The sequence below is a fragment of the Aeribacillus composti genome (assembly GCF_007827555.1).
In the GTDB taxonomy this organism is placed as follows: Bacteria; Bacillota; Bacilli; order Bacillales; family Aeribacillaceae; genus Aeribacillus; species Aeribacillus composti.
The window spans coordinates 1-57,671 of record NZ_VISS01000024.1; the positions used below are offsets into that span (position 1 = coordinate 1).

The window sequence follows — 57,671 nt, forward strand, 5'->3', positions numbered from 1 at the left end:
CTTACGGATGAAATTCAAAAAAATGGTTCGCTAACCTATGACTTACATCTATTTTCAGCGAACCAAAAAAATTCCCACAAAGTCTTGACTGACTCGGAGTCGATTTTTAGGCTTTCCCTTTTTTTCATTTCATGCTTTAATAAATGTAGAGCGCTTATTACATTGAAAGAGTGGTAACGTTGATAAAAATTGGTACGATGATCACATTGGAACTTTCTGGCCAAGATCAAATACTAAAATGCAAACTTGTGGACCAAGAAGAAAACATTCTTTATATTGATTTTCCTATAAATAGCAAGACAGGAAAAACTGTTTTCTTACCAGACGGCACCGAGCTCGTTGCAACATTTGTGAACAGCGAAAAAAAACCGTATAAATTTCGTACTAAAGTTCTTGGCAAGAAAAAAGATAACCTCCCGATGATCATGCTTCAGGCACCTGAGTATATGGAGGAGATCCAAAGGCGGCAATTTGTCAGAATCGAGACAGCCGTTGATGTAGCCATACACGCCATTAATCAGGAATTCGCCCCATTTACAACAGTTACAAACGACATAAGTGCTGGCGGCATTTCAATCATTATTCCAAACGGTGTGGACGTACCGCTAAATGAAAATATACATATTTATATGGTGCTCACGTTTATGGACGGAACGATTGAATATTATAAGGTAACAGGGAAGGCGCTCAGAGTTGTGGAAGCGGAACATCATAAGCTCGCTTCCATAGCATTTATCAATATTGATGAAAAGACACAGCAAAAATTGATTCGCTTTTGCTTTGAACAGCAGCTGCAAATGAAAAAGAAAGGAATTTTGAATGAATAATACCGGCAAGGCTGTCCATACTATTTATAAAAAATGGCAAAAGGATGTTTTTTGTGAAGCGCTTTGAACAAATATTGATCAAATTGATCATTATACAATTCATTATGTTAATTGCCGCTCAGCTTTTTTTGCGCCATTCTGAATTGAAGCCATATTTATCAAAAGCCGTGCAATATGAAGGTGTTGGAAACATGTCCATCTCCGAATGGGTGGAAACTATCAGCCGCTAAAAGAGCAGGAAACCCCTGCTTTTCTTTCTGTATTCCAAAAAAATAGATACATATTTTTTGAAACTAGCTAGGAGGTATTATGAGTAAAAAAATTTCCATTGCAATCGACGGTCCGGCAGCTGCCGGGAAAAGCACAGTTGCCAAAAAAATCGCAAAAGATTTAGGCTATACATACATTGATACGGGTGCGATGTACAGAGCTCTCACTTTGAAAGCTTTACAGAATGGCATTTCTTTGGAGGATGAAAAAGCGCTCACCAAGCTTTTGAATGAAATGACGATTGAACTGAAGCCGGTAAATGAAGGTCAGCAAGTGCTAGTAAACGGTGAAGACGTAACGGCGATTATCCGTTCCAATGAAGTAACAAAGCATGTTTCCACTGTTTCCAAACATCCTAATGTACGGGAGGAAATGGTGAAAAGGCAAAAACAGCTTGCAGGAAACGGCGGCGTTGTCATGGATGGCAGGGATATCGGCACTCATGTGCTGCCGAATGCGGAGTTGAAAATATTTTTAAAGGCTTCTGTAGAGGAAAGAGCAAAAAGAAGGTATGAGGAGAATTTAAGAAAAGGTTTTACATCCGATTTAACACAATTAAAGAAAGAAATTGAAGAAAGAGATAAGCTTGATTCCACGAGGGCAACTGCCCCATTAAAAAAAGCGCCGGATGCCGTCGAAATCGATACAACTTCATTGACGATTGAAGAGGTGGCGGAATTAATTAAAGAATTGGTAAAAGAAAGGCTGTAAGAAATGGGTAAATTTTATCAATTTGCAAAGGCAATTGTTTACTGCTTTATTAAACCGCTCTTTCGGGTCGAAGTGATCGGAAAGGAACATTTTCCAATGGATGGTGCCGTGCTGCTTTGTTCCAATCATATTAATAATTTGGATCCTCCGACGATTGGTATCGTTTCACCAAGGCAGCTCCGTTTTATGGCTAAAGAGGAGCTGTTTAAAATTCCGGTTTTCAGCCTGATCGTCCGGGCATTGGGGGCGTTTCCGGTCAAAAGGGGCTTTTCCGATCGAGAGGCGTTAAGAACAGGCTTGAAAATATTAAAAGAAAGAGAAGTTTTAGCCATTTTTCCGGAAGGAACGAGAAGCAAAACAGGTGAACTCGGAAAAGGTTTGGCTGGTGCAGGTTTTTTTGCCTTAAGATCAGATTGTGTCGTCTTGCCATGCGCCGTCGTCAGTTCTTACAAACCGTTTCGGAAAACGAAAGTCATTTTCGGCCCAGCCATTGATTTTACATCTTATCGAAACAAAAAAATTTCAGCTGAAGAAGCGACCGATAAAATCATGACAGAAATTAGAAATTTGCTCGAAAAATATAGGTAATCAATGGATTTAACTTGACAAACGGAATTTTTTGTTAGAACTTATAGAAAAGAGGTATTTTTCATTCTATTTAGAGTAGCTTGTGACATACTAAATAGAATGGTACATATTTTGTTGAGTTGCTATGGCTTGACCAAGGAGGTAAATGGTATGGTAGAGGACATCAATCAAGGTGAAGTTTTTGTGCCTGAAGTGGGAGACGTTGTAGAAGGAATTGTAACAAAAGTGGAAGATAAGCAGGTGATTGTTGATATTAAAAATTGCAAACAAATGGGCATCATTCCGATTAGTGAACTGTCTAGTTTGCATATTGAAAAAGCTTCAGATGTTGTAAAGGAAAATGACAAGCTTGAACTAGCGGTCATTAAAGTTGAGGAAGAAGCAGTCATTTTATCGAAAAGCAAAGTGGCTGCGGATAAAGCTTGGGTGGAATTAGAGAGAAAATTTGAAAATAAAGAAGTATTTGAGGCAGAAGTGAAGGATGTCGTAAAAGGCGGTTTAGTGGTAGACCTGGGCGTCCGCGGATTTATTCCTGCTTCATTGGTTGAACCTCACTATGTTGAGGATTTTTCAGATTATAAAGGAAAAACATTGACATTGATGGTTGTGGAGCTAAACCGTGAAAAAAATCGAGTGATTTTGTCTCATCGTGCTGTAGTGGAAAAGGAGCAGGAAGAGAAAAAACAGCAAGTGCTTCAGTCGATTCAGCCTGGTGATGTATTGGAAGGAACAGTCCAACGTTTAGCCGATTTCGGAGCCTTTGTTGACATCGGCGGGATTGACGGTCTTGTACATATTTCTCAGATCTCTCATGCTCATGTAGATAAACCGTCAGATGTGCTTCAAGAAGGCGAAAAGGTAAAAGTGAAAGTTTTGTCTGTCGATCGGGATAATGGACGGGTTTCACTATCGATTAAAGAAACATTGCCTGGTCCATGGGAAAACATTTCTGAAAAAATCAAATCCGGTGATGTTGTCGAAGGAACTGTACAACGCCTCGTCTCATTCGGAGCTTTTGTTGAAGTTTTACCTGGAGTAGAAGGTCTTGTCCATATATCGCAAATTTCTAAAAAACATATAGGCACTCCTCAAGAAGTATTAGAAGAAGGACAAAAGGTAAAAGTAAAAGTGCTTGATGTAAACGAAGAAGAGAAACGGATTTCCTTAAGCATAAAGGAATTGGAAGATGATGGGACCGGTAGTGAAGAAGATTTTCGCAAATATCGTCCGAAAGAGGAATCGACAGGATTTCAACTAAGCGAAATGATCGGAGAGCAATTAAATAAATTAAAATAAAGACAAAGGCGATCATCACGAGCTGCCCCTTGTCAAGGTGACAGCGGAATAAAAAATGTTCTAAGCGGCTTTATCTCTATATTCCATAGGGCTGAGGCCGTTTAGTCGTTTTATGAGGGTAATTTGTATCGATTGCCAATCCTCAAACGAAATCTACGTTTCGCATTTGAGCGTTCTCCATAAAGACTCCATAAGCACCGCCCAGCATATAACGAGCTGTTTTATCATCTTCTCCACTGCTGTTCTTTTCATAAATCCTTGAGAATGATACGATGCATCCTCGCTGTAATAAGCTGTTATTGTTCGAAGCCTCGCCTAGTATATAGCTTCCATATCACTTCAATAAGCTGTATTTTGAGTTCTGCAGTATCGGTTCGATTTTTGCTAAGCTGCTCTATATCGTGATTATATGTGCGAACAAAATTCTTCGCTGCTTTTAATAAGCAAGCGATACGTCCGTTTTGCGTTCGTATCTCCATTAAAAATCAAAACTTGTGCAATTCCCATTTTGATAAACAAGTGATACATCCAGCCTGTATTCATTAGCCCACAATTTTTTTGCAGAAAAACTCCCTCCTAAAAAAACAAATAATGATTTAGAAGCCTTTTTTTATGAAAAGAAATTATACGGACATTCTGCCATTAAACAGATCGGCTTATGAGTTCTAAAAAAATAGCGAAAATTCATTTCTTGACGGGCAGTGAAATGTTTACATTTTCCTCTCACAGCAATCCATCAGCAATCAATTCTCCCACAGCCCTTTAACTGCTTTTTATACGCTTTTAGCTTTGGTTTCAAAATTTGTACGGTTAGCATCCATAAATTTTTCACATAATGGAAATAGTAGGAGGTTGGAGATGGAAGGAATATATTATTATTGGTTCATGTGGATGATTTGGGTAATTGTAACATTTTGGCTTCCAAAAACGGATGCTCGTTTTTGGCTCTCCTTTTTTATATTGTTAAATATTTTAGGAAGTGCAACGTTTATACACTTTACACAAATACATGTTGGTTTTTCGTATATCTTATTTGCTTTGCTTAGTTTTTTCATCTTGTATAGAACTAAGCGTTTATTTTATTCATTATTTTCCGTTTTGATCATTACGGTTGCCTATGCAGGAGTCAAGCTGTTTTATTTATTTGATCCTGTCTGGTTTTTACTTGACGTTCAGATGTATTTATCTATATTAGGAGTCATTTTATCCAATATGCTGAGCAAAGATTTTTTTGAAGGAATGGCATTTTTTATATTGGGGTCTTGTTACGGAGAAGCTCTTTTTTCGTCTGCAGTTTATTCTTATTATCGGCCGATTGTAATAGGCGACTTTCCTTTTCTTGATATGCTGTCAATCGGAATCTTTTCATTGCTCATATGGGCGTCATTCAAAACATTCGCTGCTTCTTTAGAACATATATTCAAAAAACATGCAAGGGAGAGGCAAGGGTCATGAATGAATACACGCTTCCTATTTTTTATGGTGTCTTCGTAGGTGTGTTAGCCCGTCTTTTTATGCTAAAAACCGATTATCGCCAATATCCAACATATTTGCACGGAAAAATTATTCATATCGCACTTGGATTTATAGCGGCGGGACTCGGCACGATTGCTGTTCCGGCCATAATGGAAAAGGAGTTTACTGCCATTACTTTTTTAACGTTGGCTGCATCGCAGTTTCGCGAAGTCCGCAACATGGAAAGAAATACACTGTCAGAGCTCGATCAATATGAGCTTGTTCCTCGGGGAAGTACATATATTGAAGGAATTGCAATCGCCTTTGAAAGCAGAAATTATTTAGTGATTTTCACATCTTTATTTGTTACGCTTGCTTATTTAATCTTTGGCTTTTGGATGGCTCTTGTGATGACGGTCGTTTGCTTTATCATTTCTAAAGTGTTAATGTCTGGAGGCACATTGAAAGATATTGTTGACATTCAATATGTAAAGCCGCATTTTGACGGTGCAGGCTTGTATGTCGATGACATTTATATTATGAATATCGGCATCCCGGAAAAACGTGAACTAGTTTTAAAATATGGCATGGGGTTTATTTTGACACCAAAATCATTTGATGCGAGAACAACGATTGCCAACATCGGACAACGTCAGGCGATTCTCCATGATGTCTCAACTGCGCTGGGCGTAAACCGCGATGCGGGTGAACCATCTTTAGTCCCATTGGCAAAACGAGATCTTGAGGATGGAAGAGTCGGCGTGTTTGTGCTTCCTCAAAAACATGATTTGGATATCGCCATTCGAGTGATCAGCAACGTGCCAACGCTTGAAAATGCCATTCGCATGCCGACGGAGTCGAAGGCAAATAGGAAAGGTGAGAAAAAACGATGGTTTTAGAGAAAGCGGTTTTAGCGGTCGTTACGACAAATGAGAAAAAAATAAAAGGCGGTGCACCTGTTTTTATTTGTGATAACCAAAAAGAAATGGATTCGATTGCAAAAAATTTAGAAGCGATTCTAGATGGAATTGCTCATGCCATAAGCGAGGAAATATATATCATTGTGAAACATTTTTAAGGCAGTTGTTCAATTTCATAAACTGCTATATAATAGGGTAGTTGGAAAAAAGCTTGGTAAAAAACTTCCGGGGCATGCCGAAAAAGGAGTTAGGCGAAAACATGCTGCGATTTCTTGAAGGCGTAGCCCCTTTAACATTATACATAGTGAAAAAATGCGATGAGTTTTAAATTAGGAAGGAAGTTTTAGTATGCCGAAACCTGTTGTGGCTATTGTCGGTCGACCAAATGTCGGCAAATCGACGATTTTTAATCGAATTGTCGGTGAACGTATTTCAATTGTAGAAGATATACCTGGTGTTACCCGTGACCGTATTTATGCACCTTGTGAATGGCTGAATTTCCAATTTAACTTGATCGATACAGGTGGAATTGAAATTGGGGATGAACCGTTTCTAGCACAAATTCGTCATCAGGCGGAAATTGCGATTGAAGAAGCAGATGTAATTATTTTCATTACAAACGGTCGAGAAGGCGTAACTCCCGCTGATGAAGAAGTTGCAAAAATATTGTACCGCTCAAACAAACCCGTTGTCCTTGCCGTTAATAAAATGGACAACCCGGATATGAGGGAAAATATATATGAATTTTATTCTCTTGGCTTTGGAGAACCGTACCCGATATCAGGAGCGCATGGGCTCGGACTGGGAGATCTTTTGGATGCAGTATGCAAACATTTTCCAAAACCCCAATCAGAAAATGATGATGAAGGCATCATTAAATTTTCTTTGATTGGCCGACCAAATGTCGGCAAATCTTCCTTAGTAAATGCTATTTTAGGAGAAGAAAGAGTGATCGTCAGCGAAATTGCTGGAACAACACGAGACGCCATTGACACTAAGTTTACGTATAACAAGCAGGAGTTTGTCATCATTGATACAGCTGGCATGAGAAAAAAAGGAAAAATTTATGAGACAACAGAAAAATACAGTGTTTTGCGGGCGCTTAAAGCGATTGAACGCTCTGACGTAGTGTTAGTTGTTTTAAATGCAGAGGAAGGAATTATTGAACAAGACAAGCGAATTGCTGGCTACGCCCATGAAGCCGGGAAAGCCGTTGTCATTGTAGTAAACAAATGGGATGCAGTGGAAAAAGATGAAAGAACGATGAGAGAGTTTGAAAAAGATATTCGCGATCAATTTTTATTTTTAGACTATGCGCCAATCGTCTTTTTGTCCGCAAAAACGAAGAAGAGATTGCACACATTAATGCCTCAAATTATTCTTGCCAGCGAGAATCATGCGATGCGTGTCCAAACAAACGTATTGAATGATGTGATCATGGATGCCGTTGCTATGAATCCGACTCCAACGGACCACGGTACGAGATTAAAAATCTATTATGCAACACAAGTTTCTGTTAAACCGCCTACATTTGTCATATTTGTAAATGATCCGGAGCTTCTTCATTTTTCATATGAACGTTTTTTGGAAAATCGTATTCGCGATGCATTCGGGTTTGAAGGAACCCCTATTAAAATCATTGCGAGAAAAAGAAGATAAATAAAAGGAAGTGAGTAATTTGGCGAAGGTGGCAATATTGGGAGCTGGAAGCTGGGGAACAGCGCTTGCAATTGTTCTTTGCGACAATGGTCATGAAGTGCATCTTTGGGGACATCGGAAAGAACATATAGAAGCGATCAATCGTACAAAAAAAAATGAGAAATATTTGCCAAATGTCCCATTGCCGGACAATTTAACCGGATTTTATTTCTTAAAGGATGCGGTTGAAAATGTGGAAACGATTGTCTTGGCAGTCCCGACAAAAGCGATAAGAGAAGTGCTGAGTCAATTAAGAGAAGCCATTGATCGGCCGGTTTTAATTGTCCATGTTTCAAAAGGGATTGAGCCGGGTTCATTAAAAAGAATTTCCGAAATTATTGAAGAAGAAATGCCTCCTCACCTTTTGAAGGACGTAGTTGTATTATCAGGTCCAAGCCATGCGGAAGAAGTGTCTTTGAGACAGCCGACAACAGTGACTTCTGCGAGCAAAAATATTCAAGCAGCAAAATTTGTTCAAGATTTATTTATTAACCGCTATTTTCGTGTGTATACGAATCCGGATATAATCGGGGTTGAAATTGGAGGAGCGCTGAAAAACATTATTGCTTTAGCTGCCGGAATCAGCGACGGCCTTGGATACGGGGACAATGCGAAGGCTGCTTTAATAACTAGAGGATTGGCGGAAATTTCAAGATTAGGCTGTAAAATGGGTGCCAATCCATTAACATTTTCTGGTCTTGCCGGAATCGGCGACTTAATTGTCACTTGCACAAGTGTGCATTCCCGCAATTGGCGTGCCGGCCATTTGCTAGGAAAGGGCAAAAAACTAGATGAAGTTTTAGAAAGCATGGGAATGGTTGTCGAAGGAGTAAGAACAACAAAAGCAGCTAAACAGCTTTCTGAAAAATATTCAGTAAAAATGCCGATTACCAATGTCCTTTATGAAGTGCTGTTTCACGAAAAAGATCCGAAAGAAGCAGTCGAAGAGCTTATGGCGAGAGTTAAAACGCATGAAATGGAAGATCTTGTGAACATATTAGAAAATCGAAATGAAGAACTGTAGCACATTTCCCAGCTGCTTCAGTTTTTTTTTGAATTCGATTCTTATATGGAAAACAATTGCGTGAAAAAGAGCATATGTTAAAATGATTGGTAGGAATAGAAGGAGTGGATCACAATGTCAGAAGGTCTAATGAAAATGTGGATTGCCCTCACAGCGATGGCCTTTATGTTTATCGCGGTCTTTTCCATATACTTGAGCCGTTTTAAACTAAAAGGATTTTTGAAATCTATCACAGCAGTGATTGCTTATTTTTTTATGATTTTAGCAGGAATTATCATTTTTTTCGTAGTCTTTTCCGGACCGACAAGCGAGTAGGCAAAGTGAGGAAGACGAGGATGAACAAGAAAAGCATAATGAAATCTTTCATCTCTATCATGTTTGTTTTGCTTTTATCTGGATGTTTATACCCAGAAGAACGATTACATAAAAATGAAATACCTTATGAAGCGCAAATACAATCCGTGCAAAAAGCAGTAGAACAATATAAAGCTGATACGGAAGGGCTTTTGCCGATTAAAACGAGAGACAAATCAACGCCTATTTATGAAAAATACCCTATTGATTTCAATCTGTTGATTCCTGAATATTTGCCTGAGCCCCCTGGCACCGCGTTTGAAAATGGAGGCATTTACTTATATGTTTTAGTCGATGTGGAAAAAAATCCAACCGTAAAGCTGATCGATTTACGAATAGCAGAGGCGATCCGTGAACTAAAGATGAGGATCAATGCTCATGAATATCCTCCTTATGAAAAGCAAATAGCGAAAAATGTATTTACACTGAACTATAAAAAGCTAGGATTAAAAGAGCCTCCTCATGTGAAGAGTCCGTACTCAGGGGAAAATCTTCCGCTTGTGATCGACAACAATCGAGAAGTTTACGTTGATTACAGCTTAGATTTATACCGTGCCATTAAGGAATCAAAAAGATCATTCAAAGAGGGGGAAGATATCCGTCATTTGCTAGTAGAAAACTCCCCGTTCGTCCCTGCATTTTCCCTTCCATATACTGTGAATGAAAAAAATGAACCGGTATTTTTAATAAAATAAGTCATGAACCTTTTTCTTAAGAATACAATTTAAGAGAAAGGTTCTTTTCTTTTTGGAAGAAATTCTTTTTTTACAGTCATAACTAGATAGGACAACATCATAAATATGTAATGACTAAAGAATTGTAAATGTATGGATGTTATAAGACTTGAAAGTCGGGAGGGAATCACTTGGAAAAGGTAGATATTTTCAAAGACATTGCAGAGCGAACTGGCGGCGATATTTATCTAGGGGTCGTTGGTGCAGTTAGAACCGGTAAATCAACATTCATAAAAAAGTTTATGGAATTAGTTGTTCTTCCCAATATTGAAAATGAAGCGGATAAAGCACGTGCTCAAGATGAGCTCCCTCAGAGCGCAGCAGGCAAAACCATTATGACAACGGAGCCAAAGTTTGTCCCGAATCAAGCGGTCACCGTCCATGTTGATGAAGGCCTTGATGTCAATATAAGATTAGTAGATTGCGTAGGATATACAGTGCCTGGTGCAAAGGGATACGAAGATGAAAATGGGCCGAGAATGATCAACACTCCATGGTATGAGGAGCCGATCCCGTTTCATGAAGCAGCGGAAATTGGCACCCGCAAGGTTATTCAAGACCACTCAACAATCGGTGTAGTCGTCACAACAGACGGTTCAATCGGCGAAATTCCTAGAAAAGATTACGTAGAAGCGGAAGAACGAGTAATTGAAGAGTTAAAAGAAGTCGGAAAACCATTTATTATGATTATTAATTCTGTGCATCCTCATCATCCGGATACGGAGGCTTTAAGAAAAGAATTAAATGAAAAATATGATATTCCAGTTCTTGCTATGAGCGTGGAAAGCATGAGGGAAATTGATGTAACGAATGTATTGAGAGAAGCGCTTTTCGAATTTCCAGTCTTGGAAGTCAATGTGAATTTGCCCAGCTGGGTGATGGTGCTGAGAGAAGATCATTGGCTTCGCACGAGCTATCAAGAAACGGTGAAGGAAACAGTAAAAGATATCAAACGTCTGCGTGATGTCAATCAAGTTGTCCAGCAGTTCAGTGAGTATGATTTTATTGAGCGGGCTGGACTAGCTGGTATTCAAATGGGCCAAGGGATTGCGGAGATCGATTTGTTTGCGCCGGATGAGCTGTACGATCAAATTTTAAAAGAAGTTGTCGGTGTTGAAATACGCGGGAAGGATCATCTGCTTGAGCTCATGCAAAATTTTGCACACGCTAAGGCGGAATACGATCAAGTAGCCGATGCTTTAAAAATGGTAAAACAGACAGGTTACGGCATAGCAGCACCGGCTTTATCAGATATGAGTCTGGATGAACCGGAAATTATCCGCCAAGGATCGAGATTCGGCGTCCGGCTCAAAGCAGTCGCACCTTCCATTCATATGATTAAAGTAGATGTTGAATCTGAATTTGCGCCGATCATTGGCACAGAAAAACAAAGTGAAGAGCTTGTGCGTTATTTAATGCAAGATTTTGAAGAAAATCCTTTGTCCATATGGAATTCCGATATATTCGGAAGAAGCTTAAGCTCGATCGTCAGAGAAGGAATACAAGCAAAATTGTCGTTGATGCCTGAAAATGCCCGCTACAAATTAAAAGAAACATTGGAAAGAATCATCAACGAGGGGTCAGGCGGGCTCATAGCAATCATATTATAAAAGATCAAAAGGGGCTGTCCAGAAAGTCAAATCCGTATTGAAAACAAAAAATCATAAACATCGATATATCAACGTTTCTAAAACATTAATGGGGGCGTCAATAAGCAAAAAAACGACTTATTAGACACCCCCGTTGTTTTTTTCACAAGGGGCAAACGAGTGAGCCCTGTTTTTTTTTTTTTTTTTGACAAGAAGTTCTGCCCTGCGTTTTCCGGCCTTTGAAAAGACACATCATTTTTTTTAAAAGGTTAAACAACTTAGCGAAAAAACCGAATTTGAAGGTATTCGTACTGAAATAATTTTATTAGGCGGCGGAAGCTGTCGCTTTTCGAAGCGTTTTGTCCAACATCTTCCAGTCGTAAAGGTTTGAAATTTGTCTTAGAATTTTCTGTAATGCTTTTAATGTGTTTCAATTGGTAGTAAACAACATTGTTTGATTCGAATAAATAGAGGGCCAAATAATCAGTTTTTACATCAAGCAAGCAAACCGCTTTTGCTTTCAGGACCGCCTCTATTCACCTTAATCATTTTTCCAACAAGCGACTTTACATATTGATAAAATTTTTCTCCAGCTGCAGTCATTTTCTTTAACCTCCCTTGGCATTCAACCATACAGGTCAATCATAATGTATTTATACGTTCAAAATGGGAGAAAGCAACAGAACATTTACCCAATTCATGAAAAATAAGCGATCGCCTATTTGCGTCGTTCAACTTGCTAAAACATTAAATGTGAAGCGATAAATTGATTTCTTTTCGAGATAAAATCGAGAATTTGTGAAGGCTGTTGATTAAATTCGTCAAGGGTATATTGGAAATAAGGATCTTTGCTAATAAACTTTTTCACTTGTTCATAATAACCGTATACAGCATCTATCAAATTTTTTACCGTAAATTGATGTTGTATAGTGTCATATAAAAGTTGTTGGTAAAGTTTTTTATACTTTTGGGCGTCTAGCAGCCTTGCCGTTAAAGTGTTAAATCCTTCTACCCGAACATAGTCATGTCGAATTTTTTCTCCGTTGACATCAATTCCTCATGTCGCATCGTAATCCCAGGGAATAATATGAAAACGGCTTGTTTCTCCATGTAAGTAAAGTGCGTAATTGTGAACAAAACCATCGTAATTTTGTGTGCAAATAACACCTGTCAGCCATTTTAATATTGCTCCACGTCTAAATATTGTTCAATTTCTTCAGAAAATTGGGACGAATTGCTTGTATTAACAAAATAAATAAATTGTTCGAACTTACTAAAATCGTCATTTTCCCCGTATTTTAGCTCATATCCTTGTGATAAGCTTTTTTTTACCTTTTGGTCTAAATCGCTGTATAACGAAAAATTAGCATCACCATCTATTGCATAAAAAATTGGGCCTTTAGGCAGTTTTCTTTTTGCTAAAAAATCTTCATTGACGGATTCAAGGCGTAAATAAATGCCTTGATGGATTCTATTGATCGATAAAAGGGTGAATTTTGTTTCGGGGACGTATACTCCTATACGGTCGAAAAAATAATAAGAAAGCTTATTGCGAATCAGTGAAGGATCAAAATATTCCGCATTTAAATGAAATTCCTTTTCGTTATTGTATTGTGAAGGACGGTAATATTTTATAAAAAAAGATTTTTTTTCGCTTTTCTAGTATGAGAGCCACGATACATTATATCCGCATCGATCTTCTTCTTCCCTAAATAAACCATGCCGGGAACTCCGTCTTCATCCCATTTATTTTTTTGTAAAAAAAGCAAATCTTTCGGATGAATGTATAAGGAAATTTTCTCCAAGTCTTTTTCCATTTGATCCCTCTTTCCACTGTTTTTCATTTAAATAGTATGAATGTGGATAAAACATGCCACTGTTGGCAAACGCACATTTTTTTAACGATTTAAAGGTCCAAACGAATTAATGTAAAGACACATATGCTATACAAAATAAAAGGGGAGGGCAGAATAGTGATTTCCGAAAAAGTGATTAAAGAAGCATTTCATAGCGGGGAAGAAAAGGGTTGAAACATTTTTATTTCCAAGAACCTGAAGGAAGAAGAAGATCGGATAAAACAAGCGGCAGCCGGGATTTTAAACATACGAAAAGAAAAAGAATTCGGCGCTTTGAAAACGGAAATATGTGGGAGCTGCGTTTTCAAATGATGGAAGGGTTGACTGCTCATGCAGTCTCCCTATATTGTTTTGGCGAACTTTTTGCCAAATCGATTGAAAAATGACTGAAATTAATAGAATTGTGCTTGATTCTGCCATTATTGTTATGATAATCTTTTTACAGAAATTCTTCTCTCATAAGGATGAATCATCCTTTGCAACCAATTTGAAAATGAAAAACTGTTGAAATGAAATATTGTTTCATTTATGATAAGCTAGTCACCAACTTCTTGTTGTTGCATGTATAGAATTCTTAAAAGCTGTGAAGAAATGTATAATAGCTGGATTTTCATGAAACTTTTTTGGGAGGAGGTGAAACATTAAATGAACAAAACAGAATTAATCAACGCTGTAGCAGAAGCTAGCGAATTATCCAAAAAGGATGCAACGAAAGCTGTAGATGCTGTTTTCGATACAATTTTAGAATCTTTGAAAAAAGGTGACAAAGTTCAACTCATCGGTTTTGGAAACTTTGAAGTGCGTGAGCGTTCAGCGCGCAAAGGTCGCAATCCTCAAACTGGTGAAGAAATTGAAATTCCGGCAAGCAAAGTGCCTGCGTTTAAACCAGGCAAAGCTCTTAAAGATGCAGTTGCTGGCAAGTAATGAAATGAACGCACACAATTAAGAAATGAGTAGCGACTACATATGCTCGCTGCATTTCTTCACAGAATAAGCCCCTTTTTGGGGCTTTTCCTATTTAGGCGAGATTGTTCAAAGGTTTTATTGAAAAGATTTCTGTTCTATTTGCGGGAAAGGAAGCTTCATTTTGCTTTTTTTTCATTAATTGTGCTAGAATCGGTATGAATGAATGACAATAGGAGGAGCCGAGTATGCCAAAAATTAATAAAGAGCAAATAGAACAGGCAGTACGTTTAATTATAGAAGCTATAGGGGAGGATCCTAATAGGGAAGGATTGGCTGATACACCTAAGCGGGTTGCCAATATGTATGAGGAAATTTTTTCAGGTATAAATCAGGATCCTAAAGAATATTTTCAAACCGTATTTGAAGAGGATCATGAAGAGCTTGTTTTAGTAAAGGATATTCAATTTTTTTCAATGTGCGAACACCATCTAGTTCCTTTTTTCGGTAAAGTACATATTGCATACATACCAAAAGGCGGCAAAGTGACTGGACTAAGCAAACTAGCCCGCGCTGTTGAAGCGGTTGTAAAAAAACCACAGCTGCAAGAACGGATTACATCAACGATTGCCGACAGCATAGTCGAATCATTGGATCCTCACGGTGTGATGGTTGTTGTTGAAGCGGAGCATATGTGCATGACAATGCGCGGAGTGAAAAAGCCTGGATCAATCACTGTAACGTCAGCAGTCAGAGGATGTTTTTTGAATGATGCTGCGGCAAGAAGCGAAGTGCTGTCATTAATAAAAAAATAAACGGTAGGTGTTGATAGATGAATCCGAATCAAAATGATTATGTGGTTATTAAAGCAATTGAAGATGGCGTCAATGTGATTGGTTTGACAAGAGGTTCCGATACTAGGTTCCACCATTCCGAAAAGCTTGATAAAGGAGAAGTAATGATTGCTCAATTTACGGAACACACTTCTGCCATTAAAATTCGCGGCAAGGCGCTTATTCAAACAAGCTATGGAGAGATTGAGAGCGGCGAGAGAAAATAAGCAGGATTTCTGCTTTTACTTTTTCGACAAAGCCTAATGAAAAAATGTGGTTATGATATAATAAAATTTGTAAATGTTAGTATAGAGATATATGGGGGACAAGGGTGATAATGATGGAAATCTATCAAAAGCTGGAGCAAATAAAACGTTCGCTAGACCAATATTTTTCACATCCTGTGCTTAAACAATATATTCAAAAGCCTGTAATTGATGAAGACAAGCTGCTATTGTTTTACGCGCTTTTTGAAGAAGCGGAAATAGCAGATGAAAAGAAGGAAAAATATGTTGTGACCGCCATGCTTGTTCAATCAGCCCTTGATACCCATGATTTAGTAACGACAACGGAATGTGAAAATAAGAAGCTTTTTGTTGAAAGACAATTAAATGTCATTGCAGGTGATTATTTCAGCGGACTATATTATTTTATTCTTTCTGAAATTCAAGACTTGAAAATGGTTCGTGCGCTTGCAACCGCGATTAAAGAAATTAATGAGCATAAAATTCGTCTTTACGACCGAAGCTGCCAGTCGATTGAAGCAATAGTCGAAAGCATCGTCATTGTGGAAACCGCGTTATTTCAACGGATCGGAGAGCATTTTCAAATTGAGACGTGGCCGGAAATTTCCAAAACATATTTAACATATAAACGTTTATGTGAAGAAAAACATAAATACGATAAAAATAGCCAGTCCGTTTTAACACAATTTCAAAAGAAATCTAAAAGCCCGATTGATTTAGTTGGAACTTTCATAGAATGCTGCAATCATTATTTCTGGGAAATTAATAAACTGTTGGAAAAAAGTCTGAAATATTCGCCTGCCGTAAAACAATTTATTATGAACCGAATTCATGTATTACGGTTTTCGCATATGATAGTGGAGGAAGGTTAAAAAATGCAGCAATCGAAAGAAGAACGTGTGCACCGCGTATTTGAAAAAATTTATAAAAATTATGACCGGATGAATTCTGTGATTAGCTTTAATCGTCATATTGCATGGCGAAAAGAAACGATGCGGAGAATGAATGTGAAAAAAGGTTCCTACGCACTCGATGTTTGCTGCGGAACGGGGGACTGGACGCTTGCGCTCGGGGAAGCAGTCGGGCAAAACGGAAAGGTCATAGGACTTGATTTTAGCCAAAATATGTTAAGCATCGGTGAGGAAAAGGCAAAGGAAAGACAATTTTCCAATATTTCATTTATTCACGGCAATGCGATGGATTTGCCGTTTCCTGAAAACGAGTTTGATTATGTGACCATCGGGTTTGGCCTCAGAAATGTTCCTGATTATATGCAGGTTCTATCGGAAATGTACCGCGTATTGAAACCCGGAGGAATGGTAGTTTGTTTGGAGACATCACAGCCGACCTTGATTGGCTTCAAACAGCTTTACTATTTTTATTTTCGCTTTATCATGCCTTTATTCGGCAAGATATTTGCTAAAAGCTATGAAGAATATTCTTGGCTGCAGGAGTCCGCGCGTCAATTTCCTGGCATGAAAGAGCTGAAAAAAATGTTCGAGCAAACTGGTTTTATAAATGTAGAAGTGAAGCCATTTACAGGCGGTGTTGCAGCAATGCACTTAGGTTATAAACCGAAATTGGAAACAAAGGTGAAATAAATGAAGTTAAAATCATTCTATTCCTTTTTAACAAAAGACCTTGAAGTGATTGAAAATGAATTGCTGTCTTCCGTACAAACAAAAGATCCGTTAATACGTGAAGCCGGGATTCATCTTCTTCAAGCAGGGGGAAAACGGATTCGCCCTGTTTTTGTATTGTTGTCAGGAATGTTCGGAGATTATAACATTGACCGTATGAAACCGGTTGCCGTCGCTTTAGAGCTGATTCACAGCGCCTCATTGGTACACGATGACGTCATCGACAATGCTGAGCTGCGAAGAGGAAAACCAACAGTTAATGCAAAATGGGACAATCGCATTGCCATGTATGTTGGAGATTACTTATTCGCACGGGCTCTTGAAATCATAACAGAGCTGGACGAGCCGCTTATTCACCGAGTTCTTTCGAAAGCTCTTGTTGAACTCTGTTTAGGAGAAATCGAACAAATCAACGATAAATACAATTTTGATCAGTCTTATCGGACGTATGTCAAACGAATTAAAAGAAAAACAGCTTTATTAATTGCTGTCAGCTGCCAATTGGGCGCTCTTGCCTCCGGCGCTCCAGAATCCGTTTGTAAAAAGCTTTATTTGTACGGTTATTATGTTGGAATTTCGTATCAAATTATTGACGATCTTTTAGATTTTACCTCTACGGAAGAAGAGCTTGGAAAACCAGTTGGGAGCGATTTACTTCAAGGAAACATTACCCTTCCTGTTTTGTTTGCCATGCAAAATGAAGAATTAAGAAAAAAAATTGTCAAAATCAATAATCAAACAACTGCTGAAGAAATCAAGCCGATTATTTATGAAATTAAAAAATCAAGAGCAATCGAACAGTCAATGAATATTAGTGACCGCTATTTGCAGAAGAGCTTTCATCAATTGGAAGGCCTCAAGCACGGGAAAGCGCGAACTTCGCTATACAATATTGCCAAATATATTGGAAAAAGGAAATTTTAGTTTGCGTAACCGCTTTAATAATGATACTATTTTCTTGTGGATTTTGTACTTATACATAAAGAAATTTTCGAGGTGGATGTGTTGATGGAAAAGACGTTTTTAATGGTAAAGCCTGATGGTGTACAACGGCAGCTGATTGGACAAATCGTTTCAAGATTTGAGCAAAAAGGGCTGAAGCTTATCGGTGCAAAATTAATGAAAATCTCTGAAGAATTGGCCCAGCAGCATTATGGAGAACATAAAGAAAAGCCTTTTTTCAATGAACTCGTTCAATTCATCACTTCAGGACCGGTTTTTGCAATGGTTTGGGAAGGCGAAAATGCAATCGAAATTGCCCGTCAAATGATGGGAAAAACCAATCCAAAGGATGCCCTTTCTGGAACAATTCGCGGCGATTTTGGTTTAACAGTAGGGAAGAATGTAATTCACGGTTCTGATTCACCTGAAAGCGCTGAGCGGGAAATTCAATTGTTTTTTAAAGCTGAAGAGCTTGTAGAATATGACCGTGAAATTGATGCATGGATCTATTAACATCTGACCCTAATCAAACAATGGTTTGATTAGGGTTTTCTACATTACATTCGGGGGAAGATCGGAAAGTGACAGATAAGGACTATGTTGCATTTATCGAAAAGATAAAAAGAAAAAGTGGGATTGACCTGTCGTTATATAAAGAGACTCAAATGAAAAGAAGATTAAAATCATTGTATGAAAAAAAAGGCTTTCAATCCTTTCACGAGTTTTTTTTAGCGATGGAAAAGGATAAATGTTTATACAATCTGTTTTTAGATCGGATGACTATTAATGTTTCTGAATTTTTTCGCAACTATCAGCGTTGGAACATCCTTGAAAAAAAATTGCTTCCGCGTTTGCTGAATGGTAAAAAACATATAAAGGTTTGGAGCGCTGCCTGCTCAACGGGAGAAGAACCTTACACAATTGCAATGATTTTAGCACAAAATTCGCTATTGAAAGACTCATATATATTAGCCACAGATATAGATGAACAAGCGATTAAAACAGCACAAATTGGAATTTATCCGGAAAGATCGCTAAAAGAAGTACCTCTTGAATATAAAACTAATTATTTTCAGCAAGAAGGCTCTTTCTATCATGTAAAAGAAGACATTAAACGCTCGGTTACTTTTAGAAAGCATAATTTGCTGTCAGACCGCTTTGAAACAGATTTTGATTTGATCGTATGCCGAAACGTTCTCATTTATTTTACTGAGTCTGCGAAAAAAGAGCTTTATGAAAAATTCAGCAACTCGCTTAGACGAAACGGGATTTTATTTGTTGGCAGCACAGAGCAAATTTTCACTCCGGAAAAATATGGATTAAAAACGATCGAAACGTTTTTTTATACACGATTGTAGCAATAGCAAAGATCTTTCTATTCAAACAAAAAATCTTATGGTATAGTTACGTAAAAGCATAAAAGCGTAAAAGCGTTAAAGTGTTATGGGAAGGAGTTTGCTAGTATGAGATATTTGACAGCAGGGGAATCTCACGGCCCGCAATTAACGACGATTATAGAAGGAGTTCCGGCAGGGCTTCCTCTAACGAAAGAAGACATCAATATTGAGCTTGCAAGAAGACAGAAAGGCTATGGCCGCGGTCGAAGAATGCAAATCGAAAAAGACCAGGTGCAAATTCTAGGCGGAGTGCGCCATGGCGAAACGCTAGGATCACCAATAGCGCTAGTTGTAGAAAATAAAGACTTTGCCCATTGGACGAAAATTATGGGGGCAGAGCCGATTTCCGAATCGGAGAAAGCGGAAATGAAACGAAAAATTACGAGACCTCGCCCAGGCCATGCCGACTTAGTCGGGGCGATCAAATACGGACATCGTGATATGCGCAACGTGCTTGAACGCTCTTCTGCCCGGGAAACAACTGTCAGGGTGGCAGCAGGAGCTGTTGCGAAGAAAATTTTGTCTGAACTCGGCATTCAAGTGGCAGGACATGTCATTGAAATTGGCGGTGTCCGTGCGCAAAAATTGGACTATTCGACGCTTGCTGAGTTGAAGGAAAAGACAGAGAACTCACCTGTGCGTTGTTTAGATGAAAATGCGGCTCAGCAAATGATGAAGGCGATCGACGAAGCAAAAGAAAAGGGTGATTCCATCGGCGGCATTGTTGAGGTGATTGTTGAAGGAATGCCGCCTGGTGTCGGCAGCTATGTTCATTGGGACAAAAAGCTGGATGCCAAAATAGCGCAAGCGATCGTAAGCATCAACGCGTTTAAAGGGGTTGAATTCGGCTTGGGATTTGAAGCGGGACGGAGTTTTGGCAGCGAAGTTCATGATGAAATCCTTTGGAGCGAAGAGAAAGGATACTATCGCAAAACAAACAATCTGGGAGGCTTTGAGGGCGGCATGACGACCGGCATGCCCATCGTCGTCAGAGGAGTCATGAAGCCAATTCCAACACTGTACAAACCTTTGCAAAGCGTTGACATTGATACGAAAGAGCCTTTTTTGGCGAGCATTGAACGATCGGACAGCTGCGCAGTCCCGGCTGCAAGTGTTGTGGCGGAGGCAGTTGTTGCATGGGAAGTAGCCAAAGCGATCGTTGAACAGTTTGGTCTTGATCGCATTGACCTTATTCGGGAAAATATCGAACGTATGAAACAATATGCGAGGGAATTTTAAATGGAACAGATGATGATTCAAACGAAAAGTCGCCCGTATCCAGTTTTTTTAGGAGACGGAATTATCGATAATGTCGGAGAATGGCTTCTGTCTGTTTGCAATAATCCTTCGAAAATTTTGATCATTACTGATCAAACAGTCAAGGATCTGTATGGCGGAAAATTAGAGTCGGTATTAAAAGCATTTGATTTGGACGTATTGACATGTGTTGTTCCGAGCGGCGAACAGTCTAAATCATTTGAAACGTACTATAAATGCTTGACCTTTGCTTTAGAAAACAATCTGGACAGAGAATCCGTGATCATTGCTTTTGGCGGCGGTGTAGTGGGTGATTTAGCAGGCTTTGTAGCTGCAACATTTATGAGAGGAATTCCGTTCATTCAAGTGCCGACGACCCTTTTGGCTCATGACAGTGCTGTCGGGGGAAAGGTGGCCATTAACCATCCGCTCGGAAAAAATATGATCGGGGCTTTTCATCAGCCTCATGCCATTATTTATGATACACAGTTTTTAAAAACACTGCCTCTTCTAGAAATCCGCTCAGGATTTGCAGAAGTGGTGAAGCACGGCTTCATCAATGATCGTTCATTTGTTGAAAATTTAATGAAAACGATCCATTCGTTGAATCATGTAACAAGCGAACAGCTGCAATGGTTTATACGAAAGGGAATTGAAGTGAAAGCAGAAATTGTCGCTGAAGATGAAAGAGAAACGGGAAAAAGGGCGTTTTTAAACTTCGGTCATACTCTCGGCCATGCGCTCGAAGCGGAGTTAGGTTACGGGAAGATTTCCCACGGAGATGCCGTTGCATGCGGCATGCTGTTTGCTCTATGGCTGAGTGAAAAGATGTTCCGCAAAGATTTTCAATATAAATCGATCAAAAATTGGTTTAACGAAATCGGCTTTCCTGTCAAAATCGATGAAACCATTCAAACCGAATCGCTTCTTGAACGAATGAAAAAAGACAAAAAAACGGTACATAGCCAGATTCGTTTTGTGCTTCTCGAGGATATCGGCAATCCGGTACTTAAGACGTTTGACACGCATACATTATATTCATTTCTTAATGAGTGGAGAACGGAGGGATGCGTTTGATAAGAGGTGTTAGAGGGGCCATCACCGTTTCGGAAAATAATGAAGAACAGATTGTAGAAAGCACGGAGAGGCTCTTAAGGGAGATGATTCGATTAAACAACATTGCCCCTGAACAAGTAGCTTCCGTGTTTATTTCGGCGACAAATGATTTAAATGCCTGCTTCCCTGCAAAAGCATTAAGAAATATTGAAGGCTGGAAATATGTTCCTGTGACATGCATGCAGGAAATAGCCGTTGAAGGCGCCCTTGAGAAATGCGTAAGGGTGATGATGCATATTAATACAGAAGCCGCCCAAAACGATATTTGCCATGTTTATTTAGAGAAGGCAAAAATTTTACGACCGGATCTTGTTGACAAATAATGCTGTATCCGATAATATGGCGAATAAGAAAGTTTTTATATGACCTGAAATGAGCTGAGTTTAGTTAAGGGTAGTTGAGAATGAGTCGAGGAAGTAATAGATGAGTGGTTTAGGAAGATAGATTGATCGACTGCCCAAAAACGTAATGTTTTTGGGCATTTTTATTATCAATTTCATCCCTCAAAAACGATCCTCTATGACTCATTCTCCAAATACTTTGGAGGAGTGAGTACTTCAATGGCAACAACCTTTCAAGATTTTTTGCAGGATTGCCGCAAATATAAGACGGTTCCCATTATCGAGCAATATCATGTCGATATGCTGACACCTATCCAAATATTTCAAACGCTGCAAACCGATGCTTGTTATATTTTAGAAAGCAATGACAGCGAGTCGAACTGGTCCAACTACTCGTTTATCGGTCTTGAGCCGATGTATTTTATCAAGGAAGAAAATGGAACGTTCCAGCTGCAAAATCGAAAACAGATGGTCATGGACAAAGATGTTTCGTTATCAGCATTGTTTCATAGAATGACGATAAGCTTCAATGTAAAAAAAGTGGCGATCGATGTGCCGTTTTCAGGCGGAGCTGTCGGAAAAATCGATTATGATGCGGTCAGCCTATTTGAAAAAATTCCAGCTCATTGTCATGCTGACAGAACCCATTCTGTATGTGAACTGGTCATTTGCCAAACGGTCATTGCATATAGCCACAGGGAAAAACTGCTGACATTTATTCATTACAGAGAGCTAGAAGGAAACGAAAGCGAACAAGAGCTGAAGCAAATATTTGAGGCGGGAAAGGAACGCATTTTTCAATATCGCAATGAATTAAAAAACGTCAAGCCGGAAGGAAATATTTTCATCCCGTCAAACAAAGAACCGGTTTCTTTCGCCGGATTTGAATCGAATTATACAAAAGAACAATTTTTGCATCATGTTGAAAAAATGAAGGAATATATTCGTTCTGGCGATATATTTCAAGGAGTTCTTTCGCAGCGCTTTGAAAAACAAGTATCGGTAACCGGTCTGCAATTATATCGAATTTTAAGAATTATCAATCCTTCCCCTTATTTATTTTATATAAAACTATCAAACCAAGAGCTTATCGGCAGTTCACCGGAAAGATTGATTCATGTTCGCGACGATTATGTTGAAATTCATCCTATTGCCGGCACGAGAAAGCGGGGCAAAACAAAGGAAGAAGATAGAAGACTCGTTCGCCAATTGCTGCAGGATGAAAAAGAACTAGCGGAGCATTATATGCTTGTTGATTTAGCAAGAAATGATATCGGCCGAGTTGCTGAATACGGGACGGTCAAAACACCTGTACTTCTGGATGCAGCTTATTTTTCACATGTTATCCATCTCATTTCAAAAGTGAGAGGAAAATTGAGAAAAAGCATTCATCCGATTGATGCATTAATTTCGGCTTTTCCAGCCGGAACCGTTTCAGGAGCCCCAAAAATACGCGCGATGGAAATTATTCATGAGCTGGAGCCGACTGCCAGGGGGAGCTATGCGGGGACTGTTGCATACATCAGCTTCGATGGAAGCATTGATTCATGCATCACAATTCGGACGATCACGCTGAGCAATCAGAAGGCATATGTCCAGGCGGGGGCTGGGATCGTTGCCGATTCTGTTCCTTTAAAAGAATGGGAAGAAACAAGAAACAAAGCGAGTGCGCTCATTCAAACGATCGAATTAGCAGAACAATTGTTTTTAGAAAAAGGGAGGAAGAGGGCATGAAGCATATATTGGAGAAGTGCATTAATGGTGAGACTCTTTCAGCATCTGAAGCAGAAGATATTATGAAAAAAATCATGGAAGGAAAGGTTCCGGACAGTCAAATTGCCAGTCTCATCACTATTTTACGATTTCGCGGCGAAACGGTCGAAGAGATGACGGGATTTGTGAAAGCGATGAAGGAAAATATGACTCAGCTTGAAGGATTTGAAAATGCAGTTGATACTTGCGGAACGGGCGGAGATGGAGCATCAACATTTAACATTTCAACCGCATCTGCCATTGTTGCTTCATCGTTGGGAGTGAAAGTCGCAAAACACGGAAACCGCGCTGTTTCTTCAAGAAGCGGCAGCGCTGATGTGCTCGAATGTTTAAACATCCCAATCCAAACAACGCCTGAAGAAGCTAGAAGAAGCCTGGAAGAAACGAATATGAGCTTCTTGTTTGCTCCTCTCTATCATTCATCGATGAAGCATGTTGCCAAAGCAAGAAAAGAAGTGGGATTCCGAACGATTTTTAATTTGCTCGGGCCGCTGGCTAATCCGGCCAATACAAAACGACAAGTGCTTGGCGTTTCATCATTGGAGCATGCGGAGAAAATGGCTGAAACATTAAAACATTTCCGTTCAGAGCATGTGCTGTTAGTATCAGGAAGGGACGGATTGGATGAAATTTCGATCAGTGATGAAACGGATGTCGTAGAACTAAAAGATGGGAACATAACAAAATATACGATTTCTCCGGAACAATTTGGAATGAATCGAGGGAAGCTTGAAGAAATACAAGTCTCAGATGCGAAAGAAAGTGCTAAAATGATAGAGGAAGTACTGAAAAATAAAGGAAATGAAAGCGTGAAGAACATTGTAGCATTAAATTCGGCTGCAGCTCTTTACGTAGCAGGAAAAGCAAAAAACATTTCTGATGGGGTACAGATGGCTTTAACAGCCATAAAAGACGGGACCGCCTATCAGCAATTGAGGAGATTGGCCATCCGAAAGGAAGAGAGCTATGCTTGATACGATCATAAGAGTTAAAGAACAAGAAGTGAAAGAACTTGATTTGACGCAATTAGACAAAAAAGCATTCGAAAAAAGATCATTTTTCGATGCTCTTCAAAACCCGAACCGTTTTCTTGGGCTCATTGCGGAAGTGAAGAAGGCATCGCCGTCCAAAGGTGTCATTCGTGAAGATTTCGATCCTGTCGATATTGCAAAAAAATATGAGAGAGGGAAGGCAGACTGCTTATCTGTTTTAACCGATCAAAAGTTTTTTCAAGGGTCAACCGCATTTTTGTCTGAAATTAAAGAAAAGGTGAAACTTCCTGTTTTGCGCAAAGATTTTATTATCGATAAAAAGCAAGTGTATGAATCGAAATGGATCGGAGCGGATGCCATTTTGTTAATCGGGGAGGCTCTTCCGCCAAAAAAATTAAAGGAGCTTTGGGATGAAGCGGTCAGCTTAGAGCTGGATGTGCTGGTGGAGGTCCATTCTGTCGAGACTCTTGAAAGAATACTAGATATATTTGTGCCGAATATACTGGGGGTGAACAACAGGGATTTAACAACCTTTCATACGGATATTCATCATCTGGAAACGATTCAAAAATATGTGCCGAAAGATATTTTATTGATCAGTGAAAGCGGCATAAGCACGATGGCAGATTTGCAAACGGTGTATGAATATGGAGCAAAAGGCGTGCTTGTCGGGGAGTCGCTCATGCGGAAAAAAGATCCGGAACAAGGAATTTATGAGCTGTTTAAGGAGAGTGTAAAGTGAGACTCGTCAAAATTTGCGGCAACCGCACATTTGAAGATACAGCTGTTTCCATCAATCAAGGAGCCGATTATATCGGCTTTATCTTTTCCTCTGAAAGCAGGCGACAGGTGAAGGCAAATGATGTCGGCAGGTGGATGGAAGCTTTTCCAAAAGAAATGCGTCCAAAACTAGTAGGCGTATTTGTTCATCCGACGATTCAATTTTTAGAGGATGTGCTAGCAGCGGTCGAATTAGACTGCATACAGCTGCATGGCGATGAAGATGAAGAATTTGTAAAACAGGTAAAGGAAAAGTTCGGTCTTTCTGTTTGGAAAGCTCTCCCTCATCATGAACATGTGATAGAGGAAATGGAAAAATTTTCGCGTTGGGTGGATGGATATGTGATTGACAGCCGTGTGAAAGGAATGTGGGGCGGAACAGGCGTTGCTTTTGACTGGTCAAATGTGTCCGATTATACAATATGGGCGAAAAATCACCGGAAGCTTTGTTTTATTGCGGGCGGCATTACACCTGAAAACATAACAGAGCTGCTTGAAAAAGGCGCTGAAAACATTGATGTTGCAAGCGGTGTTGAAACAAATGAAAAAAAAGATGTCGAAAAAATAGCAAAATTAATAGAGAAGGTGAAAGGCTGATGAAATATCCTGATGAATATGGCAGGTTTGGAGAATTTGGAGGAAAATATGTACCAGAAACGTTAATGAAGCCGTTGTATGAATTAGAAGAAGCATTAAAGGATGCATTAAGTGATTCTTCTTTTCAACAGCAATATCATCAAATGCTGCAAAAATATTCCGGCAGACCGACCGCTTTAACATTTGCAGACCAATTAACAAAACATGTCGGGGGAGCAAACATTTTTTTAAAACGGGAGGATCTCAACCATACTGGTGCCCATAAGATCAATAATGCCATTGGTCAAGCGCTTCTTTCGAAAAGAATGGGAAAAAAGAAGCTTATTGCTGAAACAGGTGCCGGACAGCACGGTGTAGCATCAGCAACTGTCGCTGCGAAATTTGGCATGGACTGCAAAGTATTTATGGGAGAAGAAGACATCGATAGACAGCGCCTCAACGTTTTTCGGATGCAGCTGCTAGGTGCTGAAGTAGTGCCTGTTACAAGCGGAAATAAAACATTAAAAGACGCTGTGAATGAGGCGATCCGATATTGGGTTCAGCATTGTGAAGACCATTTTTATTTAATGGGCTCAGCTGTCGGTCCGCATCCATATCCGATGATGGTAAGAGAATTCCAGCGGATCATTGGAGATGAAGCGAAAGAGCAGTTTTTCAACGAGTTTGGCAAGCTGCCGGATGTTGTCATAGCTTGTGTGGGCGGAGGAAGCAATGCGATCGGGATGTTTACACCGTTTTTAGAAGAAGATGTAAAGCTTATTGGAGTGGAAGCAGGAGGAAAAGGAGTGGAAACGGGTGAACATGCGGCAACAATTACAAAGGGGACGAAAGGCGTTATTCACGGTTCGATGACGTACTTATTGCAAAATCAATACGGTGAAATTATTGAGCCTTATTCGATTTCTGCCGGCCTCGATTATCCGGGTGTCGGTCCGGAGCATGCTTATTTAGCAAAAATAGGGCGTGTCGTTTATGAATCTGTTACAGATGAAGAGGCGATTCTAGCACTCGAAACATTGGCGAAAACAGAAGGAATATTAGCCGCAATTGAATCTGCTCATGCCGTTGCAAAAGGAATTGAAATAGCAAAAACTTTATCAAATGAACAGTCAATTTTAATTTGTTTGTCCGGACGGGGCGATAAAGATGTTCACACTTTGATGAAAACGAAAGGGGGAGTTGAAAATGGTTTCTAACAAAAGCATGTTTCAACAGTTTGACAAGCTTTTTATTCCTTTTATTACAGCTGGAGATCCGAATGAAGAGTTGACCATTGATCTCGCCCTTATTTTAGAAAAATGCGGGGCGTCAGCCATTGAGCTTGGCGTTCCCTATTCGGACCCGCTTGCTGACGGCCCCGTTATTCAACAGGCATCCATCCGGGCAAGAAGAAATGGAATGAATATTGAAAAGGCGATGGAATTAGCATATAAAATGAAAGAAAGAGGTTTAAAAATTCCGATCATTCTCTTTACTTATTTCAATCCTGTGCTACAATTAGGAGAAAAATACTTTTTTACTTTAATGGAGAAAAATCGATTAGAAGGACTTCTCATTCCTGATCTCCCGTTCGAAGAAAGCGGATGGATGCGAAAAAAATGTGACGAGCATGGGATTTATTTTATCTCTATGGTTGCTCCCACTTCCTACAATCGAATAAAAAAAATTGCTGAAAACGCCGCAGGATTTTTATATTGTGTTTCATCTCTCGGGGTGACGGGTGAGCGCCAATCATTTGATGAGCGCGTTTCTGATTTTATCTCTCATGTAAAGAAGTATGCGGAAGTTCCGGTGGCTGTCGGGTTTGGCATTTCGTCGAATGAGCATGTAAAAAAATTTTTCAAAATAAGTGACGGCGTCGTTGTGGGCAGTGCGATTGTTAAACAAATTGAAAAGCTTATTCCGCTTCTCACAAATGCGAATACAAAACAGAGCGGGTTACAGGAATTTGAAAGGTTTATTCACGGTTTGCTCCATTAGGGGATGAAAGAGGTGTTAAGGTTGGAGGTAAAAGAACAGTTAAAGTCGCTGAAACCATACGAACCTGGAAAACCAATTGAACAAGTAAAAGAACAGTTTGGTCTAACAAAGGTGATCAAGCTTGCATCAAACGAAAACCCGTACGGTTGTTCTGATAAAGTGAAACAAGCGATACAAGAGGAGCTTGAATCTCTTGCGATCTATCCTGACGGCTGTAGTGCAGAGCTGCGAAAACAGGTGGCAAAGCATGTAGGCGTAAAAGAAAATCAGCTCATTTTCGGAAACGGATCAGATAATATTATACAAATTCTGTCACGTTCACTTTTGAGCGAAGGCTTCAATACCGTAATGGCGTCACCGTCATTTTCCCAATACCGGCATAATGCGGTGATCGAAAATGCCGAAATTCGTGAAATTGAACTTGTAGATGGGCGGCACAATTTGGATAAAATGGCAGACTCTATTGATTCCAAAACAAAAATTGTATGGTTATGCAATCCGAATAACCCTACAGGAGTTTACATAAGTGAAGAAGAGCTTATTAATTTTTTAAACAAAGTGCCGAAGGATGTCCTTGTCGTATCTGATGAAGCGTATTACGAATATGTGACGGCGGAAGATTATCCAAATTCAGTCGCCTTATTGGATCAATTTCCAAATCTATTAATTTTACGGACGTTCTCAAAAGCATACGGCCTAGCTGCACTCCGAGTAGGATATGGAATTGGAAATGAAGAACTCATCCGCTTAATTGAGCCGGCAAGGGAACCTTTTAATACAAATCGTCTTGGACAAAAGGCTGCTATTGCAGCGCTAAACGATCAAACTTTTATCGAAACCTGCAAAAAATTGAACCGGGAAGGGCTCAAACAATACTATGATTTTTGTGAACAATTTGGTCTTGAGTACTTCCCTTCGCAAACGAACTTTATTTTAATAGATTTTCAAAAGGATGCGGATGAGCTTTTTCAACAGCTCCTTGAAAAAGGATTCATCGTCCGTTCAGGAAAAGCTCTCGGATTTCCGACATCGCTGAGAATTACTGTCGGAACAGAAGAGGAAAATGAAGCACTGATTCAAACTTTAAAGGAACTACTTTCCTAAAAGAGGTGAATGCTCACCTCTTTTTTTACCAAAAAGCAGAAACAGGTGGTTTTTTGTGGAAAAAGTTTTTATCATTGGTCTTGGTTTAATCGGCGGATCGATTTCACGTGCAATTAAGAAAGAGCATCCATCGGTTCAATTGGTCGGATATGATATAAATAACGATCAAGTGCAAATGGCAAAAAAATTGGGAATCATTGATCAATCAGCAGAATCTATTAAGGAAGGCGCTGAATCAGCGGACGTTATTATTATTTCAACTCCCGTTGAACAAACATTGAACGTTTTAACGTTTTTGGGAGAACTAAGCTTGAAAGAAGGAGTCATTATCACAGATGTCGGCAGCACAAAGAAAAAAATTGTCGATCATGCGAGCGTTTCTTTGCCGAAAACAGTAACATTTATTGGCGGTCACCCAATGGCGGGCTCACATAAATCAGGCGTTGCGGCAGCGAAAACTCATCTATTTGAAAATGCGTTTTATATTTTAACGCCTGGCAGCAACGAACGTCCGGAAAAAATAGAACAATTAAAAAAGCTTTTAAAGGGAACAAAAGCGCAATTTATTGTCATGACACCTGAAGAACACGATTCCATTACCGGGGTCATTAGCCATTTTCCGCATTTAATCGCGGCAAGCCTCGTCCATCAGGCAGAAAAGAAAGAAGAAATGTTTCCAATTATTAAGCGGCTTGCGGCCGGAGGATTTCGCGACATTACCCGAATTGCGTCAAGCAACCCGGTTATGTGGCGCGATATTATTGTTCACAACCATGATGTATTAATCGAGTTGTTTGATGAATGGATTCAAGAAATGAAGCAAATTAAACAATTCATTGAGAAGCTCGATAAAGAACAGCTTTATACATATTTTGAAAAAGCGAAGACATATCGAGACGGATTGCCTGAAAGGGAAAAAGGGGCTATTCCGTCCTTTTATGACCTTTATGTCGATGTTCCGGATTATCCGGGGGTTATTTCTGAAATTACCGGTTATTTAGCAAAAGAGGAAATTAGCATAACAAATATTCGAATTTTAGAAACGCGTGAAGAAATTTTTGGTGTTTTGCGCATCAGCTTTCAGTCGGATGAAGACCGGATGAAGGCGAAACAATGCATTGATCGCTACACGAATTATGAAACATATATACTGTAGTTGGGGTGATACAGATATGAATCAAGGGCTTGTTTTGACAAAAAAACATTCGCTGAATGGAACTATTGAAGTTCCCGGCGACAAATCGATCTCCCATAGGGCGGTTATGTTTGGGGCAATTGCGGAAGGAAAAACAACTATTCAAAACTTTTTAACTGGAGAGGATTGTTTAAGCACCATTTCATGCTTTAAAGAGATGGGGGTTTCGATCAAACAGGAAGGAACGAATGTAACAATTGAAGGGAAAGGATTTTCCGGACTGAAAGAACCTGTCAACATTTTAAATGTTGGGAACTCAGGCACCACGACAAGATTAATGCTGGGCATTTTAGCGGGACGTCCTTTTCATGCATGCATTATTGGGGATGAGTCAATTGCGAAAAGACCGATGGATCGTGTAACAGCTCCTTTAAGACAAATGGGAGCTCATATTGATGGACGGAATAACGGATCTTTTACCCCGCTGTCTTTGCGCGGCGGGAATTTAAAAAGCATTTATTACAAATCCCCAGTAGCGAGTGCTCAAGTGAAGTCATCGATTTTGCTTGCAGGTCTTCAAGCAGATGGAACCACAACAGTTGAGGAGCCGTATCAATCAAGAGATCATACGGAACGTCTTTTGTCAGCCTTTGGCGTCCATGTGAAAAAACAAAATTTGACCGTTTCGGTAGAGGGAGGACAAACATTAAAAGGCGCCAATATTTATGTGCCTGGTGACATTTCTTCCGCTGCTTTTTTCCTTGTTGCGGGAGCCATTGTTCCGGACAGTTCAATCAAGCTGAAAAATGTCGGCATTAACCCAACAAGAACAGGGATTTTAGATGTTTTAGAAAATATGGGTGCAGAGATCGAGATTATACCTACATTAGATTCTGCCGAACCGATGGCTGATATATCGATCAGGACATCTGAGTTAAAAGGAACCGAAATTTCAGGAGAGCTGATTCCGAGACTGATTGATGAAATTCCGATCATTGCCCTTCTTGCGACACAGGCTGAAGGAACGACAGTTATTAAAGACGCCGAAGAATTAAAGGTAAAAGAAACAAATAGAATTGATACAGTTGTCGGCGAGCTGAAAAAGCTTGGAGCGGATATTGAAGCTACAAACGATGGAATGATCATTCGCGGAAAAACAAAGCTGAAAGGAGGAACGAATGTTTCCAGCCATGGAGATCACCGCATCGGCATGATGCTCGCGATTGCCAGCACTATTTGTGAAGAACCTGTGGAATTAATGCAGCACGAGGCAGTCAGTGTATCCTATCCTGCTTTTTTTGACCATTTGAATTTGCTTTCCAAAACCATCTGAGTTTGTCAGATGGTTTTTGTCATATTTTTATCAACCTTTTCATAGCTTGTCTAAAAAAGCTATTGAGGTGGGAAAATGGCATATATTATTGATCAAATTCGTTTAATGGAAAACAATCAAATTGTGACGCGCTCAATACTCGTTGACGGAAATCAGTTTCGTTTTAAAGAAAAGCAATTAGATCAGTTTCGATTTATGAAAATGGACGGATCGCCCTATTTCATGACACCTGGCTTTGTCATGCTTGACCAAAACATTCAGCATTTAGAACAAAGCCATTCGTTCAAATTATATGTGAAAAATTTGATCCAAAAAGGCTGCACCTTTTTAATAGCTGCTGTTGATTTGCCGTTTGAAAGACAATGGGATGAAAAGAAAAAACATATTCGCAAAGTGATGATGAATTCGCCGATCGATTATGCGATCGCTGCAAAAATCCCAATCGACCGGCTGACTCCTTCAATCATCAGAATGCTAAAAAGAGAAAAAATTACTGTGATTATCGTGGAAATTAAACAGATTGCTGAGCTTGATGATGTTCCATGGGAATGGATTCGTGAGACTTTATTTCCAAAGCAAACTCCAATTTTTCCCCATTTTTCTTCAGAAGATCAATCCATCTTCCATCAGTTGAAAAGCAAATGGCAGCAAATTGTAAAAAAATATAAATTGCCATCATTGGAAGAATGTCCTGAAAACGGTGTCCCACTTACGAAAGAAGCATTAATGAAAATCGGTCTTTATCCGATTCGCGGCGAAATTTTAAGCGGAAGCAATGTTGATTATAATTTATTTCGGATGATCGATTTAGTTGAAGAAAATAATTATCTAGATTATTATAATCATAACCCAGAAGTGATCGTTCACAACGGAAGCGTTTTGAAAGCAGGAGAACAAATATTTTATAAACCAGGGTTCGGAAAAGAAGTGCAGCTGAATGCACCAGGACGCTTCAATATTTATTCGCAGCCAATAAACAAGTACTGAATTTAGAAGGGGAGTTTTAGGTTGAATAAAAAAATGAGCGAAGCCGTTCAATTAGTTGAAAGCGGCCAAGTGGAAAAAGGATTGAAAAAACTTTCATCCATTGAAAAAGAGTTAAATGATGAAGAAAAGTTTGAGCTTGCGGAAAAATATTTTCAATGGGGCAGGACAGATGAAGCGTTAAAAATAGCTGAGGAGCTGTCGCAGCTATACCCTGATGAATCTGCTATCACTCTTTTTTTGGCGGAAATATACATTGAGCTTGACGATGAAGAAAAAGCGATTGATCTGCTGAATGAAATTGATCAAGAAGATGAATCATATCCGCAAGCCCTTCTTCTTATGGCTGATTTGTATCAATTGCAAGGCTTATATGAAGTCAGTGAACAAAAGTTGAAGGAAGCCAAGAGAAGATTGCCTGAAGAGAAAGTAATTGATTTCGCATTAGCCGAGCATTATTTTCATCTCGGAAAATATCGTCAAGCAATCGACTTTTATAGAGTAGTCCTAGAGGAATTTGAAAATATAATGAATGTAAATATTCATAAACGAATAGGCGAGTCTTTATCTGCTTGCGGTGATTTTGAAGAAGCCCTTGCTTATTTTGAGAAAGCGGTGGAAGAAGAGGATTTGGACACATATTTCGCTTATGGGATGACAGCTTTAAATGCAGGCCAGACAAAAACAGCGATTGCACAATTTGAACGAATAAAGGAATTGGACCCTACCTACCACTCACTATATTTATATTTGGCCAAAAGCTATGAACAGGAAGGGATGGTGGAAAAAAGTTTTCAAATTGTTCAAGAAGGTTTGCAGGAGGATCCATTTAATAAAGAGCTTTATTTATTCGGCGGGAAAATTGCCTTAAAGCTCAAAGATGTAGACAATGCAGTAAAATTGTTAAAAAAAGCGCTGGAGCTTGATCCGGGTTATATAGAAGCAATCATAACACTTTCAGGAGTGTTGTTAAACCAAGGCAAATATATGGAAACGATCGAGATGTTGACGGAAATCGTAGAAAGACATGAAGAATATGATCCTCATTTTGACTTCAATTTAGCGATCGCTTATCATCGCACCGAACAGTACGAAAAGGCATTAAAGCATTATGAAAGTGCATATAATAATTTTAAAACAGACCCGGAATTTTTGGAGAATTACGCTTATTTTCTGCTTGAAGAAGGGGAGCGGGCAAAGGCTAGGAAGCTTTTTGAAAAAGCGCTGGAGCTTGATCCAGGCAACATTGAATATGAAAATATGCTGCTCGAATTGGAGGACAATTTTTAGGCGGAATTGGAAGGAATTCAACGCAACTATGTTGAATTTTTGAATTAGATGGAAAGCAGAGGAGGGTTAAAGATGAAAGCCCCTGTTTCTGTTAACGAGAAGAAAGAATTTATTCGCTGGTTTTTAAATCATTATCAGTTGAAAAGACGGGAATGCGTATGGATATTAAATTATTTAATGAGCCATGATTCATTAATGGAAAACGTCCACTTTGTAGAGCATGCCAAATTTTGTCCGAGGGGAATGGTCATGTCCACCCACTGTGTGGATGATGTTCCGTTTAGATTTTATAAAGAAAATGTGATGACAACAGATGCAGAAAAGTCTTTTCACGATATTCGCTTGAATAAAGATGAAGACTTGTATATCCAGTTAAACTTTCGCGCTCAATACCGTTCCCCGGAATATGCTGCCGTTTTAGTTGAAAATCCATATTTGCCTAAAGATATGCAAAGAAATGAGAAAGACCGATTGCTTGCGGAAAAAATTTTGGAGGAGTCAATTAAAAAATTTCAAAAAGAAAAACTCCTCCGCTTAATTGATGAAGCGTTGGATGCTCACGATGAAGAGGCGTTTCGAAAGCTTGTAAAACAATTGAACAATTTAGGATGTTAGGCAATGTGCACAGCATTGCTTTTTTATTTTGCTTATCAGTTTTATAATGAGTAAGGAAAAATAAAAAATAGGGGCTGAAATCAGTGAAATGGCAAATGGTTGATATCGATTCTTTTCTTCAATCAAGGGAGTACGTTGATACTGCAGTTGTTCCTCTCCTATCGGTATCATTTGATGAGGAACTGAAAAGAAATGCGTCAAAAGCAGATTTTATTAAGATTGTTTCACAAGAGCTTGAACGGCAGTTAAAGGGGCGGATCATGCTGTTGCCTCCGTTTGTTTCTTTAAAAAATGACGACATTGATTTGGATAAACTGTTAAAAAAGTGGAAAGATACGATTAAACAACATTTTCAGCATGTCATTTTTTTAACATGTGAAGAAAGATGGCGCAAAGAAGGTGATGAATTTATATGGATTCCGTCAATCCCAATAGAACATATGGATCAGGATGTAAAGCGAAAGGTTGTTCAGGACCAAATCGAACAAATTATGAACATTTTATTACAATATTGGAATCGAACCTAAAAACCCTTTCAATCCCTTGTTTCTAACGATATGATTATATTGACCTTCTACAAAGATTGATATATCATGAGTATGTCCTAGTTTTATATGTTTCTGTATATGTCCATTATGGACTAGCTTGAGATAGAGGGGGGAAAAAGATGAGCGAGAATAAACACCGTGTTTCAAGACGTCAATTTTTAAACTATACGCTAACGGGTGTAGGCGGCTTTATGGCTGCGGGCATGCTCATGCCGATGGTTCGTTTCGCTGTAGATCCTGTATTGCAGCCGAAAGCAGCTGGAGAATTTGTTAATACAAATGTAAAGGAATCAGACATTAAAGAGGAACCGACACGCGTTGACTTTACCATTAAACAGAAGGACGCGTGGCATGAAGCTGAAGAGCCAAAATCCGCGTGGGTTTATAAAAATGAAAAAGGAGAAATTGTTGCACTTTCTCCAATCTGTAAACACCTTGGCTGCACAGTAAACTGGAACGGGGATAAATCAAACCCTAACATGTTCTTCTGTCCTTGCCACGGAGGATTGTATGAGAAAAACGGCGACAATGTCCCTGGAACACCGCCTTCTGCTCCGCTGGATGAATATGAGTACAAAATTCAAGATGGATTTTTATATTTAGGAAAAGCTAAACCAAGAGGGGGGGCGTAATAAGTGCTCAACAAATTGTATGATTGGGTTGATGAACGGTTAGATATCACCCCTTTATGGCGCGATATCGCAGACCATGAAGTTCCCGAACATGTTAACCCAGCCCATCACTTCTCAGCATTTGTATACTGCTTTGGGGGTTTGACGTTTTTTGTTACAGTGATTCAAGTGCTGTCTGGCATGTTTTTAACGATGTATTACGTGCCGGATATTAAAAATGCATGGGAGTCTGTCTATTATTTGCAAAATGAAGTGGCGTTCGGACAAATTGTTCGCGGTATGCACCATTGGGGAGCAAGCTTAGTCATCGTCATGATGTTTTTACATACTTTACGTGTATTTTTCCAAGGAGCATACAAAAAGCCACGCGAGCTTAACTGGATTGTCGGTGTACTCATTTTCTTCGTTATGCTAGGTTTAGGTTTGACAGGTTATTTATTGCCTTGGGACATGAAAGCGTTATTTGCGACAAAAGTTACCTTGCAGATTGCTGAATCGACACCGCTTATTGGTGAGTACGTCAAAATTTTGCTTGCAGGGCATTCCGAAATTGTCGGTGCGCAAACATTGACTCGCTTCTTTGCGATTCATGTATTTTTCTTGCCTGCTGCATTATTCGGATTAATGGCAGCGCACTTCTTAATGATTCGCAAACAAGGGATTTCAGGTCCGCTATAAAATCCGGCTTATTCTTTTTTAGTAAGTTGTTCGTGGCGAACCGCTTAACAAAGGAGGGGAAACAATGCATCGCGGAAAAGGTATGAAGTTCGTTGGAGACTCTCGTGTGTCGGCTGAAAGAAAGCCGAACATACCGAAAGACTACTCCGAATACCCAGGAAAAACTGAAGCTTTTTGGCCCAACTTTCTTTTAAAAGAATGGTTAGTTGGCGCGGTCTTTTTAATTGGCTTTTTATGTTTAACCGTTGCCCATCCGTCACCGCTTGAGCGGGTTGCAGATCCTACGGATACTGGTTACATACCGCTTCCTGACTGGTACTTCTTATTTTTATACCAGCTTTTAAAATATTCTTATGCATCAGGTCCTTATACCGTTATCGGTGCAATCGTAATACCAGGACTGGCATTTTCTGCGCTACTTCTTGCTCCATTTTTGGATCGCGGGCCAGAACGTCGTCCGCATAAGCGTCCGGTTGCTGTAGGAATGATGCTGCTAGCTGTAGCTTCCATCGTTTATTTAACATGGGAGTCGGTTGAGCATACGGACTGGGAATTAAAAGAGGAACAAGGGAAAATTAAAGCGGAAGCTAAAATTGATACAAATTCGGAAGGATACAAAATATTTCAGGAACAAGGCTGCGTCTCCTGCCACGGTGATAACCTGCAAGGCGGAGCGGCTGGACCTTCTTTAGTTGATAACGGATTGTCTCCGGAAGAAGTTGCGAAAATTGCTAAAGAAGGCGTAGGAAGCATGCCTCCTGGAATCTTTAAAGGTACGGATGAAGAGTTGAAAGTATTAGCAGAGTTTGTTTCTAGTGTTACATCGAAATAAAAAGAGCTGACATCGTGTTTGTCTGTATAGCTTGTAGAGAAAGGAAGATTTTTTCTCTACAAGCTTTTTTTATTGTCTTATCTCCATTGACTGTGAAACAACTCTAACAATTAAAGTCAGCAAGATTGATGCGATTGTATTTTCTTTTTGTAGACTGGTAAATGAAAAAATAGAGGAGGTCAATCGCCTTTGTTGACGGCTTTCTATCCATTTACTATTTTTTGACAAAATGATAAAGAAGGAGGGCTAGGACACCTGCTTAATATACGTTTCTCTCCTGTACACTCTAAACCAGCCACGTGTTCTAAATCGGCATCGGTTTCTATAGCCAGTATGCAAAGGCATTTACTGTTTTGATTTTATGATTTGTGCCCTCTGCTCATGTGTAGGTATGGAGTGTCTGAAAGTATTCCATGATTGGGGTATTTGATAATTGAATTTTGAGCTGCTCCAATTATATATTTCACGATAATCGACACAACGATATCGTTTCACATAAACAATTCAAAACAACTGTTTATTCATACGGGTAACTCGCAGATTTTTCTCGTCCACCTGTCGTGAACATTTGTGGTGAAAAAAGCCGTAAAAGGACAGCGTTCTTGCTAAAACCTTTTCTCTATTTAAACATTATAATGTGTTTCAAACATATGTTAAGTAACGACTTAAAATTCTGGAAATTCTAGTCACACAGAAAATATGTTCAACCTCCTGATAATTGGTTGCATAGCACTAACATTCATTTCAAATAATTCAAAAATATTTTCTTTTTTGTGTTATTTCACAAAAATTAATGAAGAATCTATTATAAATATAAATGCTGAGCTATAATTACTCATAACATTAAAATAAGGGGGAATTTTTTTTTGGATGGTTTTATTGAAACATTGAGTGGGTGGCTTTGGAGTACGCCGATGATCGTATTTTGTATTGGAATCGGAGTGTTTTTTTCATTTATGACAAAATTTGCTCAAATACGATTGATCAAAGATATGGTTCAGCAAATGTTTAAAGGAAAAAGTTCCAAGTCAGGAATTTCTTCTTTTCAAGCATTGTCGATCGCATTATCGGGACGGGTCGGAACCGGGAATATTGCTGGTGTTGCTACTGCGATCGCATACGGTGGTCCCGGTTCAGTATTTTGGATGTGGCTAATTGCTTTTTTTGGTGCTGCTACGGCATATGTGGAATCGACACTTGGCCAAATTTATAAAGAAAAAGTGGATGGGATATACTGCGGAGGACCGGCTTATTATATTGAAAAAGGGTTAAATCGACGTTGGGCCGGAATGGTTTTTGCTGTGGCTGCGATTGTAGCAATGAGTGTTTTAATGCCGGGTGTTCAATCAAATGCCATTTCTTCTGGATTTAAAAAAGCATTCTCCGTTGATCCGACCGTAACAGGAATCATCTTAGTTGTACTATTGGGAGTGATTATTCTTGGCGGAGTAAAAAGAATCGCCAACGTCGCTCAATTAGTAGTGCCTTTTATGGCAATCGGATATATACTTATTTCACTTATCATTATTATCATGAATATTGAAGCAGTTCCTGGTGTATTTAAACTAATTTTCTCTAGTGCGTTTGGAGCTAATCAATTATTCGGAGGGATTTTAGGAAGTGCGATTTCTTGGGGTGTAAAGCGTGGGATTTATTCAAATGAAGCTGGTCAAGGAACGGGGCCGCATGCTGCTAGTGCTGCCGAAGTTTCCCACCCGGCCAAACAGGGGCTCGTACAGTCATTTTCTATTTACATTGATACATTGCTTGTCTGTTCAGCAACAGCTTTTATGATTTTGTTTACAAATTCCTACAATGTGTATGAGCCTGATCAAAAATCATTGCTTGTAAACAATATTGGAGAAACTGTTGAAGTGGGTACTGCTTATACTCAAATTGCAGTCGATTCCCAACTACCTGGATTTGGATCCCCCTTTGTAGCAGTGGCATTATTCTTCTTTGCATTTACAACAATAATGGCATACTATTATATTGCCGAGGTAAATATTATATATTTGTTTAAGAAAAAAAGTAAGAATATACCGATTCTTGTCTTAAAGTTAATTTTTTTGGCTGCCGTCTTTTACGGAACGGTTCGGACATCTGATATCGCATGGACTTTGGGAGATGTCGGACTAGGATTGATGGTATGGGTAAACTTAATCGGTCTCGTATTATTATATAAACCGGCCATCAGGGCGTTAAAAGACTATGAAAATCAGAAAAAACAAGGTGTTGATCCGACTTATGATTCTACAAAACAGGGTGTAAAAAATGCCGAATTTTGGGCAGACGGGTATAAACATGAAAATGAAGAAAGATCCTAAAGATTGCGTACCAACAATAAGCCCCTTTTTTAACGTAAATTGGCGAGAAGTCGCTCACCTTTATAGGCTGTGTGATGAATCGCCCTTTCTTTTCACTTGTGTTATGATCAGTTTATCAAAGGAAATGATCTTAATATAACATTGGGATTAGATAGTAATAATCATTCAGTGTTTTTCAGCATCGTAGACAATGATAGATGACGAAATATCAGAGTATGCAAACAGTACATTTGTTAGCATCGCTGAATCATATCACATGACTCTTTAGTCTTCCCTCCCGACTGTTAAGAGCTTCGGTATTCCTATGCGAAATTGTGGTAAACTCATTCTAGCCGGACGATCTTTGTTTCGCTTCTCCTCCAGGTCTGTTGATTAGCAAAATCTTTTATCAACCTGAGAATTCCTCGACAGCTGTACCGTACATGTCTGTACAACGGAAGAATTCTAAGTGAAACCGAGCAGTGCTGTATGCTCGATGAACGGGTTCACAGTAATCTTGTTTAAACCACTCATAGCGGTTGTTGGAAAACAGTTTGATGAGAATCAAGTTCATTGGCTTCAAAATCGAAAGTCGCAATCCAGTCCATGGCAAACATGCACTTAGCTTCTTTGATGTAATTTCCCATGGAACATCGTTTGTTGTAAAAACGCCAAAATTGAGCGCTTCCTACTCGAGGTTGGTGACGATTGGTTTGTATCGAAATCCGTATTAAAGATTAGATTTAGAGCATCTGGCCGTCATCCACCACCTGTGTTTGGCATTATGATTTCAACACGATGAGGGTTCTTCCAGAAGATCGCTTGGTAGGTGACCGTCATGCCTTCTTCATCATCGACGTACCATTTCCAGTACCGAAAGGCGGCATCTTCCGCAGCGTGACGTTTCGTTGATGCAGGCAAGTCCTGTAGCGCTTTCTCAGGCTTGATTTTTCGAATGCTCCAGGAATATTTGAATCTGCCGAAGTTGTTTGCATTTTGCGATGTACATTCTGTCTTGATTTTGTGGATAAGTGTGGTAGACTTCACCTTAAAGGTGCTCCTTTTTTGGTAGGTCATGTTCTTATCAAACAAAATTCTACCAAAGATGAGGAGCGCTTTCCTTATTTACAGAGAATGTTACTCTTGATAATCAGGATGAATATTGTTGCTGTGGAAGGCGATAAACTTATTTTAAAAATGCCTTCCTACCATTTAGTTCTTCAAAATATAAGGAACATTTCTGCAATGAAAAAAGAGTGTTTTCTTGGCATACATAGTACAGGGTGTCTCATGATCCATGACCCCGAATTCAATAAAACCAAGGAGTGAACTTGGATGGGTTGGTTATTTTTTGTATTAAGGCAGCGATCATTTTTATATTTGATGCTTTTAATCAATACAGCAGGAACAATTTATGGTTATATTTGGTATAAACAGCAGCTTTCCGAAACACCGCCACAGTTTATTGCGTTTGTTCCTGACAGTCCAACCGCTAGTTTGTTCTTTGTTTTCGTTTTGATTGGGTTTCTTGTTGGGAAGCATTTTAAATTGTTTGAAGCACTAGCTATGATTACGCTATTTAAATATGGAATTTGGGCGGTTGCCATGAACCTGTTTGTATATTTGGAAACGGGTGTTTTATCCATTTACGGAATGATGCTCATTTTGTCCCATTTAGGAATGGCAATAGAAGGGCTGTTGTATGCACCGTATTATCGGTTTGAAATGAAGCACTTGATGCTGGCCTCCATATGGACGCTTCACAATGAAATTATTGATTACGTGTTTGATATGATGCCTCAATATAGCGTTTTAAATCAATATTCTGCGCTAATCGGTTACTTTACGTTTTGGCTGAGTATTATTTCCATTGCGATCGCTTATTTTTTTGTTATAAAAAATCAAACATACAAATTTGAATTGAAAGAATTGTAAGAAACATGGTCTACTCTTGTCCACTCTTGAATAACTATTACTAGTAGTTATAGGGGGGACAAGAATGAAAAAATGGATCAGTACGTTGATTGTTCTCTTGCTTTTTTTCCTGCTTCAAATACCGATCAATGCAAAAGAAAAAAACAATTGGGAAACATTGGATGTCATGACGAATTATGCGTGGCAGCTTTCAAAGCAAAAAAAGTTTGATGAAGCGAAGCAGCTGTTATTATTTCTTGAAAACGAATTTAAAGAAAATAATGTTGAAAACCGCTTATCAATAAATGAGCTTCGGGTCATTTCTGCTTCTTACGAAAAAGCGTTGGATGCCGTTGAGAACGATGGAATGAGCTATGAAGATCGGATCGACAAAGTCACTCAATTCCGGCTTGTTGTTGATGCAATTCTGTCTGAACACCAGCCGCTCTGGAGCACAATGGAAGAACCGATCATGACGACATTTGCAGAATTAAAAACGGAAATGGAAAAAGAGGATTGGGCGGCTTTTCAGCATGAGTGGAATCGTTTTTTGTCACTGTACTCCGTTATTTATCCAAGCCTTACCGTTGATGTTGACAGCAAAAACATTGATAAGATTGAAACACATATTTCAGCAGTAAACGACAAAATGTTTTTTGAAATTTCGAAAAAGACAAGACAGAAGCATATGATGGAAATCGAAAAAGACTTAAAAAACATTTTTGATCGCGTCAAAAACGACGAAGCAGATCCATCGCTGTTATGGGTGATGTTTTCAACGGGCAGCGTCATTTTTATTGCACTAGCTTATACAGGATGGAAAAAATACAAAGGAGAAAAAACAGATAAAAGAAAAGAGAACTAGAGTGCGTGGCTGTCTAATAAGTCGTTTTTTGGCTTATTGACAGCCCCCTTTTATATTTTAGAAACGTTGATATATCGATGTTTATGATTTTTTGTTTTCAAAAGGGATTTGACTTTCTGGACAGCCCCTGTCAGTGCTTAAACAAGTTTTTGTTTTCATGAAGGGTAAATCCTTCTTGAGCATCATAAACATCGTTGACGACAAGAAACGCGTTAGTGCTCAATCGGATTTTTATTTTCATCAAGGGTAAAGCCCTCACCGAGTACATCATGAACGTCGCTGACGACAACAAACGCATGAGGGTCGACAGCTGTAATAACTTGTTTCAGCTTGACAAATTCATTTTTGGCAACGACGCAATATAAAATATTCCGATTCTGTTTTGTAAACGAACCTTGTCCTTTTAAAATGGTCACTCCGCGATCCATATCCTTCATGATTTTTTCGGCAATTTCCTCATGTTTCTCCGATATGATGGTCGCTGCTTTTGCTCTATAGGCACCTTCCTGAATAAAATCAATGACTCTTGTTCCGATAAAAACAGCCACTAATGTGTACATGGCTTCGCGATAGGATAAATAAAAAATGGACGATAAAGTGATCACGCACGCGTCAAATAAAAACATTGTTTTTCCCATGCTGATGCCGAAAAATTTATAAACAAGACGAGCAATGATATCAACTCCACCTGTTGTTCCGCCATAGCGAAAAATAATCCCTAGTCCAACGCCGATGAAAACTCCTGCAAACAGAGCCGCCAATGTTAAATCTTCATGTAGAGGAATATGAAATGGATGCAGCTGAAAAATCCATAAAAAGAACGAAACCGAAATCGTTCCAATTAATGTATACAAAAAAGTCGTCTTCCCTAAAAGCTTCCATCCAATAAAAAAAATGGGTACATTCAATACAAGATTGGAAATAGAGGGGTTGATTTGAAACAAAAAAAATAAAAGGAGCGTAATACCAGTAAAACCGCCTTCAGCTAAATTGTTTTGCATATTAAAATGAACGAGTCCAAACGAGAAAATAGCGGATCCGAGCAATATAAAAAAGAGGTTTTTCAATTTAAAAGGCAACAAACTCCCACCTCCTATTTTTTTCGATGTTTTTAATTATAATGGATCAGATTGTATGTTACAATTCAATCGACATTTCTTTTCATTGTCAAATGGTAAGGAATTAGCTAACATGAAAGAGAAGACAAATGAGGTGGTTGCCTAATGGAACGTAAAACAATTAAAGACCTGCAAAAAGAAGTAGATGATTACATATCCCAATTTAAGGAAGGCTATTTCAGCCCGCTGGCGATGCTTGCGCGATTAACAGAAGAGCTTGGTGAGCTTGCAAGAGAAATTAATCATTACTATGGGGAAAAGCCAAAAAAAGAAACGGAGAAAGAGAAAGAAATTGAAGAGGAAATTGGCGATTTATTGTTTGTCATCATTTGCTTGGCCAATTCTTTAAACATTGATCTTGAGAAGGCGCACGATCGCGTCATGCATAAATTTCAAACTAGAGATCGAAACAGATGGACAAAAAAATAGAAAGGTGATGGAATAATGGAACAAATTAAGATCGTCATTGCCGGCCCAAGAGGACGCATGGGGCAAGAGGCAGTAAAACTGGTAAATGAAACAGAGCATTTTACACTTTCAGCTGTACTAGACAAAATAAATGATGGCGAATGGTTTCAAGATCAAGTCCGCACCTATACAAACCCTGAACAATGCTTTGCAGAAACATCGCCAGACGTGTTGATTGATTTGACAACACCAGAGGTTGGAAAAATACATACAAAGCTTGCGCTGGAGCACGGTGTCCGCCCTGTAGTAGGAACTACCGGCTTTCAGGAAGAAGACTTGCAGGAATTGAGAAAATTAGCGGAAGAAAAAGGAATCGGGGCAATTATCGCGCCAAATTTTGCGATTGGAGCTGTACTGATGATGAAATTTGCAAAAATGGCGGCCAGATACTTCCCTGATGTTGAGATCATCGAAATGCATCATGATAAAAAGCTTGATGCACCTTCTGGAACTGGAATCAAAACGGCTGAAATGATTTATGAAGTTCGCGGAAATAAAAAGCAAGGACATCCGGAGGAAAAGGAAACGATCAAAGGAGCAAGAGGCGGCGAATGGAATGGCATTCATATCCACAGCGTTCGTCTTCCAGGGTTAGTGGCTCATCAAGAGGTTTTGTTTGGCGGTGACGGTCAAACGCTGAAAATTCGCCATGATTCCTATAATCGTGCGTCTTTTATGTCAGGAGTAAAGCTTTCCGTTGAAACCGTGATGAAGATCGATACGCTCGTTTACGGGTTGGAAAACATTATTGAATGAGGGGGAAATATATGAAGATTGCACTCATTGCTCACGATAAGAAAAAGGACGATATGGTTCAATTTACCATTGCTTATAAACATATATTAGAAAAGCATGATTTATTTGCAACAGGCACAACAGGCTTAAGAATACAGGAAGCAACTGGACTGAAAATTCACCGCTTCCAATCCGGTCCGCTTGGAGGCGACCAAGAAATTGGTGCATTAGTCGCGAAAAACGAAATGGATGCCGTCTTCTTTTTTCGCGACCCGCTGACTGCCCAGCCTCATGAACCGGACGTTTCTGCCCTTATCCGTCTATGCGATGTGTATGCAATCCCCCTGGCAACCAATATGGGCACTGCGGAAATATTAGTAAAGGGGCTTGAACGGGGAGATTTTACATGGAGAAACATCATCCACGAGAAAAATTGAGCAGAAATCATAGTTTTGAAAATATCCTTTCCTGGTGATAATGAATGAAAAAATTGAAAATTGGCATTACTTGCTACCCGTCTGTTGGAGGATCAGGCGTGGTGGCGACAGAGCTTGGAAAATTGCTTGCAGAAAGAGGGCATGAAATTCACTTTATTTCCTCCAGCATGCCATTCAGGCTGAATAAGGTTTATCACAACATTTATTTTCATGAAGTGGAAGTAAATCAATACTCTGTTTTTAAATATCCTCCATATGATCTCGCTTTATCCAGTAAAATTGCCGAAGTCATTGAGAGGGAAAATTTAGATATTTTGCACGTTCATTATGCTGTGCCTCATGCGATTTGCGCTTTTTTGGCTAAACAAATGGTTGGGGGAAAAATAAAAATCGTCACAACTCTTCATGGTACTGATATTACTGTGCTAGGATATGATCCGACGCTCTCCATAGCGATCAAATTTGGGATTGAAGCTTCGGACCGCGTTACAGCCGTATCAAAGGCGCTCGTTGAACAAACATATGATTTATTGGAGCCTAAAAAAGAAATTGAAACGGTTTACAATTTTATTGATGAACGAATTTATCATAAAAAACATTTGCCTTCATTAAAAAGAGAGTACGGGATTCAAGATGATGAAAAAGTGCTTATACACGTATCAAATTTTCGGCAAGTGAAGCGAGTTCCTGATGTCGTCAAAGCATTTGCCCTCATCCGACAGGAAGTCCCATCGAAGCTGTTGCTGGTCGGCGACGGACCGGAAGTGTCGATTGTCATGAAATTAGTGAAACAGCTGCAATTGGAAGATCATGTGCTGTTTTTGGGGAAGCAAGAAAACTTAGATCAATTGTATTCCATCAGTGATTTAAAATTGCTGCTGTCAGAAAAAGAAAGCTTTGGATTAGTTTTATTGGAAGCGATGGCTTGCGGAGTTCCCTGTATTGGAACGAGGATCGGCGGCATACCGGAAGTAATTGAAGATCATAAAACAGGCTATATTGTTGAGCTTGGCGATATTGAGGATACCGCCGAAAAATCGATTCGCTTATTGGAAGATCAAACACTTCATCAAAAAATGTCAGAAAATGCGATACTGCTTGTCAGAGAAAAATTTCATTCTGAAAAAATTGTGTCAACATATGAGCAAATTTATTTTGAATTACTATCTGAAGGAGTTCCAACATGAAAGCGGAATTTGTGGAGGCAATACCGATTATAGAACAATTAAATGAGCATGGCCATGAAGCGTATTTTGTCGGCGGTTCTGTTCGTGATTTATTGCTGAATCGGAAGATCGGGGATATCGACATTGCCACATCAGCAAAGCCTGATGAGATTCAAAAAATTTTTCCGAAAACAATTGATGTTGGGGTGCAGCATGGTACAGTCATTGTTCTTCATAATGGAAAGCCGTATGAAGTGACGACTTTTCGGACGGAAGGGGAATACGAAGAGTATCGAAGACCTAAATATGTCCGTTTTGTCAGCTCGCTGCAAGAAGATTTAAAGCGGCGCGATTTTACAATTAATGCTTTGGCGATGGACAAAAACGGGCGCATTTTAGATTATGTCAATGGCATGGAAGATTTAGAAAACCGCATGATTCGTACAGTGGGAGATCCGTATGAACGCTTTTCCGAAGATGCGTTAAGAATGCTGCGCGCTTTAAGATTTGTCAGCCAATTGTCCTTTCGGCTTGAAGAAAAAACTTTGCAAGCCATAACCGTTTGGCATAAGCTTCTTCAGAACATATCGATCGAGCGAATAACTGCTGAATTTGAAAAGCTTCTGGCTGGAGCTTCCGCAAATGATGCGATACAACTATTAACTCTTACGAATGTTTATCAACATATGCCTGGATTAAAACAAAAGAAAGAACAGTTGCACAAGCTGCTCAGCTATCCAATGCATAATTTGTGTGAGCGGGAAGAATACTGGACTGTTTTGTTATTCGTTTTAGAAACGGATGATGGTGAATCATTTATGCGGAATTGGAAGCTTCCTAGAAGGGTGATCAAAAAAGTATGCAGACATCTTGAGTTGCTCAATTGTCTCTTCGAGAAAGACTGGACAGCCTTTCTTTTATATAAGACAGGGCTTGAGGATGCTCTTCAGCTGGAAAGAATAAGGCAGGTGCTGCAAAAAGAAAAAAACGAAGAAGCCATTCAGAAACTGCAAAAGTCTTACGAACAGCTTCCAATCCATTCTAGAAAAGAATTGGCCGTAACGGGGAATGACATTTTAAACATCGTGCCGAAAAAGCCGGGCAAATGGGTGGAGGAATATTTAACGCTGGTTGAACAACAGGTTGTCAATGGATTGATTGAAAATAATAGCGGCGAAATAAAGGAGTGGTTAAAAAATTGCAATCAGAAATTAGGCGAAAGCTGTTAGCAGCTTTTTCTGAAGCTGATGGAGGATATGTTTCAGGCCAAAAAATCAGCGAATTGCTCGGTTGTTCAAGAACGGCAGTATGGAAGCATATTGAGGAATTGAGGAAGGAAGGATTTGTCCTCGAGGCGGTGCGAAGAAAGGGGTACAGAATAGTCAAGACGCCGGAAAAAATTACAGCCAACGAAATACAATTAGGTCTGCAAACGGATTTTATAGGACAAAACATTGTATATTACGATACGGTTGATTCTACTCAAAAAATTGCCCATGAATTGTCGCAGAAAGGTGCTGAGGAGGGAACGCTCGTAGTTGCGGATGAACAGACAGGCGGAAGAGGGAGAATGGCTAGAGTATGGTATTCGCCAAAAGGTACAGGGATTTGGATGAGCATCATTTTGCGGCCGAACATACCTTTACAGAAAACTCCTCAGCTTACTTTATTGACAGCCGTTGCTCTCGTAGAAGGGATTGAAGAGGCAACAGGGCTTTCTCCGACCATTAAATGGCCCAATGACATTTTGATTAATGGAAAAAAAGCAGTCGGAATTTTAACAGAGCTTGAGGCGGAAGCTGATCAAGTGCATTCGGTGATCATCGGCATCGGTATTAATGTAAATCAGCAAATTGATGAATTTCCTGAAGCGATTCGCAATACCGCCACCTCCATAGCGATTGAAAAGGGAGAGAAAATTCATCGCGCCCTTATCATTCAAAAGTTTCTCGAACGTTTTGAAAAATGGTATACTACATATTTAGAGCATGGATTTAAACCGATTAAGCTTTTATGGGAAAGCTATTCCATTAGTTTAAACAAAACGATCCATGCCCGGACATTATCCGGAACAGTTGTCGGCAAGGCTCTTGGCATTAATGAAGAAGGGGCGCTTCTCATTGAAACTTCTGAAGGAAAAATAGAAAAAGTGTATTCAGCAGATATTGATATCAAATAAATATATTTTACAATGAAATTTTGTTATACTTAACGAAAGGGCAGTATCCTGTTTGGAACTGCACCAAAAAAGTTTCATGTTGTCATTATTAAAAGATTGATTCTGCCTTGATCCAAAAGGACTGGGACAGAGGGATGAAGAAGCCGATAATAAGGAAATGGTAAAAATCCTTCTTTCTCAGTGAAAGAAGGTTTTTTTGATCGGTTCGTTCTTACCCTCTGCAACTACAAAAGAGGGGGAGTTTTTATGAAAACAAAGCTGGATTTTATTCAAATGAAACAAAAGCAAGAGCCAATCGTGATGATGACGGCGTACGATTATCCGTCCGCTAAGCTTGCTGAACAGGCAAATGTTGATATGATCCTTGTCGGCGATTCGCTTGGAATGGTCGTTTTAGGGTATGATTCAACCGTACCTGTAACGGTGGAAGATATGATTCACCACACGAAGGCTGTAAAACGTGGAGCAAAAAATACATTTGTTGTGACGGATATGCCCTTTATGTCGTATCATATTTCGACAGAAGACACGCTGCAAAATGCAAAGAAAATGGTGCAGCAAAGCGGGGCAGATGCCTTAAAGGTGGAAGGGCCTGTTTTTGACGTCATATCTCTGTTAACAAATGCCGGCATTCCTGTTGTTGCCCACCTCGGACTGACTCCTCAGTCAGTAGGTGTATTAGGCGGATATAAAGTACAAGGAAAAGAAGCGAAAAGTGCAGAAAAGCTGCTGCTAGATGCGAAAAAATGCGAACAGGCTGGCGCGATTGCCATTGTATTGGAATGCATCCCGTTTCAGCTGGCGGAAAAAATAACAAACGAGCTGTCCATTCCAACCATCGGCATCGGCGCAGGAAAATATACAGATGGACAAGTGTTAGTGTTTCATGATTTGATTGGATTTGGAGTGGAAAGAGTGCCGAAGTTTGTTAAACAATATGCAAATGTAAATGAAAGCATTGTAAAAGCGATTGAAGCTTATAAAGATGAAGTGAAAAATCGGGACTTTCCATCGTTGGATCATTCGTTCCGCATGAATGAAGAGGAACTTGCAAGCTTATATGGAGGAAAAGGAAAATGAAAATCGTCACTACAATAGAGGAAATAAAAAAAGAAATCGATCTCAAGAAAAAAGAAGGAAAAACGATAGGGTTCGTGCCAACGATGGGATATTTGCATGAAGGTCATTTATCATTGGTTGAACGGGCCAAACAGGAAAACGACGTAACGGTGATGAGCGTTTTTGTGAATCCGCTTCAATTTGGACCGAATGAAGACTATCAAACATACCCTCGCGATATCAAACGCGACGAAGAGCTGGCAAGACAAAAAGGGGTTGACCTTTTTTTCGCGCCGACAAAAGAAGAAATGTATCCGGAAGAACCTGCTGTCACAGTAAAAGTGACGAAGCGCGTTGACGTTTTGTGCGGAAAATCAAGACCGGGACATTTTGACGGAGTGGCAACGGTTTTAACAAAGCTGTTTCACATCATAACTCCAGACAGAGCCTATTTCGGATTGAAGGATGCCCAGCAAGTTGCCGTTGTTGCAGCACTTATAAAAGATCTTAATTTCCCAATTGAAATTGTTCCGGTGGAAACGGTTCGTGAAGAGGACGGATTGGCCAAAAGCTCTCGAAACGTACGATTAGACGAACAGGAACGAAAAGAAGCCGTTCATTTATATCAATCGTTATTAATGGCAAAAGAAATGGTTGAGAACAAAGTGCATGATCAAGAAGCCATCATCGAAAAAATGAGAGCGTATATAACGGAAAAGACGAGCGGAGAAATTGATTATATAGATATTTTGACTTATCCTGACTTGAAAAAACCAAACGCACTTACGGGAAAAATTATCGTTGCGATTGCTGTAAAATTTAAGCATGCTAGGCTGATCGATAATATTATTATCGATTTGACCTAAAGGGGGGGGTTCATACATGTTCCGTATGATGATGAACGGAAAAATTCATCGTGCAAGGGTGACGGAAGCAAATTTGAACTATGTAGGTTCCGTTACGATCGACCAGGATATTTTAGATGCCGTTGGGATTGTCCCGAATGAAAAAGTGCAAATCGTGAATAATAATAATGGCGAACGCTTTGAAACGTATGTGATTCCTGGAAAAAGAGGAAGCGGTGTCATTTGTTTAAACGGTGCGGCTGCCCGGCTTGTTCAGGTCGGTGATGTGGTCATTATCATTTCCTATAAGCTTGTGCATGAAGATCAATTAAAAAACCACCGTCCAACGATAGCCATCATGAATGAAAACAATGAAATCATCGAGTTAATTAAAGAGGAACCGGCGAACACGATTATGTGATAAACAAGGGTCAGGCTCTTAAGCTTTCGATAGGGCTTGACCTATTTTCTATTGCGGACGTAATTGGCCATAACTTTTCTATACATATAGAAAAAAGAGGAGCAGCGATGGCTCCTCAAAAAATTAGGTGTGGACTAGGAGAAATTTTATTTAGTGTGAGCCGTAAAGCTGTTATAATGGGTACAGATAACAACATATTGCTGTTGTATCTGTATTGTTTCCTGGATGCTTTGTAAGTATGAATTACAAATTTTGTTTTTGTAAAGGAGGAAGCTGACATGGAAAGCAAAATCGAAATTATATCTTCCGTTACGGTTGAGCATTCCGACGATTTGTATAAAATAGTTGATTTGCTAAATCGGACATTAAAAAGAGAACATTTATTATTCGGATTAGCCCTTGACAGCAAAGATCCAAATAAAGCGGTTTTTACTATTTATAGAACATAATCGGTGATCATAATGAAAGGAAAAATTTTTATTTCTTTTATATGCGCTCTTATCTTTTTAGTGGTGACGTTTGCTTTTCTTTATAATAGTGCAAAAGAAGATAAAACAAAAGGACACGAAACAGCTATACAAGCTGCGAAGGAGCATGGCTTTGCATCGATCGATGAAGTCAACACATTTTATAATCGAAATGTTTACTATATCATTCAAGGGAAAAATAAAAAAGGCGAAAAAATTATCGGCTGGATGAAAAAGGGGAACACGGATAAAATTTTAATTAAAAAAGCGAAGGAAGGCTTGAGCAAAGACGACGTACTTCAATTGATTCAAAACATTGACAACAGCAAGCCGAAGAAAATAAAGAAAATCATGCTTGGGTATGATGATACAGATTCGAAAAAATGGGATATACCGGTTTGGGAGGTCCAATATATTGACCAACAAAACCGTTATACATATTTTATTGTTAGCTTTACGGATGACAGAGTTTATAAAATGTACAGCATTAAGCAATAAGAAGGGAGCATTGTAAAAGTGAATTTATCTAAACGCGTATCAACTTTAACACCTTCATCTACACTGGCGATCACTGCAAAAGCAAAAGAATTGAAAGCAGCCGGGCATGATGTGATTGGCCTTGGGGCAGGTGAGCCGGATTTTAACACTCCTGATCATATTTTAGACGCTGCAGAAAAAGCGATGAAAGAAGGACATACGAAGTATACGCCTTCTGGAGGACTTATATCATTGAAAGAGGCAATTATAGAAAAATTTAAAAAAGACCAGCATTTAGAATATAAACCGTCTGAAATTATTGTTTCAACAGGCGCTAAACACGCTTTATATACATTGTTCCAAGCTATTCTTGACGATGGTGATGAAGTGATCATTCCTTCTCCATACTGGGTAAGCTATCCGGAACAAGTGAAGCTTGCAGGCGGAGCTCCAGTATTTGTAGAGGGAAGGGAAGAAAATCAATTTAAAATTACGCCTGATCAGCTGCAGCAAGCGATCACAAACAAAACAAAAGCGGTGATTATCAATTCTCCGAGCAACCCGACCGGCATGATCTATACGCGGGATGAGTTGAAAGAATTGGCGGAGGTTTGCCTTAGCCATGATCTTATTATCGTTTCCGATGAAATTTATGAAAAATTAGTATACGGAGAAAATGAACATGTGTCCATCGCTGAAATTTCTCCTGAAGTAAAAGAAAAAACAATTATTATTAATGGTGTATCGAAATCCCATTCAATGACAGGATGGAGAATTGGTTATGCGGCGGGCAATGAGCGCATTATTCAAGCTATGACGAACCTAGCGAGCCACAGCACTTCAAATCCGACTTCAATTGCTCAATATGCTGCGATCGCGGCGTATGAGGGACCTCAAGAACCGGTCGAAATAATGAGAAGAGCTTTTGAAGACCGTTTAAATATCATTTACGAAAAACTTGTGCAAATACCTGGTTTCTCGTGCATTAAACCACAAGGAGCATTTTATTTATTTCCAAATGCAAAAGAAGCAGCAGAGATAACAGGTTTTCGTAATGTTGACGAATTTGTCGAGGCGCTCTTGGAAGAGGAAAAGGTAGCGCTAGTACCAGGAAGCGGCTTCGGTGCTCCAGATAATGTAAGATTATCGTATGCGACATCACTAGAACTTTTAAATAAAGCGATTGAACGTATTGATCGCTTTGTCAACAATCATAAACAGTAAAGATTGTCAATAGCCGGTGGTTCAGCCGGCTTTTTCGCTGGTTTCCTTTATTGAAAAAAAAGGAATAACATATGTATAATAGAAAGCATCGAATAAAAAGGCGGTTTCATATGGAGGGTAAAGCTGTGAAAACAACGATTTCAAATGTTAAAAACCATGTCGGAGAACAAGTAACAATCGGCTGCTGGTTGGCGAATAAGCGATCAAGCGGAAAAATTGCTTTTTTGCAGCTTCGGGATGGAACAGGCTTTATTCAAGGGGTTGTTGAAAAATCGAAGGTGGATGAAGAAATATTTAAAAAAGCAAAACAACTCACACAAGAAAGCTCTTTGTATGTCACAGGAGTTGTGAGAGTGGATGAACGTTCACCTTTTGGATATGAGCTTGGCGTTGAAAATATAGAAATCATTCATGAAGCAAGCGATTATCCGATTACGCCGAAAGAACACGGTACTGAATTTTTAATGGACAATCGCCACCTTTGGCTTCGATCAAAGCGCCAGCACGCCATTATGAAAGTGCGCAACGAACTCATCCGTGCCACTTATGAATTTTTTAATGATCAAGGGTTTGTCAAAGTGGATCCCCCTATTTTGACCGGAAGTGCGCCTGAAGGGACGACGGAATTGTTTCATACGAAATATTTTGATGAAGATGCTTACCTTTCGCAGAGTGGTCAGCTGTATATGGAAGCAGCTGCTATGGCCTTAGGCAAAGTATTTTCATTCGGGCCGACATTCCGGGCTGAAAAATCGAAAACGCGCCGTCATTTAATTGAATTTTGGATGATTGAACCGGAAATGGCGTTTTATCAATTTGAAGACAATTTGCAGCTGCAGGAGCAGTACGTTTCCCATATTGTGCAATCGGTATTAAAAAATTGTTCACTTGAATTGAAAACATTAGAACGTGACATTTCCAAGCTGGAGCAGGTTGTTCCTCCGTTTTCGAAAATAACATACGACGACGCTATCGCGCTGCTGCATAAGAAAGGATTCAACGACATCGCATGGGGGGACGATTTTGGTTCGCCGCATGAAACAGCGATCGCGGAAAGCTTTGATAAACCAGTTTTCATTACACATTATCCGACAAGCTTAAAACCTTTTTATATGCAGCCTGATCCAAATCGACCAGAGGTTGTTCTGTGCGCGGATTTAATCGCTCCTGAAGGGTACGGAGAAATCATCGGCGGATCTGAACGCATCCATGATTATCATTTATTAAAAAAACGACTTGAAGAGCATCATCTGGACGAAGCAGCTTATAAATGGTATCTTGAGCTGCGGCAATACGGATCCGTACCTCATTCCGGCTTCGGCCTTGGACTTGAACGAACTGTTGCTTGGATATGCGGTGTCGAACATGTTCGTGAAACGATTCCATTTCCGCGTTTATTAAATCGTTTATATCCGTAAACTGCATGAAGCCTCCTATCTTCAGGAGGTTTCGTTTTTCAGCCATGCATTCTGAAGCCATGAATGGCCGCAATCATGGTATACTTATTTTGAGGTGTCGAAATATGAAGAAAAAACAGTTCACCGAATTAGTGGAAGATGGATCACTGACCGTTCCCAATATACTGCTGCGGAATTATGCCGCTTTAGGTTTGTCAGAAAAAGAATTTGTTCTCCTTTTGCACGTACATTCCCACATTCAAAAAGGAAATGCTTTTCCAACTCCTACAGAACTTTCCGACCATATGACAATCACAACGGCGGAATGTGTCAAATTGCTTCGGAGTTTAGTTCAGAGAGGTTTTTTAACGATAGAGGAATTTGAGCAAAACGGGATGATTTATGAGAAATATTCTTTAAAACAGCTATGGGAAAAGTTGTATGATGTAGTCGTCATGGACCAAGATCAAGAAAAAGTAGAAAAGGAAAATCAATTATACACCATCTTTGAACAAGAATTTGGACGACCTCTTTCCCCGATTGAGTGCGAAACGTTAGCTTTTTGGATCGACCAAGATCATCATGATCCCGATATTATCATTTCTGCATTAAGGGAAGCGGTGATCTCCGGAAAATTAAATTTTCGATATATTGATCGGATTTTATTTGAATGGAAGAAGAATGGAATCAAAACAATTGAACAAGCTAAAAAGCATTCACAAAAATTTCGTGAATTCAATCAAAAACAAAAGCAGTCTACTCTAGAGGAGCAAGAATATAAAAGGAAGGTGCCTTTCTACAACTGGCTGGAAAACTAAAATTTCTTTTCCTCGTTCAAGCTGATTGAAAGGTGATGGTACATGCTGTCAAAAAAGAAAGTAAAAGAATGCTTAGAGGTTATCGGGAAAATGTTTCCTGATGCTCATTGCGAGCTTGTGCACAGCAATCCTTTTGAACTGGTCATTGCTGTCGTTTTGTCTGCTCAATGCACGGATGCGTTAGTCAATAAAGTAACAAAAAATTTGTTTCAAAAATATAAAACACCTGATGATTATTTGTCTGTCCCGTTGGAGGAATTAGAACAAGATATTCGCTCCATCGGTCTTTACCGTAACAAAGCGAAAAATATTCAAAAGTTATGCAAAATGTTAATTGAAGAATTTGACCGAAAAGTGCCGGAAACTAGAGAGGAATTAATGAGCCTTCCTGGAGTAGGAAGGAAAACGGCAAACGTTGTTTTATCTGTCGCGTTTGGAAAACCTGCCATCGCCGTCGATACACACGTTGAACGTGTGTCGAAGCGGCTCGGGATTTGCCGTTGGAAGGATTCTGTATTGGAAGTGGAAAAAACATTGATGGAAAAAGTTCCTGAGGATGAATGGGGAATCACCCACCATCGGCTTATTTTTTTTGGAAGGTATCATTGCAAAGCCCAATCACCAAAGTGTCATGAATGCCCTCTTCTTTATTTGTGCAGAGAAGGGGAAAAAAGAATGAAAGGAAAGGCATAAAAAATGCACGATAGGAAGATGTTTCATCTCCCTGAGCAATTTCAAAATACTGCATTTTTTGACGAGGAATCTGTATATTTGCATCCAACTGATTTTTTTTATTATGATCTTCAATATTTGGCTGGAATGGTTGATACCAGACCGTGGGAGGCGAGCGAGCAATTTTTGCCCAAGCTTTTTAAGCAGTGGAAGGAAATTCAAACCGAGATTCAACGCACGATAACAAAACCATTTAAAACGGATCGACAAAACATGATGACAGGAATCTGCCTCTATATCCAACTTCTTTATTGGCTCAATGAAAAGCCGGTTCATTCACTGCACTTAGACGAAATAAAGAAGCTGGATATAGCTCCCGTCAATATTGAAGATCGTCTAACGTTTATTTTAAAAAAGCCTACTCAATATCATGCATATATTCAATTAAATGAACTATTTACAGAAACGGAAAAATTGTTTTATAAACATCAGGCGATCAAAAAAGCAAAACAAAAGGGGGCTTCGAAAAATTCAGGGTAACTGACTTTTTCGAGCCCTCTCATTTTTTTATAACAAAAGCCAGTGGAGAAAAACGAGCTGTTTTTCTCCACTGGCTCCATTTAGGGACTTATCGGACAGTCCCTTATTTTCATTGCTGAACAGCAGGCGTTTCGGTTTGTGAATTTCCATTTCCATCCGTTTGTGAACGATCGATGTTACTGCCTGGATCTTGAGGAGGAGTTGGTCTGCCGCCTTGATTGCCGTTTTGTGTACTGTCATTTGGCGTCTGCGGCTGTTCAGGATTCTCGTTTTGATTTTCCTCTTCATTTTGCCCGTTATTTTGTTCATTGTCATTTTCGTTCTCTAATTGATCCTCTTCATCTTGTCCTTCATTTTGTTCCTGTTCAGGCGGGATTAATTCATCTGGTAATTCTTCTTGCTCCTCTTCCTCCACAGAAGGTATTTCGATCATTGCGCTTGCAGGATCGCTTCGCATGCTGTCCCTTACAGCTGTAACGCTGAATTTATATACAGAACCAGGTTTCACATTTGACAAGACATACGATTTGTCTTTTGTAGTCGTTAATACTTTGGAAGCAGCGTTATCGATCGAGGCGCTCACTTCAAATGAAACGTCCGATTCACTGTGATTCCAGCTAAGCTTCACTGCATTCGTTTTTTGATCATAATTGATGGATAGGCCTGACGGTTTGTCCAGCTTTTCATATTTCGTTGAAACTTTTGTCGGCTCTTCGCCTCTTACAAAATATTCGTACGTAATCATATTTTTTGGCGTATATTTGCTTGCAAGCTTCGCCGGATTAGATCCTTTTTCGATTGCCTTTTTCACCACGCTTTTCGGCTGTTTGAAATCGGATGAATCCCCGTCAGATACATGCCGCATTAGCTTTCTAAAGATGTCTCTAGCAATTTGCTGTTCCCTTTTTGTTATATACATTTTCTCTTCATTTTTCTCATATCCAGTCCAAACAGCAGCCGTGTATTTTGGTGTATAGCCGACAAACCAATTGTCTTTTGCTGCACCGCGCTCCGGATGATATTTTGCTTTTTCTTGCTCTGTAAAGTTCGTTGAACCCGTTTTGCCGGCAATATTCAAGCCAGGCACCCGAGCTCTTGTACCGGTTCCTCGTTCTACAACGGTTTTTAACATATCGGTGATCATAAATGCTGTGTAATCGCTCATTGCTTCAACCGGATCTGGTGTTAAATCAGCTTTTGTTCCATCAACAAAAACAACCTTTGTTACGGAATATGGTTCATTGTATATACCGTTGTTGCCAAAGGCGCTGTAAGCCCCCGCCAATTGAAGAGG

64 protein-coding genes and 1 pseudogene (1 of these 65 running past the window's edge) are annotated in these 57,671 nt (G+C 39.5%); 60 read left to right on the plus strand and 5 right to left on the minus strand.

What is annotated here, in order from left to right:
* The first annotated feature begins 179 nt into the window (after window positions 1-179).
* The 13 genes from FB379_RS12615 (at window position 180) to spoIVA (ending at window position 11,487) form a co-directional block, all read left to right on the plus strand.
* Window positions 180-827 carry a flagellar brake protein gene (locus tag FB379_RS12615; protein WP_130156168.1) on the plus strand — a complete coding sequence of 216 codons (648 nt, stop codon included), beginning with the start codon at window positions 180-182 and terminating at the stop codon, window positions 825-827.
* A gap of 53 nt (window positions 828-880) precedes the next feature.
* Entirely contained in the window at window positions 881-1,057 is a 177-nt protein-coding gene (locus tag FB379_RS18485; RefSeq protein WP_094246144.1) for a DUF5359 family protein, read from the plus strand.
* Window positions 1,058-1,136: 79 nt separating this feature from the next.
* Entirely contained in the window at window positions 1,137-1,808 is a 672-nt protein-coding gene (gene cmk, locus FB379_RS12620; RefSeq protein WP_063388604.1) for a (d)CMP kinase, read from the plus strand.
* A 3-nt stretch (window positions 1,809-1,811) separates the two neighbouring features.
* Complete coding sequence (locus tag FB379_RS12625; RefSeq protein WP_066251969.1) at window positions 1,812-2,396, plus strand: lysophospholipid acyltransferase family protein; 585 nt, start codon at window positions 1,812-1,814, stop codon at window positions 2,394-2,396.
* Between the two features lie 150 nt (window positions 2,397-2,546).
* Window positions 2,547-3,692, plus strand: a complete 1,146-nt coding sequence (gene rpsA / locus FB379_RS12630; protein ID WP_144598135.1) for a 30S ribosomal protein S1 — start codon at window positions 2,547-2,549, stop codon at window positions 3,690-3,692.
* A gap of 858 nt (window positions 3,693-4,550) precedes the next feature.
* Complete coding sequence (locus FB379_RS12635) at window positions 4,551-5,147, plus strand: YphA family membrane protein (protein ID WP_063388601.1); 597 nt, start codon at window positions 4,551-4,553, stop codon at window positions 5,145-5,147.
* Window positions 5,144-6,046 (plus strand): YIEGIA family protein, encoded by a 903-nt coding sequence (locus tag FB379_RS12640; RefSeq protein WP_063388600.1) that lies wholly within the window; start codon window positions 5,144-5,146, stop codon window positions 6,044-6,046. Before FB379_RS12635 ends, FB379_RS12640 begins: the two co-directional genes overlap by 4 nt.
* A complete protein-coding gene (locus tag FB379_RS12645; protein ID WP_066251964.1) occupies window positions 6,037-6,225 on the plus strand; it encodes a capping complex subunit for YIEGIA in 189 nt (62 codons plus the stop codon). The genes FB379_RS12640 and FB379_RS12645 overlap by 10 nt, the downstream gene beginning before the upstream one ends.
* A 190-nt stretch (window positions 6,226-6,415) precedes the next feature.
* Window positions 6,416-7,726: a ribosome biogenesis GTPase Der gene (gene der / locus FB379_RS12650; protein ID WP_063388598.1), complete on the plus strand. Its 1,311-nt coding sequence runs from the start codon at window positions 6,416-6,418 to the stop codon at window positions 7,724-7,726.
* A gap of 19 nt (window positions 7,727-7,745) precedes the next feature.
* On the plus strand, window positions 7,746-8,789 hold the full coding sequence (locus FB379_RS12655) for an NAD(P)H-dependent glycerol-3-phosphate dehydrogenase (protein ID WP_066251961.1): 1,044 nt from the start codon (window positions 7,746-7,748) through the stop codon (window positions 8,787-8,789).
* 114 nt (window positions 8,790-8,903) lie between these two features.
* Complete coding sequence (locus FB379_RS12660; protein WP_063388596.1) at window positions 8,904-9,104, plus strand: DUF2768 domain-containing protein; 201 nt, start codon at window positions 8,904-8,906, stop codon at window positions 9,102-9,104.
* Between the two features lie 20 nt (window positions 9,105-9,124).
* Window positions 9,125-9,838 carry a hypothetical protein gene (locus FB379_RS12665; protein ID WP_082829632.1) on the plus strand — a complete coding sequence of 238 codons (714 nt, stop codon included), beginning with the start codon at window positions 9,125-9,127 and terminating at the stop codon, window positions 9,836-9,838.
* A 170-nt stretch (window positions 9,839-10,008) separates the two neighbouring features.
* Entirely contained in the window at window positions 10,009-11,487 is a 1,479-nt protein-coding gene (gene spoIVA / locus FB379_RS12670; protein WP_063388595.1) for a stage IV sporulation protein A, read from the plus strand.
* Between the two features lie 718 nt (window positions 11,488-12,205).
* Here the strand turns inward: spoIVA and FB379_RS19275 are convergent.
* Both FB379_RS19275 and FB379_RS19135 read right to left on the minus strand, forming a co-directional pair.
* Window positions 12,206-13,101: pseudogene (locus FB379_RS19275) on the minus strand (CotH kinase family protein).
* A complete protein-coding gene (locus FB379_RS19135) occupies window positions 13,098-13,283 on the minus strand; it encodes a hypothetical protein (RefSeq protein WP_327848142.1) in 186 nt (61 codons plus the stop codon). Before FB379_RS19135 ends, FB379_RS19275 begins: the two are co-directional and overlap by 4 nt.
* 209 nt (window positions 13,284-13,492) lie before the next feature.
* On the opposite strand from FB379_RS19135, the gene FB379_RS12680 reads away from it, so the two are divergent.
* The 29 genes from FB379_RS12680 (at window position 13,493) to FB379_RS12820 (ending at window position 39,596) form a co-directional block, all read left to right on the plus strand.
* Window positions 13,493-13,708: a hypothetical protein gene (locus FB379_RS12680; RefSeq protein ID WP_066251957.1), complete on the plus strand. Its 216-nt coding sequence runs from the start codon at window positions 13,493-13,495 to the stop codon at window positions 13,706-13,708.
* Window positions 13,709-13,967: 259 nt separating this feature from the next.
* The gene (gene hbs, locus FB379_RS12685) at window positions 13,968-14,246 is read left to right on the plus strand and encodes a non-specific DNA-binding protein Hbs (RefSeq protein ID WP_063388591.1); all 279 of its coding nucleotides are present in this window, start codon (window positions 13,968-13,970) and stop codon (window positions 14,244-14,246) included.
* A 227-nt stretch (window positions 14,247-14,473) separates the two neighbouring features.
* The gene (folE, locus tag FB379_RS12690) at window positions 14,474-15,040 is read left to right on the plus strand and encodes a GTP cyclohydrolase I FolE (RefSeq protein WP_066251953.1); all 567 of its coding nucleotides are present in this window, start codon (window positions 14,474-14,476) and stop codon (window positions 15,038-15,040) included.
* 17 nt (window positions 15,041-15,057) lie between these two features.
* A complete protein-coding gene (gene mtrB / locus FB379_RS12695; protein ID WP_063388589.1) occupies window positions 15,058-15,285 on the plus strand; it encodes a trp RNA-binding attenuation protein MtrB in 228 nt (75 codons plus the stop codon).
* A 113-nt stretch (window positions 15,286-15,398) separates the two neighbouring features.
* The gene (locus FB379_RS12700) at window positions 15,399-16,175 is read left to right on the plus strand and encodes a heptaprenyl diphosphate synthase component 1 (RefSeq protein ID WP_158640198.1); all 777 of its coding nucleotides are present in this window, start codon (window positions 15,399-15,401) and stop codon (window positions 16,173-16,175) included.
* A gap of 3 nt (window positions 16,176-16,178) precedes the next feature.
* Window positions 16,179-16,904 (plus strand): demethylmenaquinone methyltransferase, encoded by a 726-nt coding sequence (locus FB379_RS12705; RefSeq protein WP_063388587.1) that lies wholly within the window; start codon window positions 16,179-16,181, stop codon window positions 16,902-16,904.
* Complete coding sequence (gene hepT / locus FB379_RS12710) at window positions 16,905-17,867, plus strand: heptaprenyl diphosphate synthase component II (RefSeq protein WP_063388586.1); 963 nt, start codon at window positions 16,905-16,907, stop codon at window positions 17,865-17,867.
* Between the two features lie 84 nt (window positions 17,868-17,951).
* Window positions 17,952-18,398, plus strand: coding sequence for a nucleoside-diphosphate kinase (ndk, locus tag FB379_RS12715; protein WP_063388585.1), 447 nt, complete (start codon window positions 17,952-17,954; stop codon window positions 18,396-18,398).
* A 68-nt stretch (window positions 18,399-18,466) separates the two neighbouring features.
* Window positions 18,467-19,243, plus strand: a complete 777-nt coding sequence (locus FB379_RS12720; RefSeq protein WP_063388584.1) for a CheR family methyltransferase — start codon at window positions 18,467-18,469, stop codon at window positions 19,241-19,243.
* 105 nt (window positions 19,244-19,348) lie between these two features.
* The gene (gene aroC, locus FB379_RS12725) at window positions 19,349-20,521 is read left to right on the plus strand and encodes a chorismate synthase (RefSeq protein WP_063388583.1); all 1,173 of its coding nucleotides are present in this window, start codon (window positions 19,349-19,351) and stop codon (window positions 20,519-20,521) included.
* On the plus strand, window positions 20,522-21,616 hold the full coding sequence (gene aroB / locus FB379_RS12730; protein ID WP_144598136.1) for a 3-dehydroquinate synthase: 1,095 nt from the start codon (window positions 20,522-20,524) through the stop codon (window positions 21,614-21,616).
* Window positions 21,613-21,978: a chorismate mutase gene (gene aroH, locus FB379_RS12735; RefSeq protein ID WP_063388656.1), complete on the plus strand. Its 366-nt coding sequence runs from the start codon at window positions 21,613-21,615 to the stop codon at window positions 21,976-21,978. The genes aroB and aroH overlap by 4 nt, the downstream gene beginning before the upstream one ends.
* A 237-nt stretch (window positions 21,979-22,215) precedes the next feature.
* Window positions 22,216-23,730 (plus strand): anthranilate synthase component I, encoded by a 1,515-nt coding sequence (trpE, locus tag FB379_RS12740; protein WP_144598137.1) that lies wholly within the window; start codon window positions 22,216-22,218, stop codon window positions 23,728-23,730.
* Window positions 23,727-24,743 (plus strand): anthranilate phosphoribosyltransferase, encoded by a 1,017-nt coding sequence (gene trpD, locus FB379_RS12745; RefSeq protein ID WP_144598138.1) that lies wholly within the window; start codon window positions 23,727-23,729, stop codon window positions 24,741-24,743. Before trpE ends, trpD begins: the two co-directional genes overlap by 4 nt.
* Window positions 24,736-25,503 (plus strand): indole-3-glycerol phosphate synthase TrpC, encoded by a 768-nt coding sequence (trpC, locus tag FB379_RS12750; protein ID WP_144598139.1) that lies wholly within the window; start codon window positions 24,736-24,738, stop codon window positions 25,501-25,503. Before trpD ends, trpC begins: the two co-directional genes overlap by 8 nt.
* Window positions 25,500-26,138, plus strand: a complete 639-nt coding sequence (locus FB379_RS12755; protein WP_066251930.1) for a phosphoribosylanthranilate isomerase — start codon at window positions 25,500-25,502, stop codon at window positions 26,136-26,138. The genes trpC and FB379_RS12755 overlap by 4 nt, the downstream gene beginning before the upstream one ends.
* Window positions 26,135-27,334, plus strand: coding sequence for a tryptophan synthase subunit beta (gene trpB / locus FB379_RS12760; protein WP_133309193.1), 1,200 nt, complete (start codon window positions 26,135-26,137; stop codon window positions 27,332-27,334). Before FB379_RS12755 ends, trpB begins: the two co-directional genes overlap by 4 nt.
* Window positions 27,324-28,118, plus strand: a complete 795-nt coding sequence (gene trpA, locus FB379_RS12765; protein WP_395994401.1) for a tryptophan synthase subunit alpha — start codon at window positions 27,324-27,326, stop codon at window positions 28,116-28,118. The genes trpB and trpA overlap by 11 nt, the downstream gene beginning before the upstream one ends.
* A gap of 21 nt (window positions 28,119-28,139) precedes the next feature.
* A complete protein-coding gene (gene hisC, locus FB379_RS12770; protein WP_144598154.1) occupies window positions 28,140-29,222 on the plus strand; it encodes a histidinol-phosphate transaminase in 1,083 nt (360 codons plus the stop codon).
* Between the two features lie 55 nt (window positions 29,223-29,277).
* Window positions 29,278-30,378 (plus strand): prephenate dehydrogenase, encoded by a 1,101-nt coding sequence (locus FB379_RS12775; protein ID WP_144598140.1) that lies wholly within the window; start codon window positions 29,278-29,280, stop codon window positions 30,376-30,378.
* 16 nt (window positions 30,379-30,394) lie between these two features.
* Entirely contained in the window at window positions 30,395-31,690 is a 1,296-nt protein-coding gene (gene aroA, locus FB379_RS12780) for a 3-phosphoshikimate 1-carboxyvinyltransferase (protein ID WP_144598141.1), read from the plus strand.
* A gap of 75 nt (window positions 31,691-31,765) precedes the next feature.
* Window positions 31,766-32,677, plus strand: a complete 912-nt coding sequence (locus FB379_RS12785) for a hypothetical protein (protein WP_144598142.1) — start codon at window positions 31,766-31,768, stop codon at window positions 32,675-32,677.
* 21 nt (window positions 32,678-32,698) lie between these two features.
* Window positions 32,699-33,964, plus strand: coding sequence for a tetratricopeptide repeat protein (locus FB379_RS12790; protein WP_144598143.1), 1,266 nt, complete (start codon window positions 32,699-32,701; stop codon window positions 33,962-33,964).
* 72 nt (window positions 33,965-34,036) lie between these two features.
* Complete coding sequence (locus tag FB379_RS12795; protein WP_066251907.1) at window positions 34,037-34,579, plus strand: ReoY family proteolytic degradation factor; 543 nt, start codon at window positions 34,037-34,039, stop codon at window positions 34,577-34,579.
* A gap of 83 nt (window positions 34,580-34,662) precedes the next feature.
* Entirely contained in the window at window positions 34,663-35,106 is a 444-nt protein-coding gene (locus FB379_RS12800) for a YpiF family protein (protein ID WP_144598144.1), read from the plus strand.
* A 140-nt stretch (window positions 35,107-35,246) separates the two neighbouring features.
* Window positions 35,247-35,759 carry a QcrA and Rieske domain-containing protein gene (locus FB379_RS12805; RefSeq protein ID WP_063388569.1) on the plus strand — a complete coding sequence of 171 codons (513 nt, stop codon included), beginning with the start codon at window positions 35,247-35,249 and terminating at the stop codon, window positions 35,757-35,759.
* Window positions 35,760-35,762: 3 nt separating this feature from the next.
* A complete protein-coding gene (gene qcrB, locus FB379_RS12810; protein WP_063388568.1) occupies window positions 35,763-36,437 on the plus strand; it encodes a menaquinol-cytochrome c reductase cytochrome b subunit in 675 nt (224 codons plus the stop codon).
* A gap of 64 nt (window positions 36,438-36,501) precedes the next feature.
* Window positions 36,502-37,269, plus strand: a complete 768-nt coding sequence (locus FB379_RS12815) for a menaquinol-cytochrome c reductase cytochrome b/c subunit (RefSeq protein ID WP_063388567.1) — start codon at window positions 36,502-36,504, stop codon at window positions 37,267-37,269.
* Window positions 37,270-38,135: 866 nt separating this feature from the next.
* The gene (locus FB379_RS12820) at window positions 38,136-39,596 is read left to right on the plus strand and encodes an alanine/glycine:cation symporter family protein (protein ID WP_063388566.1); all 1,461 of its coding nucleotides are present in this window, start codon (window positions 38,136-38,138) and stop codon (window positions 39,594-39,596) included.
* 738 nt (window positions 39,597-40,334) lie between these two features.
* On the opposite strand, the gene FB379_RS12825 is transcribed toward FB379_RS12820, so the two are convergent.
* The gene (locus FB379_RS12825; RefSeq protein WP_144598145.1) at window positions 40,335-40,622 is read right to left on the minus strand and encodes a hypothetical protein; all 288 of its coding nucleotides are present in this window, start codon (window positions 40,620-40,622) and stop codon (window positions 40,335-40,337) included.
* Window positions 40,623-40,910: 288 nt separating this feature from the next.
* On the opposite strand from FB379_RS12825, the gene lhaT reads away from it, so the two are divergent.
* Complete coding sequence (gene lhaT / locus FB379_RS12830; protein ID WP_066251898.1) at window positions 40,911-41,510, plus strand: lipoprotein heptaprenylglyceryl N-acetyltransferase LhaT; 600 nt, start codon at window positions 40,911-40,913, stop codon at window positions 41,508-41,510.
* Window positions 41,511-41,574: 64 nt separating this feature from the next.
* Window positions 41,575-42,354: a sporulation protein YpjB gene (gene ypjB / locus FB379_RS12835; RefSeq protein WP_063388562.1), complete on the plus strand. Its 780-nt coding sequence runs from the start codon at window positions 41,575-41,577 to the stop codon at window positions 42,352-42,354.
* Between the two features lie 212 nt (window positions 42,355-42,566).
* Here ypjB and FB379_RS12840 read toward each other — a convergent pair whose 3' ends face one another.
* Window positions 42,567-43,436 carry a YitT family protein gene (locus FB379_RS12840; protein ID WP_094246122.1) on the minus strand — a complete coding sequence of 290 codons (870 nt, stop codon included), beginning with the start codon at window positions 43,434-43,436 and terminating at the stop codon, window positions 42,567-42,569.
* A 141-nt stretch (window positions 43,437-43,577) separates the two neighbouring features.
* On the opposite strand from FB379_RS12840, the gene FB379_RS12845 reads away from it, so the two are divergent.
* From FB379_RS12845 to FB379_RS12920, 16 genes are all read left to right on the plus strand, one after another.
* Window positions 43,578-43,901: a nucleotide pyrophosphohydrolase gene (locus tag FB379_RS12845; RefSeq protein ID WP_063388560.1), complete on the plus strand. Its 324-nt coding sequence runs from the start codon at window positions 43,578-43,580 to the stop codon at window positions 43,899-43,901.
* Window positions 43,902-43,916: 15 nt separating this feature from the next.
* The gene (gene dapB, locus FB379_RS12850) at window positions 43,917-44,696 is read left to right on the plus strand and encodes a 4-hydroxy-tetrahydrodipicolinate reductase (RefSeq protein ID WP_063388559.1); all 780 of its coding nucleotides are present in this window, start codon (window positions 43,917-43,919) and stop codon (window positions 44,694-44,696) included.
* Window positions 44,697-44,707: 11 nt separating this feature from the next.
* Window positions 44,708-45,112 (plus strand): methylglyoxal synthase, encoded by a 405-nt coding sequence (gene mgsA / locus FB379_RS12855; protein ID WP_063388558.1) that lies wholly within the window; start codon window positions 44,708-44,710, stop codon window positions 45,110-45,112.
* Between the two features lie 44 nt (window positions 45,113-45,156).
* Window positions 45,157-46,299 (plus strand): N-acetyl-alpha-D-glucosaminyl L-malate synthase BshA, encoded by a 1,143-nt coding sequence (gene bshA / locus FB379_RS12860; RefSeq protein WP_063388557.1) that lies wholly within the window; start codon window positions 45,157-45,159, stop codon window positions 46,297-46,299.
* The gene (locus tag FB379_RS12865; protein WP_066251893.1) at window positions 46,296-47,507 is read left to right on the plus strand and encodes a CCA tRNA nucleotidyltransferase; all 1,212 of its coding nucleotides are present in this window, start codon (window positions 46,296-46,298) and stop codon (window positions 47,505-47,507) included. The genes bshA and FB379_RS12865 overlap by 4 nt, the downstream gene beginning before the upstream one ends.
* Window positions 47,477-48,457, plus strand: a complete 981-nt coding sequence (locus tag FB379_RS12870; RefSeq protein ID WP_063388555.1) for a biotin--[acetyl-CoA-carboxylase] ligase — start codon at window positions 47,477-47,479, stop codon at window positions 48,455-48,457. Before FB379_RS12865 ends, FB379_RS12870 begins: the two co-directional genes overlap by 31 nt.
* Before the next feature lie 246 nt (window positions 48,458-48,703).
* Window positions 48,704-49,537 (plus strand): 3-methyl-2-oxobutanoate hydroxymethyltransferase, encoded by an 834-nt coding sequence (gene panB / locus FB379_RS12875; protein WP_066251892.1) that lies wholly within the window; start codon window positions 48,704-48,706, stop codon window positions 49,535-49,537.
* Window positions 49,534-50,382 carry a pantoate--beta-alanine ligase gene (panC, locus tag FB379_RS12880; protein WP_066251888.1) on the plus strand — a complete coding sequence of 283 codons (849 nt, stop codon included), beginning with the start codon at window positions 49,534-49,536 and terminating at the stop codon, window positions 50,380-50,382. The genes panB and panC overlap by 4 nt, the downstream gene beginning before the upstream one ends.
* 16 nt (window positions 50,383-50,398) lie before the next feature.
* Complete coding sequence (gene panD / locus FB379_RS12885; RefSeq protein WP_063388552.1) at window positions 50,399-50,782, plus strand: aspartate 1-decarboxylase; 384 nt, start codon at window positions 50,399-50,401, stop codon at window positions 50,780-50,782.
* A gap of 278 nt (window positions 50,783-51,060) precedes the next feature.
* Complete coding sequence (locus FB379_RS12890) at window positions 51,061-51,231, plus strand: YpmA family protein (protein WP_065095534.1); 171 nt, start codon at window positions 51,061-51,063, stop codon at window positions 51,229-51,231.
* A gap of 12 nt (window positions 51,232-51,243) precedes the next feature.
* Window positions 51,244-51,747: a cell wall elongation regulator TseB-like domain-containing protein gene (locus tag FB379_RS12895; protein ID WP_063388550.1), complete on the plus strand. Its 504-nt coding sequence runs from the start codon at window positions 51,244-51,246 to the stop codon at window positions 51,745-51,747.
* Between the two features lie 18 nt (window positions 51,748-51,765).
* Window positions 51,766-52,950 carry a pyridoxal phosphate-dependent aminotransferase gene (locus FB379_RS12900; RefSeq protein ID WP_066251883.1) on the plus strand — a complete coding sequence of 395 codons (1,185 nt, stop codon included), beginning with the start codon at window positions 51,766-51,768 and terminating at the stop codon, window positions 52,948-52,950.
* A gap of 125 nt (window positions 52,951-53,075) precedes the next feature.
* Window positions 53,076-54,368: an asparagine--tRNA ligase gene (asnS, locus tag FB379_RS12905; RefSeq protein WP_144598146.1), complete on the plus strand. Its 1,293-nt coding sequence runs from the start codon at window positions 53,076-53,078 to the stop codon at window positions 54,366-54,368.
* A gap of 104 nt (window positions 54,369-54,472) precedes the next feature.
* Complete coding sequence (locus FB379_RS12910) at window positions 54,473-55,165, plus strand: DnaD domain-containing protein (protein WP_144598147.1); 693 nt, start codon at window positions 54,473-54,475, stop codon at window positions 55,163-55,165.
* Window positions 55,166-55,207: 42 nt separating this feature from the next.
* Window positions 55,208-55,858, plus strand: coding sequence for an endonuclease III (nth, locus tag FB379_RS12915; protein ID WP_063388548.1), 651 nt, complete (start codon window positions 55,208-55,210; stop codon window positions 55,856-55,858).
* A 3-nt stretch (window positions 55,859-55,861) separates the two neighbouring features.
* Window positions 55,862-56,377 (plus strand): YpoC family protein, encoded by a 516-nt coding sequence (locus FB379_RS12920; protein ID WP_144598148.1) that lies wholly within the window; start codon window positions 55,862-55,864, stop codon window positions 56,375-56,377.
* 109 nt (window positions 56,378-56,486) lie between these two features.
* On the opposite strand, the gene FB379_RS12925 is transcribed toward FB379_RS12920, so the two are convergent.
* Window positions 56,487-57,671, minus strand: partial view of a transglycosylase domain-containing protein gene (locus FB379_RS12925; RefSeq protein ID WP_144598149.1) — the end only. 1,440 nt of this gene lie beyond the right edge of the window; only the last 1,185 of its 2,625 coding nucleotides appear in the window; the start codon falls outside the window, past its right edge; its stop codon occupies window positions 56,487-56,489.

Excerpts from the sequence above, each read along its gene's own strand:
- cmk (WP_063388604.1), top strand. The coding sequence starts at position 1,137 with ATGAGTAAAAAAATTTCCATTGCAATCGACGGTCCGGCAGCTGCCGGG.
- FB379_RS12625 (WP_066251969.1), top strand. The coding sequence starts at position 1,812 with ATGGGTAAATTTTATCAATTTGCAAAGGCAATTGTTTACTGCTTTATT.
- rpsA (WP_144598135.1), top strand. The coding sequence starts at position 2,547 with ATGGTAGAGGACATCAATCAAGGTGAAGTTTTTGTGCCTGAAGTGGGA.
- FB379_RS12635 (WP_063388601.1), top strand. The coding sequence starts at position 4,551 with ATGGAAGGAATATATTATTATTGGTTCATGTGGATGATTTGGGTAATT.
- FB379_RS12640 (WP_063388600.1), top strand. The coding sequence starts at position 5,144 with ATGAATGAATACACGCTTCCTATTTTTTATGGTGTCTTCGTAGGTGTG.
- FB379_RS12645 (WP_066251964.1), top strand. The coding sequence starts at position 6,037 with ATGGTTTTAGAGAAAGCGGTTTTAGCGGTCGTTACGACAAATGAGAAA.
- der (WP_063388598.1), top strand. The coding sequence starts at position 6,416 with ATGCCGAAACCTGTTGTGGCTATTGTCGGTCGACCAAATGTCGGCAAA.
- FB379_RS12660 (WP_063388596.1), top strand. The coding sequence starts at position 8,904 with ATGTCAGAAGGTCTAATGAAAATGTGGATTGCCCTCACAGCGATGGCC.
- FB379_RS12665 (WP_082829632.1), top strand. The coding sequence starts at position 9,125 with ATGAACAAGAAAAGCATAATGAAATCTTTCATCTCTATCATGTTTGTT.
- FB379_RS19135 (WP_327848142.1), bottom strand. The coding sequence starts at position 13,283 with ATGGAAAAAGACTTGGAGAAAATTTCCTTATACATTCATCCGAAAGAT.
- hbs (WP_063388591.1), top strand. The coding sequence starts at position 13,968 with ATGAACAAAACAGAATTAATCAACGCTGTAGCAGAAGCTAGCGAATTA.
- folE (WP_066251953.1), top strand. The coding sequence starts at position 14,474 with ATGCCAAAAATTAATAAAGAGCAAATAGAACAGGCAGTACGTTTAATT.
- mtrB (WP_063388589.1), top strand. The coding sequence starts at position 15,058 with ATGAATCCGAATCAAAATGATTATGTGGTTATTAAAGCAATTGAAGAT.
- FB379_RS12700 (WP_158640198.1), top strand. The coding sequence starts at position 15,399 with ATGGAAATCTATCAAAAGCTGGAGCAAATAAAACGTTCGCTAGACCAA.
- FB379_RS12705 (WP_063388587.1), top strand. The coding sequence starts at position 16,179 with ATGCAGCAATCGAAAGAAGAACGTGTGCACCGCGTATTTGAAAAAATT.
- hepT (WP_063388586.1), top strand. The coding sequence starts at position 16,905 with ATGAAGTTAAAATCATTCTATTCCTTTTTAACAAAAGACCTTGAAGTG.
- ndk (WP_063388585.1), top strand. The coding sequence starts at position 17,952 with ATGGAAAAGACGTTTTTAATGGTAAAGCCTGATGGTGTACAACGGCAG.
- aroC (WP_063388583.1), top strand. The coding sequence starts at position 19,349 with ATGAGATATTTGACAGCAGGGGAATCTCACGGCCCGCAATTAACGACG.
- aroB (WP_144598136.1), top strand. The coding sequence starts at position 20,522 with ATGGAACAGATGATGATTCAAACGAAAAGTCGCCCGTATCCAGTTTTT.
- trpE (WP_144598137.1), top strand. The coding sequence starts at position 22,216 with ATGGCAACAACCTTTCAAGATTTTTTGCAGGATTGCCGCAAATATAAG.
- trpD (WP_144598138.1), top strand. The coding sequence starts at position 23,727 with ATGAAGCATATATTGGAGAAGTGCATTAATGGTGAGACTCTTTCAGCA.
- trpC (WP_144598139.1), top strand. The coding sequence starts at position 24,736 with ATGCTTGATACGATCATAAGAGTTAAAGAACAAGAAGTGAAAGAACTT.
- trpA (WP_395994401.1), top strand. The coding sequence starts at position 27,324 with ATGGTTTCTAACAAAAGCATGTTTCAACAGTTTGACAAGCTTTTTATT.
- aroA (WP_144598141.1), top strand. The coding sequence starts at position 30,395 with ATGAATCAAGGGCTTGTTTTGACAAAAAAACATTCGCTGAATGGAACT.
- FB379_RS12785 (WP_144598142.1), top strand. The coding sequence starts at position 31,766 with ATGGCATATATTATTGATCAAATTCGTTTAATGGAAAACAATCAAATT.
- FB379_RS12795 (WP_066251907.1), top strand. The coding sequence starts at position 34,037 with ATGAAAGCCCCTGTTTCTGTTAACGAGAAGAAAGAATTTATTCGCTGG.
- FB379_RS12805 (WP_063388569.1), top strand. The coding sequence starts at position 35,247 with ATGAGCGAGAATAAACACCGTGTTTCAAGACGTCAATTTTTAAACTAT.
- FB379_RS12815 (WP_063388567.1), top strand. The coding sequence starts at position 36,502 with ATGCATCGCGGAAAAGGTATGAAGTTCGTTGGAGACTCTCGTGTGTCG.
- lhaT (WP_066251898.1), top strand. The coding sequence starts at position 40,911 with ATGGGTTGGTTATTTTTTGTATTAAGGCAGCGATCATTTTTATATTTG.
- ypjB (WP_063388562.1), top strand. The coding sequence starts at position 41,575 with ATGAAAAAATGGATCAGTACGTTGATTGTTCTCTTGCTTTTTTTCCTG.
- FB379_RS12845 (WP_063388560.1), top strand. The coding sequence starts at position 43,578 with ATGGAACGTAAAACAATTAAAGACCTGCAAAAAGAAGTAGATGATTAC.
- dapB (WP_063388559.1), top strand. The coding sequence starts at position 43,917 with ATGGAACAAATTAAGATCGTCATTGCCGGCCCAAGAGGACGCATGGGG.
- mgsA (WP_063388558.1), top strand. The coding sequence starts at position 44,708 with ATGAAGATTGCACTCATTGCTCACGATAAGAAAAAGGACGATATGGTT.
- bshA (WP_063388557.1), top strand. The coding sequence starts at position 45,157 with ATGAAAAAATTGAAAATTGGCATTACTTGCTACCCGTCTGTTGGAGGA.
- FB379_RS12865 (WP_066251893.1), top strand. The coding sequence starts at position 46,296 with ATGAAAGCGGAATTTGTGGAGGCAATACCGATTATAGAACAATTAAAT.
- panB (WP_066251892.1), top strand. The coding sequence starts at position 48,704 with ATGAAAACAAAGCTGGATTTTATTCAAATGAAACAAAAGCAAGAGCCA.
- panC (WP_066251888.1), top strand. The coding sequence starts at position 49,534 with ATGAAAATCGTCACTACAATAGAGGAAATAAAAAAAGAAATCGATCTC.
- panD (WP_063388552.1), top strand. The coding sequence starts at position 50,399 with ATGTTCCGTATGATGATGAACGGAAAAATTCATCGTGCAAGGGTGACG.
- FB379_RS12890 (WP_065095534.1), top strand. The coding sequence starts at position 51,061 with ATGGAAAGCAAAATCGAAATTATATCTTCCGTTACGGTTGAGCATTCC.
- FB379_RS12895 (WP_063388550.1), top strand. The coding sequence starts at position 51,244 with ATGAAAGGAAAAATTTTTATTTCTTTTATATGCGCTCTTATCTTTTTA.
- FB379_RS12910 (WP_144598147.1), top strand. The coding sequence starts at position 54,473 with ATGAAGAAAAAACAGTTCACCGAATTAGTGGAAGATGGATCACTGACC.
- nth (WP_063388548.1), top strand. The coding sequence starts at position 55,208 with ATGCTGTCAAAAAAGAAAGTAAAAGAATGCTTAGAGGTTATCGGGAAA.
- FB379_RS12920 (WP_144598148.1), top strand. The coding sequence starts at position 55,862 with ATGCACGATAGGAAGATGTTTCATCTCCCTGAGCAATTTCAAAATACT.